The organism is Thioclava sp. JE_KL1, from assembly GCF_009296265.1.
Lineage (GTDB): Bacteria > Pseudomonadota > Alphaproteobacteria > Rhodobacterales > Rhodobacteraceae > Thioclava.
On the sequence record NZ_WBJS01000009.1, the window covers coordinates 1 to 56659 of the forward strand.

Genomic DNA, 56659 nt, shown 5'->3' on the forward strand with positions numbered 1-56659 from the left:
TTGACCTCCCCCGTCACGGCCTTGAGGCCGGGCGGCTGCACGCCTTCCGCCGGATCGGAGAAGATGAGACCATCGCCGGTCACGCTGATGACGGGTGCGTCATCAAAGGTGCCCGACCAGGCCGGATTCCCGAGGCACAGCAGCAAAGCGGCGGGCGCTACGGTGCGTTTCAAATTGGTGAGTAGTGTATTCGACATTCTTTGTCCCCATTCCCCAAGGCAAACGCTACGACAAGAAATCGTACGTCAATCAAGCCACTCTTTACGTAATTGAACTGACAACCTGTCCGTGCGTTTGCCTCGGCGCGTTTCAGAAGTTCCCTCGCACGGACTTCAGTCACCACGCTAAGCTTCCGCCCGGAAGCTTTCTTTGATTTGCATCAATGATTTGGTGGGGTGTTCGGGGTGTTGCGGAAAAGCGACGGGGTGGATGTTGCTTTTGTTTTGCCGCCTATGAATGGCCTTGAGAAGGGGCTGCGGTTTGCAGCCCGAAAACGGCCTTGAAAGCACAGGGCGGCGCGGAGAATTCCGCCCGCCCTGTGCGCGGTTTCGTGCTATTCAGCCGCCGTCTCGGTCGGCATCGCGGGCAGGTCGCTATCCGCCACGAGATGCCCGTCTCCGAGATTGCGCAGCATCAGGCGCTGCGGTCCGGTGCCCAGCTTGTAGACCGGGCTCGGCACCTCGCCGGACAGGCGCGGCGTGGGCTCGCGGACCTTGTCGGGGTCGGGGATCGGCACGGCCGCCATCAGGCGCTTGGTGTAGGGATGCTGCGGCGCGCCGAAAATCTGCGCGCGCGTGCCCATCTCCACGATCTGGCCCATATACATCACCGCGATCCGGTCCGAGATATTCTCGACCACCGCCATGTCGTGGCTGATGAACAGATACGCGATGCCGAATTCGCGTTTCAGTGCTTCGAGCAGGTCCAGCACCCGCGCCTGCACCGACACATCCAGCGCCGAGACGCTCTCATCCGCGATGATCAGTTTCGGCTGCAGCGCTAGCGCGCGGGCGATGCAGATCCGCTGACGCTGACCGCCCGAGAACTCATGCGGATAACGGTCGAGCTGATCGCGGGTTAGGCCGACGCGCTCGAAGAGGCCCGCGACTTTTTCGCGCTGCTCCTCGGGCGTGCCGATCCCGTGGATGACCAGCGGCTCGGCCACCAGATCGCCCACGCGCATCCGCGCATCGAGTGCCGCCATCGGGTCCTGAAACACGATCTGCACGTCGCGGCGCATCTCTTTCATTTTCGCGGCGCTCAGCCCGCCCATCGTGTGTCCCGCGACCTCGATGCGGCCCTGATGCGGCACGAGGCCGGTCAGCGCTTTCGCGATGGTGGATTTCCCGCAGCCGCTTTCACCCACCAACGAGAAGGTTTCGCCCTCCATGATGTCGAAGCTGACGCCCTCGACCGCGTGGACGCGATGCGTGACCTGCGACAGGATCCCGCCGCGAATGTCGAAATGCACCTTCACGTCGCGCAGCCGCGCCACGGGTTTCGCATCCGGGGACGCGCCCGCAGCACCGCTGCCATCGCCCATGCGCGGCACCGCGGCCAGAAGGTCCTGCGTATAAGCCTCGCGGGGGGCGGTGAAAATCTGCGAGACGGCGCCCGTCTCGACCGCCTGACCCTGTTTCATGACGATGACCCGCTCGGCCATCTCGGCAACGACGCCCATGTCATGGGTGATCAGGATGATTGCGGTGCCCATCTCGCTTTGCAGATCGCGCAGCAGGTCGAGCACCTCGCGCTGCACCGTCACATCGAGCGCGGTGGTCGGCTCGTCGGCGATCAGCACGTCGGGGCGCAGCGCCAGCGCCATCGCGATCATCACGCGCTGCCGCATGCCGCCGGACAGCTCGTGCGGATATTGCGTCATCCGGCGTTCGGGTTCGGAGATACGCACGCGGCGCAGCGCCTCGAGCGCGCGGGCGCGGGCCTCGCGTTTCGAGACGGGCTCATGCGCGCGGATCGCCTCGGAAAGTTGCAGGCCGATGCTCAGCACCGGGTTGAGCGACGTCATCGGCTCCTGAAAGATCATCGCGATGCGATTGCCGCGCATCGCGCGCATCCGGCTTTCGGGCAGGCGCGTGAGGTCTTCGCCCTGGAAGCGGATAGCGCCGGAGCTGATCCGAAGGGCAGGGGGCGGCAACAGCCCCATGATGGCCAGAGAGGTCAGCGATTTTCCCGAGCCGCTCTCGCCCGCGATGGCGATGGTCTCGCCGCGCGCAAGCGTGAAGCTCAGATCGCTGACCAGCGCCCGCTCGTGCCCCTCCGAGCGCACCGAGATCGTGAGCCCCTCGACGGACAGCACCGGCTGGGCGGGCTCCGGGGCCGTGACAGCCCCGGCTTGCGCTTGTTTCATTTCGATCATTCGAACACGTTTCTCGGGAAATAGAAGCTGACGACCCAGTTGGGCATATCGACGATCTCCGAAATACGCAGATCGCCACAGGTCGAGACCAGCATATAGGCGTCGACCGCCGACATGCCGCGTTGCGCGCAGAGAAGGTCGATCATGCCCGAGACCGCATCGCGCGCGCCCGACATCAGGTCGGGGCCGATGCCAGTCGTGACCTCGTAGCCCGCCGTGTCGAGGTGGCGCGTGACCGGCCCCGGCGTGGTGAAGCGCGGGAATTTCAGCGTCTCGTTCTTGATCAGATCGAAGCTGAGCACGCAGTTCATCGGGCTCTCGATCGCGGTGCCGCAGACCTCGCCGTCGCCTTGGGCGGCGTGGGTGTCGCCCACCGAGAACAGCGCGCCGTCGACCTTGACCGGCAGATAGAGCGTGGTGCCCGCAGCCAGATCGCGAATGTCGAGATTGCCGCCCACGCGGCGCGGGGGCACGATGGAATGCAGCCCTTTTTCGGCCGGGGCGACGCCGATGGTGCCGCAGAACGGCTTGAGGCCGACCTTGCCTTCGCTGCCCCAAAGCGCCTTGTCGGGCGAGGCCGCGTCGTATTTCCAGATCGTCAGCGCCGGATCTTCGAACTGATCCGCCAGCAGGCCGAAGCCCGGGATATTCGCGGTCCAGCCCCAGGCCGAGCCTTCCTGCTCGCGCGGGGTGAAGCTGTCGATGGTGACTTTGAGCACGTCGCCGGGCTTCGCCCCTTCGACATAGATCGGGCCGGAGACCGGGTTGATCTTGCCGAAATCGAGCGTCTTGACGTCTTCCACCGTCGAGGACGGCCCGAGCTGTCCGGCCGAGCTGTCGTGGCAGTGGAATTCGATGGTCGATCCCGGGGCCACCGTCTCGGCCGGGACAAACGAGTTGTCCCAGCCGAAATGGTGCTGTGCGCCATGGATCGTATAGTCACAGGCTTTGCACATGCGCGCTTACTCCGTCACGTACACGTAGTCGTAGTTGACCGGGATCGAGACCGGGTCGACATAGAGCGCATCTGCGCCACCCATACGGCCCGACTTCATGGTGTAGCGGTTCTCGTTGAACACCGGGACCCACGGGGCGTCTTCCATGACCTTCATGTAGACGTCGGACCATTTCTGCAGGCGCTCTTCCTGCTTGGCCGGATCGGTGATCGAATCCGCCTCGGTGGCCATCGCATCGAGTTCCTCGTTGCAATACCACGACCAGTTCCAGCCGCCCTCGACCGCGCCCGCGCAGCCCAGGATGGGCCCGTAGAAGTTGGACGGATCGGGGAAGTCGGCGATCCACGCCATGCCGCCCGACCAGATCATCGGCGCGGTCTTCGGCGTGCCGCCCGCCTCGATGACGTTGGCCTGCGCCAGCGCCTTGATGTCGACCTTCACGCCGATCTGCGACAGGTCCTGCTGGATCGCCTGCGCGATACGCGGGTTCGGGTCGGTGTTCATCACGTAGAGCTCGGTCTCGAACCCGTCGGGATAGCCCGCATCCGCGAGCATCTGCTTGGCCTTTTCCTGATCGAAGGGATAGCCTTCGTAATCCTTGGTATAGCCCGGCATCGACGGCGGCAGCGGCTGGTTCGCGGGCGTGGCGCGGCCGTTGATCATCTGCACGATGCGGTCCTTGTTGATCGCCATGTTCATCGCCTGCCGCACCTCGACCTTGTCGAAGGGCTCCATCTGGACGTTGAGCGTGATGTAGCCGGTATGCAGCTGGCCACCCACGACGACCCGCTTGGCCTCGTCGGGATTGTCCATCACCTCGTTGAACTTCGCCGGCGGGATGCCGTCGCCGGGCACGTCCACCTCACCTTGCTGCAGGCGCAGCAGCGCTACGATCGGCTCCTGACCGACTTCGAAGGTGATGCTATCGAGATAGGGCACGCCCGAGCGCCAGTAGTCGGCGTTCTTCTCGAACACGAGCTGCTGACCGATGGTCCAGTCAGACAGCTTGAACGCGCCGGTGCCGACGGGATGCTTGCCGAAATCGGTGCCGTATTCGTCGACCGCTTCCTTCGGCACGACCGAGGCGAAGTTCAGCGCCATCACGTGCAGGAAGGTCGCATCGGGGCGCGAAAGCTCGATCTTGACGGTGTAGGGATCGACGACGGTCACGCCTTCGAGGCTGGTGGCGGACCCGTCCGCCATCGCGTCATAGCCCTTGATCGAGCCGAAGAAGCCGGCGCCGGGCGACTGGGTCGCGGGGGTGGTGACGCGGTCGAGCGAGTATTTCACGTCTTCGGCCGTCATCTCGCGACCGTTGTGGAATTTCACGCCCTTGCGCAGCTTGAAGGTGAAGGTCGTACCGTCGTCGGAAATCTCGTAGCTCTCGGCAAGACCCGGGCGCAGTTCGGTGGTGCCGGGGACGTAATCCATCAGACCGTCGAAGACGGATTTGATCATCGACCAGTTCTGCCAGTCATAGCCGATCGCCGGATCGAGCGTGGCCACATCGTCCTTGTAGGTCACGATGATATTGCCGCCGGGCTTGGCGTTCGGATCGGGCTGGTAGTCCTGCGCCGAGGCGAAGCTGGCAAGACCCAGCGAGAGCGACAGCGCGCTTGTGGCAAGGATGTTTTTCATCAGGCTCATTTGAGGTGTTCTCCGTCAGTTGGACTTTTCTTTTGGTTCGCTCCCCGGTTGGCCCGGGGTATCTGATTGCGATCAGCGCAGCTTGATGCGCGGATCGATGAAAGGGGTGATCAGGTCGGCGAGCAGGTTGCCCAGCACGATCGCGCAGGCGGAAACGAGCGTGACGCCCATGATGATCGGAATGTCGACGCGCTGGATCGCCTGCCAGGCGAGCTGCCCGATACCGGGCCAGCCGAAGACGCTTTCCACGACGACGATGCCGGACATGAAGATGCCGATATCGATCCCGATCATCGCGATGATCGGCAGGATGGCGTTGGGCATCGCGTGCAGTGCCAGCACCCGGAAACGCCGCAGACCCTTGGCGCGCGCGGTGCGGATATAATCCGAGCGCAGCACGTCGATCATGCTCGAGCGCATCATCCGGCTATACCAGCCCGAGCCCATGATCCCGAGCGTGAGCGCAGGCAGCACGAGGTTCGAGAAGCTGCCGTAGCCGCCGATCGGGAACCAGCTCAGCTTGACCGCGAAGACATAGAGCAGGAGCAGGCCGATCACGAATTGCGGGGCAGAAACCGCGACGAAAGAGGTGATCATCAGCGACTGATCGAGCGCGCCCCCGCGCCGGATCGCAGCGACGATCCCCAGCGTGAGCCCCATGATCAGCTCGGCCACGATCGCGCCCAGCATCAGAAGAAGCGTCGCAGGCAGACGCGCGGCAATCAGGGTCGCGACTTCGGTCTTCTGCAGATAGCTGCGCCCCATATCGCCTTGGACCAGCCCGGTCAGATAGTGCCAGTATTGCACGATGAAGGGCTGATCGAGGCCAAGCTGGTGGCGGATATTGGCCACCGTCTCCGGCGTGGCCGAGCGGCCCGCGATCTGGCGCACCGGGTCGGCCGGCAGCACGAAGAGCAGGAAGAAGGTAATGAAGGACACGCCCAGCAGGATCAGGGCGGCCTGGATCAGGCGGCGGATCAGATAGGCCAGCATCACTCACGCCCTCTCTGCGTCGGGTCGAGCACGTCGCGCAGCGCGTCCCCTACGAGGTTGAAGGACAGCGCCAGCAGCAAGATCGCGGCGCCCGGGATGAAGACGAGCCACGGGGCCGCCTGGAAATAGGTCTGGTTCTCGAAGATGATATTGCCCCAGCTTGGCGTCGGCGGCTGAACGCCCACGCCGAGATAGCTCAGCGTCGCCTCCAGCAGCACCGTGGTCGAAATCCCCAGCGTGCCCCAGACGATGATCATCGGCACCAGATGCGGCAGGATGTGACGGAACAGGATGCGCACCGTCCCTGCGCCCAGCGTGCGCTCGGCGGCGACGAATTCGCGCTCGGCCAGCGCCGAGGTCTCGGTAAAGACCACGCGGGCGGTCTGCACCCAGTTCACCAGCGCGATCACCATCGCGACGATCCACAGCGACGGCGTGAAGATCGCGGCCAGGCAGATCGCAAGCAGCAGAGCCGGGAAGGCCATCATCAGATCGGTGAAGCGCATCAGCACCGCGCCGATCCAGCCGCGGAAATAGCCCGCGGTGACGCCGATCAGCGTCCCGATGATCAGCGCGAGGCCGTTCGCGACCACACCGATGATCAGCGAGGTCCGCGCGCCATAGAGGATACGCGAGAACAGGTCGCGGCCCAGCAGGTCGGTGCCGAGCCAGAACTTCTCGCCCGGCGGCATGGGCGAGCCTTCCAGCGTTAGCCCGTCGAACATCTGCTCCTGCGGCTCGAATGGCGCGATCCACGGCGCGAAGATCGCCCCGAGCGTCACGATCGCGATGATCGCAAAGCCCAGCAGCGCGAGCTTGCGGCGCATCAGGCGGCGCAGGGCGCTTTGCGGTCGGGCCGGTCCCTCAGCCAAGGTCGCGTCGGTCATCACTCTTCCTTTGTTCGTCATGGTTGGCGACGATGCGGCGCGCGGCGTCTTCGAACGTCACGCGCCAGGCCATCGCCATCTGGCGCAGCTGGTCATAGGCCTCGGCCTCGCTCTTGCCGCGCGCGGCGAGCAGCGTGACCGCCCGCACCACCGTCTGGCGCTCATCGAGCCTGCGACGGAGATCCGCGATCTCGCCCGAGAGCTGCGCCCGCGCCTCGAAAGCGAGCTGCGCGATCAGCAGCGCCGAATAGACCCCGCCATCGCCCACGGGTTTGAGGATCTGCGCATGCGCGCCGGCCTCCAGCGACCATTCGATCCGGCCCGGCGCTTCGGTGCCGATCAAGGCGATCATCGGCATCGGGCTTTCGCCCGGTTTCCACGGGAATTGCTCGTCATAGCCCTGATCGGCGTCAAAGAAGACGAAATCCCCCGAAAGAGCCTCGGCGGGCAGTTCGGGCCAGCAATGCACGACCGTCAGGCCGATCGCGCGCAATTGCCGCTCGAGCGCCTGCACGGTCGCGTGGGGGCGATGCAGGATGTAGGCGCGCGCGCCGCCGAGATCGGGGATGCGGATCTTGCGCTTCATGAGACCACCTTCAGCCGGGGGGCTCCGGGCGCGATCGGATTGCGGCCGCGTGCGAGATAGGGATCGCCCGCGACGGCGTCGAACCGCTCGCGGACCGTGAAGGCGCCGTTCTCGACCTGCGCGATCAGGACGGGCAGGGCGGTGTGATGGGTCGACAGGTCGATCCCTTCCGAGCCCTGCGGCGCATCGTGCAACAGCTGCGCGAGGCTCTGCTCGGCGGCGTCTTCATGCCCCGAGAGCAAAATCGCGAGGCGATAGACCGACGACCAGGCGGCGGCTTCATGCGAGGAGCCGAAATTGCGCTGCGCCTGCGGCCAGCCGGTCGCGCCCCGGAAATAGGGCCCTGCGGCGACCAGCCCTTCGACCGCGTCCGGGTGAATGGCGGGCAGCTCGCATTCGGTCAGGTTGCACGACAGGATCGGGCAGGTCTCGGGGCGGAAATGCGCGTCTTCCTGCCCGAGCTTGTGATACGCTTCGAGGAAAGCGTATTGCGACGGGCCGATCAGATTGTTGAGGATGAAATTGGGCCGGGTCGCGCGGATCTCATTGATCATCCGCTCGACATCCAGCGAGCCGAGCGGCAGGTAACGCTCGCCCAGAACCTCGCCGCTGGCGCTGAGGATCACGTCCCGCGCAAGCCGGTTCATCTCCCAGCCCCAGATGTAATTCGAGCCGGTCAGGAAGCCCCGCCGCCCGAGCCGCGCAAAGGCCCAGCCAAGCAGCGGCAGCAGATGCTGGTTCGGGCAGGCATGGGTGTAGACGACATGATCGGACGCCTCGAACCCCTCATAGGGCACCGCATACCAAAGCGTCCCGCCCGCCTTCTCCAGCGTCGGGATCACCTCTTTGCGGCTCCACGAGGTGACGCAACCGACGACATGGCGGGCGTCGCTGTCGCGAAGGATTTCTTCGCAGAGCGGTCCGTAGGCGTCGATATTGCCCTGCGGATCGCGCTCGATCGGGGCGAAGGTGATCGGGAGATCGGGCATCGAATTGATCTCGGCAATCGCGCTGAGCGCCCCGGTCCGGCAGGCTTCGGAGATCAGCGAATAGCTTCCCGAGCGGGAATACAGCAGGCCAAGTTCAATCCGTTTCTTCATTTCCACTCTTGCAGACCCTCTGAGCCAAAACGCAAAACGCCCCGCTGACTGACCGCTAAAGTGCGGAGTCAAAGCGAGGCGCGAATGCCGTTCGGGTTATTCCGATGTGTGTTTAGGTTTGCAGCGCGCCCGTCAGCGGACAAGCGCAAATTGCGAAACCGCGCCGGGATCGGGAGTCAGAGCGGGATTTTCAGGGTGAGTTGCATAAAATTTGTGCACAAAAGCGTCATGTGAGCGCGGATTAGTCTCACGCCGCAGTGAGAATCGCGCGTGGCGATTTCTCAAAAATCGTCTGCAATGACGGTCCAGATCGAAGGGCGCCCGGGTCCTGATGGCGACCGGAGTTTCGGATTGCGACCTGCTCCGTCGCAGCAGTTCCGGGGGTGAGACAGGACGTTCGCCTTTCCCGGGATCACGGACGCACGCAAATTCGTGAATACTTGCGAAATGACATAACCCGTGCAAACCTCGCACACACAGGGGGAGGAAAGAGAGTTTCCGCTTTTGAGGAGACGTCGGAAGCTTGGCGTTCACGCCGACTCACGAAACCGCGATTCGCTTGGAGGAGTGCCGTCGCGTGTTTTCGCCCTCCCGCTCACTTCGGTCCCGCATCTGTCGGGGTCGCAACCAAACGGGGAGGAACCATGAAAAATCTGACCACTCGCAGACATGCGTTACGCACTCTTGCCGCGGCGGGCGCTGCCAGCCTTGCTGCTCCGCATATCGCCTCGGCCCAAGCCAATGGCACGACCTGGAAAATCCAGACCTCGTGGCCGGGCGGCGTCGGTCTCCAGACCTTCAAGGACTGGTGCGCCACGATTCAGGAAAAAACCGGTGGCGAACTCGCCTTCCAGCCGTTCGGCGCGAATGACGTCGTGGGCGACTTCCAGCTCTACGACGCGGTGAAGAACGGCGTGCTCGACGCGGTCAACCCGTTCACCATCTACGTGCAGGGTATCATCCCGGCGGGGGTGTTCCTGACGTCCTATCCGCTCGGTCTGCGCAACCCGCATGAATTCGACGTGTTCTATTACGGCCTCGGCGGGCTGGAGATGGCGCGCGAACTTTATGCGGCGCAGGGCATGTATTTCGTGGGCCCCGTCCATCACGGCCCGAACATCATCCACTCGAAGGTGCCGATCCGCTCGATCGACGACTTCCGCGGCCGCAAGATGCGCCTTCCGGGCGGCATGGTCGCCGATGTCTTCGGCGAGATCGGCGCGGAGACCACCGTGCTTCCGGGCTCGGAGATCTTCCCGGCGCTCGAGAAGGGCACGATCGACGTGGCCGACTATGTGGGCCCGGCGGTGAACTACGCGCTCGGCTTCAGCCAGGTGACCAGCTACATCTCGATGGGCCCGCCCGGCATGATGTCGCTCTATCAGCCGGTGGACATCATGGACATCACCGTCGGCATGGACGCGTGGAACAAGCTCAGCCCCGAGATGAAGCAATTCGTCGAGATGGAGACCCACGTCTATTCCGACATGCATCACGCGGCGATCCAGAAGGCCGACCAGGAGGCTTGGGCCAAGTTCGAGGCCGACGGCACCGAGGTCACGCGCCTCAGCCAGGACGATGTGGAGCTGATGACCGAAGTCGCCGTTCCGATCTGGTTCAAATACGCCAATCGCGACAAGGACAGCGCGCGGATCTTCAAGACACAGCTCGATTACATGATGTCCGGCTCGCTGGGCTATGTGACGCCCGATCTGGTCGACGGTCTGGAACTGAAGCTCTGATTTGATCCGACAGACAGTGTGACGGGCCCGCCCTTTGGCGCGGGCCCGGTTCAACTGATGGCTGGGCATGACCCGGCAACAGGGGGTGGGCAATGCCCAGTATCGACTTTACTCTACCGCATTGGGCCTATTGGGCGGGGCTGATCCTCTTCCCGATCATTGCGGCGACGCTGGCCAACCGGCCACGCAAGACGGAGCGGCGTTATTCGCTCTCCTTGGGCTATTTCATTCTCGTGACCGGGGGGATGCTGGGACTGCATCGCTTCTATGTGAAAAGCCTGCTGGGCTTTCTCTTCATCCCGGTCTTCATCGCCATTCTCTATGCGAATGCGCAAGGTCACGATGCGCGCGGCACGGTCTCCGACATGTCGAACGTGGTGCGCATGGCCGAGCGCTCGCTAGAGCGCGAACAGGAACGCGTCGACACGGCGCAGGCCGATCTGCCCAAGCTGCGCGAGGAACTGGCAGCCGCCGAGGAAGGCAGCTTCGCGCAGAAGCGCGCGCAGCGAAATGTCGATCGCGCCGAGAAGCGGGTCACGGATGGCGAGGCGGTGATCGAACAGGCGCAGGCCGATCTCGTCGAAGCGCGCCCGAAGCGGGACGCGGCTGCCGCCGTGCTCGCGAAATGGCGCAGCATCTCGAAATATGCCTTCTGGGTACTGCTCGCAGGGATCGTCATCGACGCGCTCCTGCTTCCGATGCTGGTGCGGCGCGCGAATGCCGCGCTGCCCGAGCACGAGGAGGAAAGCGAGGTCGAGCGGCGCCTCGAAGCGCTCGAAGACGAGGAGATGAAAGACGACTCCCGTCATATCTCGTCGGGCTGGACCGGCTGGATCGACCGGCTGTCGCTCAAGGCGGGCGAATTCGTCAGCTATTGGGCGATCATCGCGGTCTTCGTCTATTATTTCGAGGTGATCAGCCGCTACGTCTTCAACAGCCCGACCAACTGGGCGCATGAGGCGATGTATCTGATGTTCGGGATGCAATACCTGATCTCGGGCGCCTATGCGATGCTGACCGAGAGCCATGTTCGCGTCGATATCTTCTACGCGCCGCTGTCGAAACCGCGCAAAGCGTGGGTCGACCTGCTGACCTCGGTCTTCTTCTTCATCTTCGCGGGCACATTGCTGGTGACGTCGTGGATCTTCGCGATGGACGCGATCGCCGTGCCCACGGGCAACGGGCTCATCTCGCAATGGGCACGCGGCGAAATTCCGACCGGCGAGATGCTGGCGAACTGGAACTTCGCACAGTGGACCGATGCGAATGTCCGCTGGGGCGAGATCAGCTTCAATGAATGGGAGGTGCCTCTGTGGCCGATGAAATGGGTCATGGTGATCGGCGCTCTGCTGCTTGTTCTGCAGGGCATTTCGAAATTCGCACAAGATCTGCGGATCGTAATGGGCAGGGGCTGATACATGGGACTTGAAATTGGAATTGAGTGGCTGACACTCATCATGTTCGGCTCGCTGGTCGTCCTGCTGATGGCAGGGCTTCCACTGGCCTTCGTCACGGGCGGTCTGGCCTGTGTCTTCCTGTTCGTGCTGGGCGACGAACGCGCGCTCAACATCGTGCCGAGCCGCATCTTCCCGCTGATGACGAACTACCAGCTCTCGGCGATCCCCTTGTTCATCTTCATGGCGTCAATGCTGGAGAGGGCGGGGATCATCAACGAGATGTTCGACGTCATCTACAAGGTGCTGGGCGGGGTGCGCGGCGGTCTGGCCGCGGCCACGATCATCGCCTCGACCGTGCTGGCCGCGATGGTGGGCGTGATCGGGGCTGCGGTGGTGACGATGGGGATCATCGCGCTGCCGGCGATGCTCGATCGCGGATATAACGCGAAGATCGCGATGGGCTCGATCATGGCGGGCGGCACGCTCGGCATCCTGATTCCGCCGTCGATCCTTGCGATCATCTACGCGGTCGTGGCCGAGCAATCGGTGGGCGAGCTGTTCATCGGCGCAGTCATTCCCGGCCTTCTTCTGTCGGGCATGTATGTGGCCTATGTGCTGATCCGCTGCGCGATCAATCCCGAGATGGGCCCGCCGATCCCGCCGGAAGAGCGCATCACGGGGCGCGAGAAGATCCGCCTGATGAGTAACATGTCGGCGCCGATCTCGCTGATCGTGATCGTGCTGGGCGTGATTTTCACCGGTGTCGCGACGCCGGTGGAAGCGGCTGGCATCGGCACGTTCGGCGCGATCATCGTGGCGGCGATCCACCGCAAGCTCGACTGGCAGACGATCCGCGAAGCCGCGGTCACCACGCTCAAGGCCTCGGCGATGGTCATCTGGATCATGTTCGGCGCGACCATCTTCGTCGGGCTCTACGTGCTCGAGGGCGGCCAGCAGTTCGTGCAGAACGCGTTGCAGGCGACCGGGCTCGGGCCTTGGGGCATCCTGATCATCATGCAGCTCGTGCTGATCATTCTGGGCATGTTCCTCGACTGGGTCGGCATCCTGCTGCTCTGCGTGCCGATTTTCGTGCCGATCGTGAAGGCGCTCGGCGCCGAGGCCTTCGGGCTGAGCGATCCTGATGATCTCGTGCTGTGGTTCGGGGTGCTCTACCTCGTGAACATGCAGATGAGCTTCCTGTCGCCGCCCTTCGGCTATGCGCTGTTCTATCTGCGCGGGGTGGCACCGCCGGAAATCCCGATGGGCGACATCTTCCGCTCGGCGCTGCCGTTCCTAGCGCTTCAGGTGGTGGGCTTGTTGCTATGCATGTTCTTCCCGGAGATCATCATCTGGCTGCCGAAGCTGGTCTACGGTTGATCGCTCGCACCTGGACCGGAAGAAATGACGAGCCCCGCGCAGTGCGCGGGGCTTTTTTGTCTGTCGGTTCAGGTTCCTGCCGTAAGCCTCGGCAGGGTGCCACGGGGTATCCTCACGCAGAAAATCGCCGTCTGCGAAAGTCTGCCGGCAACTTTCGGACCTTGAGCGATACTTCTCCGGATCAATCTCCGTTGCGGCAACCGACCCGTCCAAGCCGTTGACTTTACCGCGGCTAATTGGCTTACCTGCTGTATTGAAAAGAACTGGAGTGCCTGCACATGCCGCAAACAGCGACGGCAAATATCCTGAACATCCTCGAATCCGATTTCTCCGGCGTCGTGGAGGAGTGGCTTGGCACTCAGGTGAAAGAGGGCGTGAAACGCTCTGACCTGTTTTCCGACTCCGAGAGCCGTGCGCAGAACCAGGAACTTCTGAAGGCCTTCACCAAAGGTGTCCGTGCGGGCGTCGTGAATGAAGAGTTCAGCCTGGACGACGACGAGTGGGAAGACCTGCGCGCCGTTCTTGCCGATGTCAGCAAGGAACGTGTCGGCCGTGGCGTGACGCCGACCGAGATGGCGACCTTCGTGCTGGCCCTCAAAGCCCCGCTGTTTACGCGGCTCGAGGCGATGACGGATATCGAAAGCGGCAAGCTTATCAGCGACGTGCTGATGGTGACCCGTCTCGTCGATGCTTTCGCGATCTACACCAACGAGATCTTCATCGGCGAGCGTGATCAGATCATAGAGCGCCAGCGTCAGGAAATGCTCGAACTCTCGACCCCGGTTGTCGAGCTCTGGGACCGGGTCCTCACGCTGCCGCTGATCGGCACGCTGGATTCCGCCCGCGCGCAGGAGGTCATGGAGAACCTGCTGGAGACGATCCTCGAGCGGCAGGCCGAGGTGGTGATCATGGACATCACCGGTGTCGGCACGGTCGACACGCAGGTTGCGCAGCACCTTTTGCGGGCTGCGGCCGCCGTGCGCCTGATGGGCGCGGAATGCATCATCAGCGGCATCAGCCCGATGATCGCGCAGACCATGGTGCAGCTCGGCATCGACGTGGGCACGGTGTCTACCCGGTCCAGCATCCGCACGGCCCTGGCCGATGCATTGCAGAAGGTCGGCTACGTCATCAAAACCAGCGAGGTTTCCTGACGTGTCGGGTGTGACGTCCATAAACCTGGTCGAGAACGCGCTTCTCGTCTCCATTCAGGACGACGTCACCGATACGGAAATCGTGGAGCTGCAGGACACGTTGTCGAACCGGATCGCGAAGGAAAACGTCAAAGGCGTAATTCTCGATATCAGTTCGCTGGAGATCGTCGATACCTTCGTCGGCCGTGTCATTGCGCAGCTCGCTGGCATTTCCAAGCTGCTGGCCGCTGAAACCTACGTTGTGGGGATGCGGCCCGCGGTTGCGGTGACCTTGGTGGAGCTGGGCATGTATCTGCCCGAGACCCGTACGGCGCTCAGCCTGACCCATGCACTCACTCAGTTGCGGCGTGCCTGATCCAAACGAAACATCCAGCAGACCCGCGGTTGCGGAGATAACGCTCGCGACCAGTCGCGATGTCGTCGCCGCGCGCCAGGCGGTTGCGCGAATTCTCAAGGAACGCGGGTTGTCGGCGGTGCGGATCACCCGGTTCGCGACGGCTGTGAGCGAAATCACCCGCAACGCCATCGTCCACGGTGGCGGCGGCAAGATTTCAATTTATCTCGACGGTCGTAACGAGTATCTGCGCGTCGAATGCCGGGACGAGGGACCGGGGATCGAAAATGTGACGCTGGCCATGTCCGAGGGCTATACGACCGCGGGCGGGCTCGGCAAAGGTCTTGGCGGCGCCAAACGCCTCTCACATGGGTTCGAGGTCCACTCAGCGCCCGGGAAAGGAACAACCGTTTCCATGAGCGTGAAGCTATGAACCAGTGGGTCGAAATTGATGATCGCAGCGCCGTGGCCGTCGTGAGGCGGCTTGCGCGGCGCCATGGCGTCGAGATCGGTCTTCCCGAGACTCGCGTCGGCGAACTCGCGATCGTGGCCACGGAGGCCGCGACGAACATCCTGCGCTACGCAGAGCGTGGTCGCGCCCTGATCGAACTCGTGCGGCAGCCCGGCGCCGATGTCATCAACATGATCTTCACCGATCGCGGGCCGGGGATCGCGGATATCGACCGGATGTTCCAGGACGGCGAAAGCTCCACCGATTCCGCCGGGCTCGGGCTCGGGGCGATCGTGCGCCTGTCGGATACGTTCGACATCTTTAGTTCGCCCGACACCGGGACGACGATCGTGTGCACTTTTGGCGGGCGACGCGACGGGGCTGATTGCGGCGTCGACGCTGTGGGGCTGCGCGTCTGCCACCCGAACGAAGTCACTTGCGGCGATGATTTTCAAATCCGTCAGACCCCGCGCGCGACCGATGTGTTGCTCTGCGATGGCCTCGGGCATGGCCCTGCCGCCGCCGAAGCCGCCAGCGAAGTCATCGAGGCCGCTGGCGCTGCGGGCGGGCTCTCGTCCGAGCCGGGCAAATTGATGCGCCAGATTACCGAGCGGCTGGTCGGGCGGCGCGGCGCGGTGGCTGCGCTGATGCATATCGCCCAACCGCAGATGGAGCTGCGCTACGCGGCGCTTGGCAATATCTCCTCCTTGCTGGTCGGCGCGAATGGCATTCGCCGGATGGCGGTGCGGGACGGTCGCATCGGTGGCGCGGCGACCCATGGCTACGAGGAAGTCGTGCAACTGGAGGCGGGGGACATGGTCATCCTGCATAGCGACGGTTTGAAAACCTTGCGGGAGGCGCATTTCCCGCCCGGACTGCTGAAGAAAAGCCCGCTTTTGATTGCCGGATTCCTTCTGGATCGGGCCTTCCGCGGACGCGACGACGCCAGCATCGTCGTCTTGCGTATCAACCGGGAGCGCGAGCAGTGAAAACGACGAAGCTCACCACCGTAACCCTCGAAAAAAGCACCGACGTCGCCCGGTTGCGCGACGTCGCGATGACATTGACCAGCGTTCTCCAATTCAGCTCCTTCGAACGCACAAGGACCGTCACAGCCGTCGTCGAACTCGGCCGCAACGCGATCGAGCATGGCCAGAAGGGCCGCGCGACCTTTTCGCTGACCGAGGCGGAGGGCAAGCCTGCACTAGGGCTCCTCGTGACCGATCAGGGGCGGGGCATCCCGAAGGAGAACCTTCAGCCTGATGGCGCGCCGTCCTCCGCGACAGGGATGGGGCTGGGGCTTCGCGGCGTGCAGCGGATCGCCACGCGTTTCGATGTCCAGACCGGCCATGAGGGCACGCGCATCGATGCGGTTTTCGTGTCTTCTGCCGTTCTGCCGGCGGGCGCCCAGCTCGTCGATCAGGCGACCGAGGCGCTCGATGCCCTCAGCGCCAAGGATCCGACGGCGGCGCTCAACGAACAAAACCGCGAGCTGAGCGAGGAGATCACGGAACGCGACCTGCTGATGCAGGAGCTTCACCACCGCACGGGCAACAATCTGGCCCTCATCGCCGCGCTCATTCGCATGAGCAAGTCGCGGGCCAGACAGGATGAAACCCAACAGGTTCTGACCGAGCTCGAAGTCCGCGTCGGGGCGCTCTCCAAGGCCCACGAGCTGATGCAGCGCGGAACCGACACCGGCAAGGTCGATCTGGCGGAGATGGCGGCGGAAGTCGCAAGGACGTCGGAACGCGCGTTCAGCGGCGGAAGCCTCGACGCCAATATCGAAGTGAGCTGCGCAGAGCTGCAACTCGACAGCAAGCTCGCCATCGACATCGGGCTCATCATCGGCGAACTCATTACCAATGCGTTCAAATATGCCTTCGTCGGCAGGGATAGCGGGACCATCCGCGTCGAGGTCTCCGGCGATGTGCAAAGCGGTATTGCCTTGGTGGTGTCCGACAACGGCATCGGCTTGCCCTCGGATGCCGAGCGGCCGGAGCGGTCGAATTCTCTGGGTTGGCGATTGATCCGGACGCTGACCTTCCAGCACGACGCGACCCTGACCGTGGATGGCACCGATGGGCTGCGCGTGTGCATCGAGTTCCCCGCGCAGGCCTGACAGTCGCGGCATGGCGCAGGGACGCGCGCGGTGCAGAAGGGTGCACGGCGAAGGACGCAGGAACATGAGCCGCGCAGGGGTGGCCCGAGGGTCCGATTACAGTCGCATTTTCAGGGATTGCGCACTTTCAGAGTGTTGATGTGTCGATCAACAAAGGAAAGTGGCGGAGAGACAGAATGTCTCGGTCGCCCCTCATTGCTCCTCAATAAACCTCAGAAGAATCCGGCAGGGCTTTGTTTTCAATATAGTTTTTCTGTCACCTCTCCTCATCGACACCCACCGGGATTTAGACGAGCTCAGTGCCGAAAGGTAACATTCCTTATCGCCGGGATTGACGAAGGAGTGGCGTAATGGGACTGACGACGAAACAGATCGAGGCGGCGAAATTCGGGGTCGGTCCGTCGCGGGTGCATGACGGCATGGGGCTTTATCTGCGGCTCTTCTCTGGCGGCGCCAAGGTTTTTGAGTTACGCCATCGGCAATCGGGCAAGCCGGGCTGGATCACGCTCGGACGCTTCCCCGAGATCGGTCTGCGCCGCGCGCGCGATCTGGCGGGCGCGACCCGTTTGATGCTAGAGCGCGGAATGCCGGCTGCGGATTTGCGCGTCCTTCTCAAGCTCGGCAAATTGGAGACGCTCGACGCCGCTCTCATCACGCAAAAGCCCGACATGCCGGGACCGGTTGTCACGCCGAGCTTTCGCGAGATGGCGAAAATCTGGTTCGAACAAAAGTCACCGGGCCTGCGCAACGGCAAGCATATTCAACAGAACTGGACGACGATCGAGACCTATATCTTCCCGCATTTCGGCGAGCGGAAAATCGATGAGATTTCGGTGGGCGAGGTCATCGCCGCGATCCAGCCGATCTGGCACAGCAAACATGAGACCGCCAAGCGCACGCTGGGCCGCACCAAGGAGATATTTGCCTTGGCAAAGATCCGCGAATTGCGCCCCGACAATCCGGCTGATTTCGACACCCGGATCGCGCTCGGGCCGGTGCGCAACAAGAAGGGGCATTTCGGATCGCTGCCCTATGAGCAGTTGCCGGATTTCTGGGCCTGGCTGATGGCGGCGCCTTGCGATCTGCAGACCCGGCATCTGGCGATGCTCATGGTGCTCTCGGCCAAACGCACCAAGGAATGCCGCCTCGCGCGATGGGAGTTTTTTGATCTCGAGGCCGGGATCTGGACCACGCCCGAGGATCTGATGAAGATGGCGCGCGTGCATCGGGTGCCGCTGAGCCGGCAGGTGTCGATTACACTCGACAATATCGCTCTGCTCTCGGGGGATGCGCCCCAGCTTTTCGCCAAGGCCAAGAATCGATCCGGTGTGGTGAGCGAGAACGCAGCATTGAACCTCGTGAAGCGCTTCGATCCGGCGATCACGGGTCATGGCTTCCGGGCAAGTTTCAAAACCTGGGCGCGGGCGCAAAAACGCTACGAGCGTGACGCGATCGAATTTGCGCTTGCCCATGAGCCAAATGCTCTTGAGGCAGCTTATCAACGTGAGGATCTGCTGGAGGAGCGCGCCCAGCTGATGCAGGACTGGGCCGATTTCGTCACCGACGGGCAGGATCCGGTCCGATTGCGCGATCTTGCCTCGCGCGATCAGCGCTGAGGCGGGACGGGTCTCAGGGCCAGGACGGGCCGTCCTGATCGGGATCCGGGGCGGGATCGGGAGGGGGCGGATCGGTCTCGACGGCAGGGGGCTGTGGACGCGTGTTCCGCAAGGCCTCGTAGGCGCTGCGGGTGATCGCGAGGATCTTTCCTGTCTGCAGTGGCGCATCTTTCGGAAGCGGCGCGCGAAGCATGCCGGATAGGGCCGCAAATCGAGGCAGGAAGGCGTGCAGCGCCTTGCCGAGCCCTGCACGAAGCAGCGTCACCCGGTCGCGCCGCACCCCGATCTCGGCGCCGTCCTCAAAGCGAAGGCGGATGCGGCTCGCGGCGGGTTCGACCCGCATCTGAACCGGTGTGGCGGCTGCCTGCGCGGCCTGCCGGATCCAGGAGATCATCTCTCCGAGCGATCCGGGAACTGGCCCCCGAGCAAATCGATGATCTGGCTCTGCCGGTCTACGATCTCGGCGTTGCGGGCCTTTTGATCGGCCTTCATCTGGTCGATCTGGTAGGCCAGCGTCGCTTGACCCTCTGCGACCTCCTTCGACGCCTTTTGCACCTCGCCAATGGTCACGGCGAGCATCGAGATCAACTCGCTCAGAAGGCGGGCGAGCTCCATCGGATCGCCCTCCGGATGCTGAAGCTGGTCGAGGAGAAGATCGTGGATCATCGCCGTGCGATCCTCCGTGGTCTCGCCCGTTCGGATGATCTTGTCGAGCTTGCGATGCGCCGCGGTGAGGCCCGCTTGCGAAAGGGTCTGCTCGCGCGGTGTCATGGTTTCTACCGGCATTGTTGAGCTCCTTGAGAATGTTTAGCTGGTTCGTCAGGGTCGTGTGGTTAAATGGGCGGGTCAGCGCGACCAGCTCCAGTCTCGCGCGCAGGTTCTGCAGGCCGCGCGCGCGGTCGAAACGCTGGCGCATTACGCGCGGCTCCAGCTCGGGTGAGAGCTCGCCGCCGCAGATCGGTTCCAGCCCCGGACCGGAGAACGCGTAGCTCGGAACGCCGTAATTATTGCGGATCTCAGCGACGCGGAAGCCGTTGCCCCGACGCGCCATCGCCTGTTGGAATGCGTGGAAATCGCGGGGCTGGTCCTGGATCAAGATCCGGTTCACGACATTCGCCAGGTTCCGTCGCGCATTTGAGTGAATTCGGCGTTTCGGAAAATGAACGTCGAGCCGCGGGCCGCGCCCCTCGTCGAAATAGTAGGGCGCTGGCAGCCCGAGCCAGTGGCACAGCTCTCGGTCGACGCGCGCCAACGCGGTTTTCGATGTCACGACATCGATCCAACGGCCAGCGAACGTCATGGTCAGCACAACGCAGTGGAAATGTTGAACCGCGCTGCCGGAATGCTCCCATGCCATCCACGGCACGGCAGTTGCAGGGAGTCCTAGCGCCTCGAACATCGTCTTCAGGAAGTCGATCTTCGCTGTGGGAAGAAGTTCCAGCGTGTCCGGGAGCGAGATCGTGATGAACAGATATGGCCGGGCCATCTGATGCCGCGGGCGCAGGCTCGAGATCTGGTCGCGGATCAGCCGGTCCCCCAGATGCAGAACCGTGCCGCCGATGAACCGGGCATCCGGCCCGCGGTCCGCGTAAAGCCCGGCGGTGTGCGCGTTCGTGTGCCAGCTCAGGTGCGGTCGCATTTAGGCACCTCTTGCGCGATCACCAGGAAGGCTTCCAGAGCGGTGATCGCATCGCTGAAGCGAACGATCTCAGGATGGATCTTCTCAAAAAACGGGATCGGACGATCTTGGGAGAGCAGGCCATTCACGGCGAGACACAGCTCACCAAGGAGCGCGCTCAGCTGATCGTTCTTGTAGACATGCCCCGAGAGCAGGGCCGCGCGGGCATAAGCGGCCTTGCTGGGAAACCCACCCGCATTGGCGAGTGCCCAGAACCGCTCGGCTTCTTCCGGCTTGAGCGTCACCTCGACCCGTTCGCTTGCCGTGCCGCGCGTTCCTCGCCTCATTCCTCGGCTCCAAAGTAGTCGGCGCGCGGCAGGGCGCGGATGAACGCTTCGACCTCGTCGAGGCGCCAGCGAATGCTCCCCGGTCCCAGCCTCAGCGGGATCGGGAAACCGGGATCTTCGCGAAGCCGCCGGTCGATCGAGGCCTCGCTCCAGCTCAGTTTCTCAATCAGGTCCATCTTCGTGATAAGGCGCAAGGGGGCCACGCCCTGAAGCGGAATATGCTCCATAGTCATCTCTTTCTTCATTTGCGTTTGAGACCGGGGAGGTGCTGTCGGGCGGGGCAGGTCCCTTGTGCCGCGCCGTGATCTCAGTTTATCGGAAAAGACGTCTCCCGAAGCGGGTAGGACCGGGCGCGCCGTCGGGTTTATGTGGAAAACTCGGGATTTTCTGCGCCGAAATCGCGCTATAGATCGTGAGGTAGCATCTTTCTGCACTTTATCCTTGGAACTTGGTCCGGCGCTCAGGCATGAAAGCGCGCCGCGCGAAAAAATCCGCAAGAGTCACTCTGTGAAGGGTATTTACGGGCCGGTCTAGGTGCTTGCCGAGGTTATCGCACCTTATTGCAGCCAAGGCAGTTTTCTGTGTCGGGCGCGGATTGAGGCCGTAAAGTCTAAGTTCGTCGTGGTTCCTCGAATAGACTGGCGTCTGATCCAAGGTGTGCCCGCTTTGGCTTTAATGGCGACGATTTCTCATGTGGACCGCGCGAATATGCCTTAGGTGATCGTCGCGCGAGCGAAGATTAAAGACGTGTGGTGATTAAGAACGCGAGGCACGTGCTTATCACCCGCGGGGCCAGTTCTGTCGCAGTCGCGTTATTTGCTCTCGCGAGAAGGCACTTGCTGCATTGCCGCTTGGGGCCTGAATAGCTAGTCTCGAGTTAGGGCCGTAGTGGAGCGATCAGGGGGAGACGCGCGATAATCGGAGAGATCGACTGGACGGACTGGCCTGGAAAAAGTGCGCGCGAGCCTGACGGCGTTGAGCATCCTGCAATCTGTCATCTGCTCGACGTAGCTGCCGTCGCGGAGCGGCTGATCGCTCCACTCGATTTCGCGCCTCCGTTGCGCGACGCGCTTGTGCTGCTAGTCGCGCTTCACGACCTTGGCAAGTTCAGCGAGAGCTTTCGGCGGATGTTGCGCGAGGGCATTCCCCAAGGTTTTCGGCACTGGGAACTTACCGAGGTTCTGCTCTATGAACATGATAACCTCCTCTCGGAGCGGCTTGGCGGTGAAAGTTGGCATCGGCAGTTGCTCTACGGCGCAACTGCTGGGCATCATGGCCGACCGCCGACCATGGAAATTGGTGGACTTGCGTTTCAGGGGCGGCGGTCTCGCGAATATTCACGTTCGCTGAAAGTTATCGCTGATGGGCGACGCGCCGCGAGTGAGGCGCTCGGGGCGCTTACACGACTTTGGCCCGAAGCATCGCTGGATGGGATGACCGATGCGCATGCCGTCGCACTTTCGTGGTGGCTGCCAGGTTTTTGTGCAGCCGCCGACTGGATCGGATCGAACGCTGAGTGGTTCGGTCCAAAACCCGCACCCGTCTCCCTCAAGGACTATTTGGCAAATGCAAGAGATGAAGCTGCAAGTGCCGTAAGCGTCGCAGGAATTTCCGGGCAATCGGTCTCGGACGCCGTGCTTTTCGATTTCGCGCTACGCCCGATGCAGGTTGTCTGCCAAGATATCGCCTTGCCCGAGGGACCGACGCTCGCGATCATCGAAGACGAGACGGGTGCGGGCAAGACAGAGGCTGCGTTGTTGCTAGCGCAGCGGATGCTTCGGGCCGGAAAGGGCAGGGGCGTGTTTTTTGCTCTTCCGACAATGGCCACGGCGGACGCCATGTTTCGCCGCGCCCGGTCGGTCGTGCCGCGCCTGTTCGATGCATCGCCCACGCTAACCCTGGCGCATGGACGCGCCGGGCTTTCTCGGGACTTTCGGGACGTGAGCGTAAATGGTGGCCGCAGCGAAGACGATGCGACCTGCACGGACTGGCTCGCCGAGAACCGCCGCCGTGCGTTGCTCGCCGACGTCGGGATCGGCACGATTGACCAGGCATTGCTATCGGTGTTGCCGGTCCGTTTCCAAGCTCTGCGTCATTTTGGGTTGTCGTCGAAAGTCTTGATCGTGGATGAAGTTCACGAAATGGGGGAGGCCTACATCGCGACTGAGCTCGAAGCCCTCTTGCAGATGCATCGCGCCGCGGGCGGTTCCGCGATCCTTCTGACGGCAACCCTGCCTTTGGCACAGCGCGCGCGGTTGCTTTCGGTGTATGGCGGGAGAGCTGAGCATGCTAATTACCCAGCCCTGACCATTGCTAGTGGGGCCGCGGTCACCAGTTTCCCGAAGGATGATCGGCCGACCCGTGGACCTGTGAGCGTTCAGAAGCTGGAGGATAACAATGAGGCGGTGGAGCTAATCGCGCATCACGCAGCGCAGGGAGCAGCCTGTGTCTGGGTGCGCAATGCGGTCGACGATGCTATCGCGGCAGTTCAGGAATTGCGGTCGCGCGGCGTCTCGGCACGGCTTTTGCACGCGCGGTTCACGCTCGCCGATCGCAAGCGCATCGAAACTGAAATCGCCGCGCGGGTCGGCAAGGATGGCACCGGACGCGCAGGATTCGTGCTGGTCGGCACGCAGGTGCTCGAATCGTCGCTGGATTTCGATTTCGATGTCATGGTTTCAGATCTTGCGCCGATGGCTGCGCTGATCCAGCGGGCGGGGCGGCTCTGGCGACACATGGCCCTGAGACCAGCGGATACGCGCCCTGTGTCCGTTCCGTGCCTGCATGTGCTCGCACCCGACCCCGATCGTGTCAGCAATGAGCGCTGGCTGCACGAAGTGCTCGATAGTGGCGCTTATGTCTATCCTGTGGCCGACCAATGGCGCACTGCAAGAGTCCTGTTTCGAGACGGTCGGATCGACGCGCCTGCTACGTTGCGTGCCCTGATCGAGGCGGTGCATGGCGCGACCGCCGATCCGGCGCCGGAGGTGCTGGAACGAGCCGAGATGAAGGCGGTCGGCGAAGCCGTCGCCCACCGGGGACATGCTGCGCAGAACATCGTCGACTACGCTTCAGGATACCGAATGGGAGCGCGCGCAAGCGATGACGCGGATTACCCGACTCGATTAGGCGTGGAGCAGCGCATACTCGTTCTGGCCCGCCGCACAGATAGGGGGCTGCGTTCTTGGGCAGAGCAGGAAAGTGACGAGGCCTGGGCGCTGTCAGAAGTATCGGCCTCGCGCAGGCGCCTCGACGCGCTGCCGCTCCCGGATCAATCGGAGCCCGAGATCATGGCCGTGACACAAGACTGGCCCGATTGGAAGCGGGCGCAATACCGGCTCTGCCCGGTGGGCGAGGGTGGCCTGATCTGCGAGGGCTTGCGCTATGATCCGGAGGTCGGACTGATCTTTACAAGCTGATTTATGGTCGCGTCTCTTTACATTCGGGGCGCCGCACGGTCTTCTATCCTAAATTGTGAGCGGAGGTATTTCGTGACGCTCAATTTGATTGAAGACCAATGGATTCCAGTCACCTGCGAGGATGGTTCACGCAGGGTGATTGCACCTTGGCAGATGGCTGAACTGGGCATCGAGCGCCCCGACTGGCCGCGCCCAGACCTGAACGTTGCCTGCTATGAGCTGCTGATCGGGCTGCTTTATATGGCCGACCCGCCCGCCAATAATGGCGAATGGCAGCGCAGATGCGCGCCCGATCCACAGCGATTGCGCGAGAAACTTGCGGCCTTTGCACCTGCGTTCGATCTGCTGGGCGACGGGCCGCGGTTCTTGCAGGATCTTGAGCCGCTGATGGGCGATCCGGGTTCGGTGGACATGCTGTTCATCGACTCCGCTGGGGCCAACACGGCGCGGAACAACGCCGATCTGATGGTGCATCGGGATCGTTATGTTCGGCTCGACCCCGCGCTGGCGGCGATGGCGCTCTATACGTTTCAGGCATTCGCGCCCTCGGGCGGGGCAGGAAACAGGACCTCGATGCGCGGTGGCGGGCCGATGGTGACGCTAGTCGATCCGCAAGCGGAGCTCTGGCAGCTGGTCTGGGCCAATGTTCCTTGCGGTGCACCGGCACAAACTGCCGATCTGCCGTGGATGCAACCCACGCGGGTTTCTGACAAGGGGGAGCAAGCTACGCCCCCCGAAGGGCGCGTGTTCGCCGCCGAGGCATTTTTCGGGATGCCCCGCCGGCTTCGGCTGGTCTCGGATGGTGATGGGATCACCGGTGTGGTCCAGAAACCTTGGGGGACGAACTATGCGCTCTGGAAGCACCCGCTCAGCCCCTACTACCGGCTCAAGATCGGTGAGGAATGGCTGCCCAGACATCCACGCGCGGGCAAATTCGGGTATCGGAATTGGCTGGGCGTGGTGGCGCGTCAGAAAGACAGCGATCTGGCAGAGCGCGCGCTTGCGCTGCGTGACTGGGGGCAGCGGGGCGGAGAGGCCAGCGTAATCGTCGCCGGATGGGCGATGGATAACATGAAGCCACGAGATTTCACGCTGTCTGTGCAGCCGCTTCTGGATCTTTCGGGAGAGGTTGAAGATCGACTGGTAGGGATGGTCGAGGCCGCCGAGACCGCTGCGATCGCGCTACGCGGGGCTCTTGAGCCCGTGTTGGCGGCAGGCGAGGCTCGCGAGGCGCAGCGCGAGGAGTTCTTCCTCGCGACCGAGAACCGCTTCCTTGCGCATCTGCGCGCACTCCGGGCGGGGGGCAACCCCGGCCCGGAGTGGCTCTCCGATCTGCGCCGACAGGTGCTAGGGCAGTTCGAAGCGTTAGCGCTGCCCGGACTCGATCAACGCGAGACTGACCGCATCGCGGCCATAGTTAAGGCGCATAAGGACTTGCGTGGAACGTTCTTGGGGCATGGCAAACTCGGGGGCGCGATGTTCGACGCGCTCGGCCTCGAGCGGCCGGCGCTGAAAAAGGGAAAAGTCGCATGAGTGAACAGGGAAAGGGGACGGGTGCGATCGCGCTTGGATGGTGGAGCACGAATATCGGCGCTCGCGAGAGCTCTTCCGCCCGGGCGCTCTCGGCACGGCTGCGCCGGGCGGCCCCGGTGACAGTGCTCTGCGAGCCCGCGGTGCAGCAGCTAGCAAAGAATCTGAGCTATGGCCCGGCGCAGGCCGACCGGCTGGTGCGCCTGGTGAGCCTGTTGGTGGAGGTGCGTGAACATGTCGGAACGCCGCTGGCGAGCCGGCTGGGTGGAATCGATCCAATCCTGTCCAACCTGCGGTTCCAGCGCCTGATGCGGGCTGACGGCGATGAGCTGACCGCGCAGTTGCGGAGGGCCATCGGCATGGCGGACAGGCGCTGCAACGTCGCAGCCCTCGCTAATGACGTTATTCACTGGGGTGACAAAACCCGCGCCCGCTGGTGCTTCCAATATTTCGGTGCCGACGCGCCCGCTGAAAACTCCAAGGAGATTATCGAATGACGACCTTCCTCCAATTCCATTTGCTCACCAGTTACGGTCCGTCGAACCCGAACCGCGACGATCAGGGCCGCCCCAAGCAGGCGATGATGGGCGGCGTGCCGCGGCTCCGGCTATCGTCTCAATCGATCAAGCGGGCGCTCCGCGAAAGCGCGTTCTTCGCGCTTGATCTGAAGGACAACATGGGCACGCGGACCAAGCGGCTTCACGAAATGATTGTGGAGAAACTGGTTCAGGACGGCGCGTCGCCCGAGGACGCGGGCAACGCTGCCAAGACTGTAGCCGAGATATTTGGCAAGCTCGAGACGCCGAAGAAGGGCGATGGACCGACCGTTGCGTCTACGCTCGCCTTCATCTCTCCGGCGGAGTGGACGCTGGCTCAGGATCTGGCCGGCAAGATCGTCGCGGGCGAAGAACTGCCTAAGGAGAAGGATCTCAAAAAGCTAGTGCTGCGCAGCGCCGATGGCGCGATCGACATCGCGATGTTCGGGCGGATGCTTGCAGCTGACGCCGATTTCAATCGTGATGCGGCGGTGCAGGTGGCCCATGCCATCACTACCCATGCCGCGCAGGCCGAGGAGGATTGGTATTCCGCGGTGGACGATCTGAACAAGGCTGCGGATACCGGCGCGGGGCATTTGGGCGAGACCGCCTTCGGATCGGGCATCTACTATCAGTATATCTGTGTCGATTGCGACCTGCTGATCGAGAACGTGGATGGCGATAAAGAGCTTGCGGCCAAGGGGGCGGAGGCGCTCGCCCGCGCGATGGCGCAGACCGCGCCGCGCGGCAAGCAGAACAGCTTTGCCCATCGGCCGCGGGCGCATTTCGTGCTGGCCGAGCGCGGCTCGCAGGCGCCGCGCGACCTTTCAGGTGCGTTCTTCGCGCCGGTTCGAGGGGCGGCATTGATGGAGGCATCGGTCAGCAAGCTTCAGCAGACCCGGGCCGACATAGACGCCGCCTACGGGCAGGTCTGGCAAGACGATCGCATCATGCAGGTCGGCGTCGGTGGCACGCTCGACGAGATCGTGCACTTCGCAGGCGAGACGGTTCGGGCGGCGTGATGCAACCCTTTTTGATTTTCGGATTGAGCGCAAGTTTGGCTGCGATGGGGGAACTGGCCGGACACGAGCGCCGCGGGTCGCTGCAATGGCCGGCACGATCTGCTCTGCTCGGGCTGATGGGGGCTGCGCTCGGGATCCGGCGTGACGGCGATTTCAAGGCGCTCGACGCGCTCAATCTCGCTGTGGCGGTCTTTGACGAAGGAGCGCCGCTACGGGACTATCATACGGTTGAGACCGTGCCGTCCGCCGCCGCAAAGCACCCGAACTCGCGCCCCGAAGCCTTGCGCGCGGCGCGGGGGCGGACCAACACGACGATCACGCTGCGAGACTATCGCGCGGGGCCGCTTTTTGGCGTTGCCGTCTGGGGGGAGACCTCTACGCTCGAAGCCGTCGCTCGCGCACTCGGCGCGCCTGCCTACACGCTATATCTCGGGCGAAAGTCCTGCCCGCTTTCGGCCCCGCCCGGAGCGAAGGTCGTGCAGGCCGAAACGCCTGAAGCCGCGCTCGCCGATCTGGCTTTGCCTCCATGGCGCATCGCAGGAGGGTCGTTGCGCGCGCACACGCTCGTTCTTGACTCGGATGAGGGTGAGGTCGTGCATGACATTCCCTTGAACCGCGCGCAGTGGCATTTCGCCCCGCGCAGCGTCGAATTGCGCCCGGTGGACATCGTCGTCGGAGGGGCTCAATGAGTATGTATCTGAGCCGCATCCGCCTGTCGCGGAGCCCGTCGGTGCAAGCATTGGGTCCGTTGCTCGTTCCAAACGACATGTCGAACCGCCGATCCGCAGACCACAATCTTCTCTGGTCAGTTTTCGCGGACGGGCCGGAGCGCAGGCGTGACTTCTTGTGGCGCGCCGAGCCCGATGGCAGTTACCTGACGCTCTCGGCGCGCACTCCAAAACAGCTCGACCTGTTCGAGCCGCACGATATCAAGGAATTTGCGCCATCTCTCGCTCCGGGTGACAAGTTGAGTTTCCTGTTGCGCGCCAATGCCACTCGGATGAAACGCGGTGGAAAACGCGCCGATGTCGTGATGGATGCGCTGCATGACCTGCCGCCAAGTGCGCGTGCGCAGGCGCGGATGGAAATTGCTCAGCGCGAAGGTGCGCGATGGTTGGAGCGTCAGGGTGACAAAGCCGGTTTTCGTCTGATCGGCGCCACTATTCAGGACTATTCCACCGAAACGCTTTCCGATCCGCGTGCGCGGCGTGCGGGGGCGCTCCGCCTCGGTATCCTTGATATAACCGGCCAACTTGAAGTGAGCGAGCCCGTCGCATTCATAGCGCAACTCGGTCAGGGGTTCGGCCGCGCCAAGGCCTTCGGCTGCGGCCTGATGCTGATCCGGCGCGCCCGATGAGCGAACCGCGACAGGCCGGCAGCGGGCTGCCCGGCCTGGCGCCACCAAAGCCGATCCCGCTGAAGGATCGCGCCTCGCTTGTCTTCGTTGAACATGCCCGGCTCGATGTGCTGGACGGTGCTTTCGTTGCGGTCCACGCAGATGGCACCCGCACTCAGATCCCGGTCGGCGGCCTCGCCGGGATAATGCTGGAACCCGGGGCACGCATATCGCATGCCGCGGTGGCGCTCGCTGCCCGCGTGGGGACCCTGATAACCTGGGTCGGCGAGGGCGGTGTGCGCCTCTATTCCGCGGGCCAGCCCGGTGGCGCGCGCGCGGATCGTCTGCTGTGGCAGGCCCGGATCGCGCTGGACGATGCCGCGCGACTGCGGGTCGTGCGCAAGATGTATGCGCTGCGCTTTCGCGAGGACGCGCCTCAGCGACGGTCCATCGACCAGCTGCGCGGTATCGAGGGGGTCCGGGTGCGGGAAAGCTATGCGCTGCTGGCCCGGCAGCATGGGGTGGACTGGAAGCGCCGCAGCTACGACCCGAAGGACTGGGAGGCGGGCGACATCCCCAACCGGTGTTTGTCAGCGGCGACCGCCTGTCTTCACGGCTTGGCCGAGGCGGCGGTTCTGGCGGCGGGCTATGCGCCTGCCATCGGCTTCCTGCATTCGGGCAAGCCGCTCTCCTTCGTCTACGATATCGCTGACCTGTTCAAGGTTGATACCGTGGTTCCCGAGGCGTTCCGAATTGCCGGTCAGGCCGCCGAGGGCAAGCTCGAGATGTCGCCCGATCGTGCGGTGCGCCTCGCTTGTCGCGATGCATTCCGCCGCACCGGTTTGCTCGGGCGGATCATCCCGACGATCGAAGAGGTGCTTTCGGCAGGGGAGTTGATGCGCCCCGAACCACCACCCGAAGCGATGCCGGTGGCTTTTGAACAGCCGAACTCGGGGGACAAGGGGCATCGCGGATGATGGTCGTCGTGGTATCGAATGCGCCGCCACGCTTGCGCGGCAGGCTATCGGCCTGGCTGGTGGAGCTACGCGCCGGCGTGTATGTCGGCGACTATTCGGCCAGAACTCGGGAAATGATATGGGAGCAAGTCTTGACCGGTCTGGACGCTGGAGACGCAGTCATGGTCTGGAAGGCCCCTGCCGATCAAGGCTACGACTTCCGAACCGCGGGACGAAACCGCCGGATGCCGGTTGATTTCGACGGGCTCAAGTTGGTCAGCTTCCTCCCAGGGCATCCATCTTGATACAGGCCGAGAATCCCGTCGGGCTCTGGTAAGTTCTTTGACATCGTGAAATCCGTGGTAAATCAATGCTCTGCAGCAAGAGCGTTCCCCGCCCACGCGGGGATGACCCGTCGAACACGATCCCCTCGCGCAGCACGATCTCGCGTTCCCCGCCCACGCGGGGATGACCCGATGGTCTACCGACCTCGATACTTTCGGAGAGAGCGTTCCCCGCCCACGCGGGGATGACCCGGGGCGACGGATCGCGGTTGATGGCGGATGCGTGCGTTCCCCGCCCACGCGGGGATGACCCGTCCACATTCTGGGTGTCCAGCTCATCATTGCTGCGTTCCCCGCCCACGCGGGGATGACCCGCACCGGCGAGCGTGTTGAACAGCGGCGAGGAAGCGTTCCCCGCCCACGCGGGGATGACCCGTTGACTTGCCGTTCCGGCCGGCGCCATGCGCGGCGTTCCCCGCCCACGCGGGGATGACCCGGTGTATTCCTGACAGTCCGCAGCCAATGGACATGCGTTCCCCGCCCACGCGGGGATGACCCGCCCTGGGAATCCGAATGACTTCTTTGCGAATGGCGTTCCCCGCCCACGCGGGGATGACCCGTATGGACATGGACGTGCTTCACATGCGGAATGGCGTTCCCCGCCCACGCGGGGATGACCCGATGTTCGGCGCGAAGACCGGCCTGCGCGGGACGCGTTCCCCGCCCACGCGGGGATGACCCGGTGTCGGCGGAAATGGACGCGGCCGGGTTTCAGCGTTCCCCGCCCACGCGGGGATGACCCGTGGACTGCCGAACATAAGCTGAGCGGCTGTGCGCGTTCCCCGCCCACGCGGGGATGACCCGATGCTGCAGCTCGCCGTGGCGTGCGGCCTCGAGCGTTCCCCGCCCACGCGGGGATGACCCGGAGGAGGAGCGCCTCACGAAGGAACGCGCCGCGCGTTCCCCGCCCACGCGGGGATGGCCCGCAGGACGTGGCCTCTGCGATCGTCTACCAAGAGCGTTCCCCGCCCACGCGGGGATGACCCGATGCTGCAGCTCGCCGTGGCGTGCGGCCTCGAGCGTTCCCCGCCCACGCGGGGATGACCCGATATGCTGGCCTCTTGTGTCGGAACCGCCTTAGCGTTCCCCGCCCGCGCGGGGATGACCCGACGCCGAACAAGTGCGCCCTGACGTTCAAGACGCGTTCCCCGCCCACGCGGGGATGACCCGGACTGGTATATTGATTGGAGTGACCGCACCGCGCGTTCGCGGATTGGGCTCGGATGAGCATCCCTAAGCTCTGGTTTTCGGGCCTGGCATTGATCGAGCCGAGCCGATCATCGATCACGTTCAACTTGAATTCCATATCAGACAGTAGCGGGAGCATTCGGTGAGAAATATCACCGCTGCAATATACAGTCGCGTTACCCCTGCTTCAGATGCCCATCCAAGATCCGCCGGATCATCTCGGGTCGTGTCGGCAGATCTTCCTCGAGCTTTCGCAGCTCATCGAGCGCTCTGATCGTATCGCGCGGAAGCCGCACGGTGACAGCCTCGGTGTCGGTGCGCGGACGCCCCATCTTTTTTTCGGTCATGACATCAAATCCACGGTTGACTTTATGGGCCCATAAAGCCACATTGTTCGAGCGAAGGCAAGAGCGGCAACTCTCGCCCTCGCTCTAACCACAGCCATCTCGTCCAAGGAGATAACCATGGCTAACACCCCCTCTACCACGCGCATTCGCGCGAATGAAGATGCGCGCGTCGAGACGCCGATCCTGATGCTCTTCCCGGAGTTTCTGAAGGCGCTCCACGCCCTCGTGGAGCGCGAGCGTGAGCTTCGTCACGTCGATTACTGGGATCCCGCCTATTCGGCCTGGCTGGCCGCGGCGGAAAAGGCGCAAGACTACGTGCTCGATCTGCAGATGGCCATTCTCGACGAAGAGCCTCGTGTGCCGGTCGAGAAGTCCCTCAGGCTTTCGGTATATCTCTTCAAGCTCGCGCAGGCTGCCGATAGCGGGCACAAGCTCGCCGCGTTCCGAAAGCTCGTGCGCGAGCGTAGCCACGACTTCCTGATCGTCGAGGAGACGGATTTCGACCGTCTCTGTAACGATCGAATTGAGCAAGTCCTGCGCACGCTCGATAGCTTCATGTCGCTCGAACTGATCGACGACGTCGAGGCTCCGACGGCCCTCTGATCCACACCCCACGCAACGCAGCAAGAAGCCCGGTCGCCTGACCGGCCTCGTTGCTCCTGCGCGTGTCTCAGGAATTTCCTGGCGTTGCTTTCTTGCGCCGGGCCCATGCTTTTCTTTCAAAGGAGGGTCTCATCATGACCCAGAATACCTCCGGCTCGCTCATCATTCGCGGCGAAGAGCTTCCTATTCAGCCTGGCAAGATCCATCCCAAATGGCATGACGCGGCAAAGGCCAAGGGCTACCGCGTTGTCGCACGGGTGAAGGACAAGAACACCCTTGCGCTCGAATGCGAGACCTGCGGCAACATTCATGCGAGCCGATATTACGTGCTGATGAATTTCCAGCCCGAATGCCCGCATTGCGTTGAGGCGAGGTGGCAAGAGACGGCGCGCGAAGCTGGCTTCGAGTTGCTGCGTCGCGATCCCCAGGACCGGCACTATGCCTTTTACAGGGCGCCGTGCGGCCATGAGGTGCGGCGGCAGTTTGGCTCTGTGCTGCGTGTCGCGCGTGGCGAGTTCGGGCCCGAATGTGAGGCCTGCCAAGAGGCCCGCGATCGTGAAGACGCCCGAGCCAGAGGCTGGGATCTGGTCGGCGCTGACCCGAAAGGCAAGGCCAATTACCGGATCTACCGCCACGCTGATGGCTGCGGCGCGCTGTCTCGGATCACGCGCGGAAATATGGTCACTGGGCGTTTCACCTGTCCTGGCTGCGGAGAGGGATGGTCGACCGAGCCGAGCTATCTCTACGCGATGCGCTTCGAGCTGCAGCCTGGCAAGCACGCCGTCAAGCTGGGCTACTCGCGCATTCCGGAGTCGCGGTTGAACTATCAACTGCACCGCGACCCGGAGTTGCCGCGCGAGCTGCTTTGCAAGGTTCCGATGCGCACGGGGCGCCACGCGCAGCGAATTGAGAAACGCGCCCACAAATGGCTCGCCACGCAGCACCACGGCATGGAGCTGCCGCATTCGGAGTTTGCCGCTTATCTCCGGGTCAAATCCGAGCTTTATCGCGCCGAGCTCGAACCGGTTATCCTGCGCCTGCTCGATCGGATCGCGCGGAAGGAAGCGCGTGCTGCCACCAAAAGCTTCGCGCGGCAACGGTCGCGCTCGAAGCGCATGCGCGACTCCTGACCTGTCTCTGCGCCCCCTCCTGCCGCCGGGCGGGAGAGGGCTGTGTATTCTTCCTTTCCAACCTCGACCGAGGATCCGTTCATGCCCCACTCCCTTCCCACCACTTCTTCCCCCTTAAAAGAACTCTTCAACTCCGACCGAAAGGTCGCTTTCGCGGAGAAATTTCTCCGCCACCTAATGAAGCCCTGCGAGCCTCCATCGGCCTCCGATCCGGAGGAGCTCGACGACGATCAGGCGGAGATGTCTGCCTTCTCGATCGAGACCCTCGCCTTCGCGCTTCGCTTTGCGCATCTCCTTGGAGATGCGGTCGCCGCGCGGCGGATGCACGAAGACGGCAGCTGCACGCTGGTTCAAGTGCGCCCTGGACGCGATCTCGTGCTGGCGATGGCCGATCTGCCGCGCCTCCTCCCCCGGTTGAGAAAATTCCTTGGCTTGCGCCGCAAGGAAGACATCAGACTTGTTGCGCGCGTCGACGCCTCTCCGCGCGGCGCGTCGGCCTCCGAACGGGCGCGTCAACATCAACGCTTCCGGCAGACGCAAGACGAAGCCATCAGCTTCGGCGATCCGCTTCTCGCCGTCGCAGCCGACCCTTCTGCTTTTACGAGCGTAGCGCGAACGATCTGTCCGGCCCCCCTCGTAATGCCGCCGGTTTCGCGCGCTCTGATCCTCGAGCTTCTGCGCATCACGCATCCCGAGACCGAAGAGAGGTCTTGGGATGCGCTTCACGACGCTCTGCCCACCGATGACGCACTTCGCCGTCTCGACGGCCCGTTGCTGACGCCGGCTTTCAAGGCAGCAACGGCATTCGACGTCGCCCAAAGGCTGATGGAATACTCTGCAGCGTGTGCACCGAAACAAGTCCGCGCGCTCGATCGCGTGCAGGGTCTTGGGCCGATCCGTCCGCAGCTCGATCGCCTACTTGCAGGCTTTAGCAACTGGCAATCTGGCGAGGCCGACTGGTCGGCGCTGAACACGAGTGCATTGATCTCGGGGCCAACCGGCTGCGGCAAGACGATGCTTGCCCGGGCTGTCGCGGAGGAGCTTGGCGTTCCGCTGGTGGCCACAAGCTATGCGGAGTGCCAAAAGGCCGGACACCTCGGGCAGATGCTCGCGGCTCTTGACGAAGTCGTCCTGGAAGCGATCTTGAAAACCCCCTGCGTCCTCTTCATCGACGAAATGGACAGTTTCACGAGCCGCGGCACCAACCACCAAAACAGCGAATATCAACGACAGGTGGTCAATGCCATGTTGCTTCAACTCACGCGGCTTGCCGAGACACCGGGCGTGATGGTGCTTGCAGCAACGAACCATCCAGACGTTATCGATCCGGCGCTGCGGCGCGCAGGGCGGCTCGATCTGCATCTGATGATGCGCTACCCGGATCGAGCCGGGCTCCAAGCGATCTTGCGCGATACGCTCGGCGCACCGGATCTCAATGTGAAGCGAGGTGCGGACCTCTTGCTGGGTGCCAGCGGAGCGACGGCTGCCAGCGTTGCCCGTTCCGCTTTGGGGATCGCAAGGCAACAGGGACGTCCGATTTCCTCTGAAGATATCGCGCATGCCGCGCGCGAGGTCGTTCCGAACGCCGCGAGTGCGCCGCTCGAAAGGATCGCGATCCATGAAGCGGGGCATCTGCTGGCAGTGTTCCACTTGCTGCCGACAATGCCGACGCGAGCCGCGATCGGCCCTGCGGGTGGTTCGATCGAGGGCGCTGATGCGCCGCTATTGACCGAAAGCGATATCCGCGCCGCAATCATCGTCCGTCTCGCCGGCCGCGCCGCCGAACAGGCTTTGCTTGGCAGCGCCTCCAGCGGGGCAGGTGGCTCGGAGTATTCCGACCTCGCCATCGCCACGCGCCTTGCCCTCGAAGGCATGACGCAGATGGGCCTGTTCGGAAGTGATTTGCTCTGGAGGCCCGTGCGGCCCGATCAGCACATTGCGCTACCCGCGTCTGTGGACGCTCGCGTAACCGAGGTCCTGAACGAGGCTCAGGATGCTGCAATGCAGCTAATTATGACTTATATTGAGCAGGTGAAGCAGGTCGCCAAGCTTTTGCTCAAGAGGCGAGAGCTGGATGCGGACGAGCTAAGGGAGCTACGACAGAAAATCAGACCATCGCCTCAATCACAACCGGTGTAGAATAGGACGCTGGCAAACCAACCGGTGCGACTCGATATCCTCGGAAAGCAAGGGGCGACCGGCCCAAGGCGCCGAAATGTAACCTGAAATGTAACTCGCCTTAACTGGCTCCCGCAAAAGGGAATAACATCATGCGCTTGGCGAAAAGTAGTGGCGGAGAGACAGGGATTCGAACCCTGGGTCGGCTCTCACCGACAACGGTTTTCGAGACCGCCGCATTCGACCACTCTGCCACCTCTCCGCATCAGGGGTCGTCTTGTAGGGCGGGATTTAGCCGCCCTCGCGCGCCCTTGCAACCCGTTTTTCGCGGATTTTTTCAGATCCTTCGCAAAGCCTTCATAAACGTGAGGTCAACGCATCCGCAGCGCCCCGTCGAGGCGGATGACTTCGCCGTTCAGATAGCCGCTCTGGACGATGAAACCGGCGAGTTTCGCGTATTCCGACGGATCGCCGAGCCGTTTCGGGAAGGTGACTTCCGCGGCGAGGCTGTCTTGCACCTCTTGCGGCAGGCCCTTCATCATCGGGGTGGCGAAAATGCCCGGCGCGATGGCGCAGCAACGGATGCCCTGACTCGCGAGATCACGGGCTAGCGGTAGGGTCATCGCGACGATACCGCCCTTTGAGGCCGCATAGGCTGCCTGGCCCTTTTGCCCGTCGAAGGCGGCGATGGAGGCGGTGTTGACGATCACGCCGCGCTCGGGGCCCGGGTTACGCGCCATTTCGGCGGCGGCGAGGCGGGCGACATTGAAGCTACCCACGAGGTTGATGTCGATCGTGCGCGCGAAGCTCTCGAGCCGGTGCGGCCCCTCGCGGCCCACGACGCGCTCTCCGGTGGCGATGCCCGCGCAATTGACGGCGACGTCGATGCCGCCCATTGCGCTCACCGCGGCAGCGATCCCGGCGGCGACACTCTCTTCGGAGGTCACGTCGACCTCGGCGAAGGTCGCGCCGATCTCGGCGGCATAGGCCTCGCCGCCGGCGCGGTCGCGGTCGAAGAGCGTCACCTGCGCGCCCGACTCAACGAAGTGTCGGGCGGTCGCAGCCCCGAGACCCGAGGCGCCGCCGGTGATGACGGCACGAATTTCACTCAACTCCATGTGATCCTCCCTGGAAATGAACGTGTGTTCATTAACCAAAGGAACCCCCGCTTTGTCCAGTCTTGCCAATGCATTTTGCGCCTGCAGCATTCGTCACTTCGATCACGTCTTGTGACACGTTCGGCAAAGCGCCGCTTATGCTTGGAACCAACCGGATTGATTTCGCATTCAGGGGGCATAGGTCCGGGCAACGGATCTGATCCAAAACGTCTCAACGGGGGATGAACCCCCAAGACAGGAGAGAGAGAAACATGAAACGTATCATCGTTACGTCGAGCATTCTGGCACTCGCTGGCTCCGCCGCAATGGCGGGCGGTTACACCACCCCGGCACCGGCCCCCGAGGTCACCCCGGCTCCGGTCGCAGTGGCGCCCGCACAGTTCAGCTGGGACGGCTTCTACGCCGGTGTTCAACTTGGCTACGGCAAAGCCAACGAGTCGATCGACGGCGACGGCGTCGTCGGCGGTGCCCACGCTGGCTACCTCTATGACTTCGGCAACTATGTCCTCGGTGGCGAACTGGCCTATAACGCTGCGAACATCGACGACAGCAACTCCGGCGCGAAGGTCAAATCGATGACCGACCTCAAGATGATCGCCGGTGCGCCCTACAACAACATGCTGTTCTACGGCACGCTCGGTGCGTCCTATGTCGACGCCGAAGACGGTGCGGGCAACGGCTATTCCGACACCGTTCCGCTGGTTGGTATCGGCATGAAATATGCCATCAACCCGAAGTGGACCGTCGGGACCGAGCTCGACTATCGTGACGGCAACAACTTCGACGGCACCACCAACGATCTGAACACCACGACGCTGAACCTCACCGCGTCCTACAAGTTCTGATCTCAGGCGGATCGTCTGATCTACGCGGGCGGGGGGAAACCTCCGCCCGTTTTCTATGCGCGGGCGATGCCGCGGCGCGGCAAGATCGGGGCAGGGCGGCTCAATCCGGGGCGATCAGGCCGAGGCCGCGCAGATAGACGCCGATGCCGCTTTCCAAGAGATCCTCGGGGGCGTAGGGCGAGCGATTTCCCTCGCGCGCGTAGAGCTCCACCACGCCGTGGCTCATCGCCCAGACATGCGCTGCGACCATCGCGACGGGAGGGCGTTTTGTCGGCGGCACATGTTCCATCAGGGCCCGCGTCGCGCGTTCCATCGCGGTGCTCGATTTACTCGCCACCGCTGCAAGGTCGGGCGAGCGGTTGGGCGAGATGCCGCTTTCGAACATCGCCATGTAGTGACCCGGATATTTCCGGGCGAAAGCCAGATAGGCCCGGCCCACCGCAGAGAACGCCGCGAGTGCCGAAGGCTTCCCACCGTTCCATGCATGATCCAGAAGATCGCCGAAAATCAGATAGCCCTGACGCGCGCATTCCGCGATCAGGTCCTCGCGCCCCTCGAAATGGCGATAGACCGCAGCCGGGGTCACGCCTGCGCGTTTCGCCGCCTCCGAGAGCGTGAACCCGGTTGGGCCCTTCTCCTCGATCAGCTCCAGCGCGGAGGCTACGAGCGCCTGACGCAGATTGCCGTGATGATAGCCTTGCTTAGACATTCAGAACGTCGATGCCGCCGCAGATTTTTTCGTCGATCTCGCCAATCGCCTCGGGGTCCTTATGCGCGTAATCGACGGCGTTCAGCACCGTCTGGATTGCGGCGATCCGGGCGCGTTTCTTGTCGTCCGAGCGGATCACCGTCCAGGGCGCATGATCGGTGTCGGAACGCTCTAGCGTCTCTTGGATCGCCTCGGAATAGGCGTCCCAGCGCTTGAGCCCCTCGACGTCGATCCAGCTCAGCTTCCACTGCTTGAGCGGGTCCTTCTCGCGCTTGAGGAAGCGGCGCAGCTGTTCGGCGCGGTCCACGTTCAGCCAGAGCTTCACGAGGATGACCCCGTCATCCACCAGCATCTTCTCGAAATCGGGGAGTTGGTAAAAGAAATGCTCGCGCTGCTCTGGCGTGCAGAAATCGAAGACATGCTCGACCACGCCCCGGTTATACCAGCTCCGGTCGAACATCGCGATCTGGCCCGCCGCGGGCAGCCAGTCGATATAGCGCTGGAAATACCATTGCGTGGCTTCGGTCTCGGTGGGTTTGGGCAGCGCCACGACATAGGCCGAGCGCGGGTTCAGGTTCTGCCGCATCCGCCCGATCGTGCCGCCTTTGCCCGCCGCGTCGCGCCCCTCGAAGATCACCGCGATCCGCTTGCCGGTTTCCTTAGCGTCCCAGAACATCTTGACCAGTTCGACCTGAAGCGCCTCCATCTGGCGGTCGTATTTCTTGCGCTTCATCTCCTCGTCATAGGGATAGGAGGGCGAGAGCATGTCATCCTTGCCCGCCTCCTCGATCGCCTCGCGCACGGCGTCGGGCGCTTCGTCTTCAAGGTAGCGGGTGATGTCGCCCACGAAGGGGATGTCGAACGGCGGGTCGCTCTTGTCCTTGGCCATGATCTGCCTTTTGTCGTTTCACGGCAGTATGCTGCGCGGGCAGGGGCGGTGCAAGCGGCGCCGCATCCGCAAGGGGCGGCGACCGCGCGTCTGTGATCTGCGTGCAAAGCCGGAGGGCCGGGCTCTCAGACGGCCCTCATTCCGCCGCCGGGCGCATCGGGATCGAATAGCCCGCGCGCTTGGCCACACGATCTACCGCAGCGACGGTCTGCTGCAACGCGACATGCGGAACCATATGGCCGATCCCGTCGAGCGAGATCAGCTCCGCTCCCGGCACCTCATTCGTGAACGGCACCGCGTGGATCTGCTCGCCCACGATGGTGTCGGCCGTGCCATGGACCGAGACCACAGGCAGGTCGAGATCGGGGTAATGCGGGATCATCGCCTGAATTTCCGACTTCAGGCTGGCGCGTTGACGGGCATTCACCCGCATCGTCTGTACCCGCAGCGTCATGCCGGGGCCGAACCAGTGCAGATAGCCGATGGGCATCTCCTGCGGCGTGAAAACGCTCTCGACCTCGGAGCGGATGATCGCAGGCGGGGTCCAAGCCGAGATCAGCGGCACGACAACCGCCTGACCAATCGGCGGCGAGGTGATCTCGTAGAGAAGCGGCAGCCCGGTATCCCAGCTATGCGAGGGTGCAGAGACCGGCACCAGCCCCGAGAGCGTGTCCGGCTGATACACCGCCCAGGCAATCGCCACCGCGCCACCATAGGAATGGCCGAGCACGATAGGATCGTCCGCGCCCGCCATCTTGGTCGCTTTCTGCAGCAGCTTGGCCTGGTTCTCGATCGTGTCCTGATCCGCGGGCAACGGGTCGGAATAACCGAAGCCCGGACGGTCGGGCACGAAGACGCGATAGCGTTTCGCCAGTTCCGGGGCGAGATCGAAGGTCAGATCGCGCGCCGAACCCGACGCGCCGTGGATCAACACCACCGCCGGGCCGTGATCGCCCTTGATAACCATGTGCACGCGCTGGTCGCCGACATCGACGAATGTGCCGTTGGGCGGGTAGCGCTGCTCCGCCATTCGGGCCCGCCAACTCTCCAGCCCCCATGTCGCGCCGCTCAGGATGAGCAGCAGCACGACAAGGCTAGTTACCAATCTCGGCCAGATCATACGGCGTTTCCTGATAAATCTCGTTTATCCAGTTGCCGTAAAGCAGATGGGCGTGACTTTTCCACCTGTTGGTTGGCACCCGGCTCGGGTCGTTCTCAGGATAGTAATTCGCGGGGACGTTGATTGGTTTCCCCGACGCGACGTCACGATCGTATTCTTCCTTCAGCGTGCCGCTGTCATATTCGAGATGGTTGAAGATGTAGAGCGCACGATGGGCGCGATCTTCGACCAGACAGGGCCCGGTTTCGTCGGAATGGATCAGCGTCACCAGCCCCGCCGCCTCCAGCTCGTCGCGCCGCATCTCGGTCCAGCGGCTGACCGGGATCAGCAGATCGTCCGAGAAGCCCCGCAGATAGGGCGAGGCAGGCGCGCAATTGCGGTGCCGGAAACAGCCGAACGCCTTGTGATCGAGCATATGCTTGTTCACGCCGTGGAAGTAATAGGCCATCGCCATGCCGCCCCAGCACACGCCGAAGGTCGAGAAGACATGGGTTTGGGTCCAGTCGAAGATCCGCTTGAGCTCGTCCCAGTAAGTCACGTCCTCGAAAGGCAAATGTTCGATCGGGGCGCCGGTGATGATCAGCCCGTCGAACTTCTCGCCGGTGGCCTCGACCTCCTCGAACGGACGGTAGAATTCTTCCATATGCGCGGCGGCGGTGTTTTTGGTCTGGTGCTCGCTCATGCGGATCAGCTGGAAGTCGATCTGCAGCGGCGTCGCACCGATCAGCCGGGCGAACTGGTTCTCGGTCTGGATTTTCTTCGGCATGAGATTGAGAAGGCCGATCCGAATGGGGCGGATTTCCTGCCGGGATGCCCGTTCGGGCGACATCACCATCACGCCTTCCCGCGACAGGATGTCGAAGGCGGGGAGGTTTTCAGGCAACTTGATCGGCATTGTTTCTCAGTCTCTTACAGGGTGAAGTTAAAGTGATGCGTGAAGTGTCGTGGCTCACGCGGGCAAAGCATCAGCGATCAGCGATGTAAAATCTTTTGCATCGCGGACAAGGTAGAGATCTTCGGCACGGATCGTCACGCCCCAGTTTTTCGCCATCGCCGCATAGCGCGGCTGACGATGCGCCAGCGCCTGCGCATAGGTCCAGCGCACGAATTCGTCGGGATCGACCTCTGTCTCCGCCACGCCTTTCAGATCGCGATATTCGGCCCATTTCGCGGCCAGAAACTCGGGCTGATAATACATCGGCTTCGGCGCGCGCGAGAAGCGGTTGATCAGCTCCTCGGTATGTGCCTCCGACCCTTCGATCCAGACCATCAGCAGGTTCTGCGACAGCGAGGTCAGGATCGGATCCTCCGGATCGTCGGGGTCCACCACCTCGCAGATCGAGCCCCCGGAATCGCACAGGAAATTCTCGATCCCGTAGATCTGCTTCGCGCGATCGATGAAATGCGCCGTATCAAGAAGCGCCGCCATCTCCGCCGTGCGGTGCTGGCTCTGCCGTTCCAGATATTCCTCGAAGGGCAACCCACCCTTGGCCGGATCGCCGGGCTTGCCGAGATAGGTCGAAAGCGGCGCGAGGTTCTCGAACGTGATGTTCGACGCGATATAGACCGAATCCGACAGCAGAAGCTCCGCCAGGAACGGGTTCTTCATCGCCTCGCGCTTGAAGTTGTCAGCGATATATTCGCCCATGTAGCGCGTGCCGATCCGGTAATCGACGGAGTAGTGGAACCAGCCCTCGTCGCGCAGCAGGTTCGCAGCCCAGGTCTTGCCGAGGCCGGACATGCCGAACAGCGCAACCTTCCTCGATTTGGCGGCCAGCCACTCGGCGCGATTGGAATAGATCATGTCGTCCCCATTGGTCTTTCGCCCCGGTGTAGCCCGGCAAGGCGCGCGCGTCACGGGGTTTTGGGACGGCGATTCAGGATCATCAGGCCAAGCGCGAGGATCGCGAAGCCCAAGGCCTCCGCCCAGCCCAGACGTTCGCCATAGACCGCCCAACCCGCAAGGATCGCGACGGGCGGGATCAGGAGCGTGACGAGGGCGAGGTTGGCAGCGCCTGCGATCGCGAGAATGCGGTAATAGAGAAGGTAGGCCAGCGCCGAACAGCCAAAGCCGAGCCAGAGCATCGCGATCCAGACCGAGGGCGCGTAGTCGAAGTTCGGCACGCCTTCGGTGAACAGCAGGATCGGCAGGGTCCAGATCGCGCCGCCGGTGAGCATCCCGGCCGCTGCAACTTCGGGTCGTAACCCCTTGATCGCAAAGCGTGCATAGGCGCCGGCTAAGCCATAGCTCAGCGCCGCGCCTAGCACGGCAACCTGACCCGCAGAGGTCAGGTCGAACCCTTTCAGCGCATCCGGTCCGATGGCCACCACGACGCCCGCGAAGCCGACCGCGATGCCGGTAGCCTTGCGTGCGCTCAGTCGCTCGTCGGTGAAGACAACGGCCGCGACGAGCGCCCCGAAGATCGCGGTCGAGGCGTTCAGGATCGAGGCCAGCCCGCTATCGATATGCTTCTGCCCCCAGACGATGAGCGAGAAGGGAATGGCGTTGTTCAATAGCCCCATGATCAGGAAATGCCCGAGATAGATCGGTTGGCGCGGTACCGGCAGGCGGCGCAGCGCGACATAGGCCCAGATCAGCACCGCCCCCGAGGCCACGCGCAGGAAGACCACCGTAAACACACCTGCGCCTTCGAGTGCCGCACGGTTCGACAGGAAGGACGAGCCCCAGATCAGCGCCAGCGCCGCGAGCAGCGCCCAGGCAAGCGGGGTGAGGGATAAAGGGGCGGGTGCGTGTTTCATCGCTTCGATCTAGCGGGCGGCAGCGATGCGCGCCACCCGGAACTTGCGGCATAGCCGAGGCCCCAAGAAAAAGCCCCGCACGAGGCGGGGCTATTCCTAATTTTTCAGTGACTTGCGATCAGAAGTTGATCCCGACGCGCAGACCCGCGCCCCAACCGTCATTGCCGGTGAAGTCGCCGTTGATGCCATTGGTGGTCGCGTCGCCGATATCGACATAGCGAACGCCGCCGGTCACCTTGATGTTCTGGGTCGCCTGATAGCTTGCTGCCAGCGAGACCGACTTGAAGCCATCGGTCGGGCCGAGGTTCCCGGTCGGTTTGCCGGTGTGCTTCTCGTAGCCGAACATGATCGCACCCGACCACTGGTCGTTGAAGCGACGGCCGACGCCGAGATTGTAGGTGATCGTGTTGTCCGTGTATTCGACGAGCGCACCTTGACCATAGACGCCGCCATTCAGAGGGCTCTGCGTGTATGCGTTGGGCGAGATATCGAACTGGGTCCAGTGCACCCAGCGAACCGAGCCCATCAACAGCGTATCCTTCATGATCCCGGTCTGGAATTCGAGGTTGACCGATTCCGGTACGGTGGTTTCGAAGCTCGAATTGAAGGTACCGGCGACGGTTTCTTCGGTTGCGCTGAAATCATGCGTGATCTTGGAGTTGTAGGTCAGAGCCACGCGTGCCGCGATTTCCGGCTTCTCCCAAGCCACCCCGACGACATAACCGAAATCGGTCTCGTCCGAAGTCTTCATCTTGTAGTTCAGGAACGGAAGCGAAACCTTGCCCGACGCGCTCTCGCTACGAACACCGCCGTAGAACGATACGTTGTTCGGCATCTTGTAGCGCAGCAGTGCCGTAATAGCCGCGGACTTGATCGATGCCTGAGAACCACCGAGCGGATAGCCTGCCGGCGGAGCGGGCTGAGCGGGATAGTTCACTTTTGCACCGATCGGCTGATCGAAGATGACCGCGAGGTCCCATTGATCGCTCAGATGCTGCTTGTAACCAAGGCTCACCGTGCCATAGCCGGGCGCCATGTCGCCCGAAGAGGGGTTGCCGAGGGGTCCGTAGCTCACCGAACCCGACACGTCCGGATTGAACGCGCCGAAGCTCACTTCGCCGTAATTGCCCTGTTCGAACAGGATGCCGACCGATTGCGTCGAGCGCTCCACCCCGCCCGCATGGGCCGCGCCTGCGCCAATCGCGAGTGCGGCCATCGAAGTCATCACACGTTTCATAATGTTCCTCTTCCCTAACGTGTCCCGAAGGAGATCCTAACGTCTCGAAGGAATTCCTTTCGGTGACGCTACCAGCCGGAAGATCTAAATCAATCTGCGCTTCACGATGACGTCACGTTCTGTTGCCGGCATGCACGGAAAAATGTGGCTTTGCGGCCACTCGAGGGTGACGTTCGCGTCAAGTTCTGAACTGAAGCGTTTAGAAGCCGTTGGAAAACTTGAGAATCGCAAGAAGGCCGAGCCAGAGAGCCGCGCCGAAAAGCGCGACCAGAAGCGCACTCCACAGCGTGGCGCGCGGAGCTGGCAGATGTGGCGGCCCGTCGGTCTTGCGCGCCTGCAATGACGTTCCGGCAGGCGGGGGCTGTCTGCGCTTTGCGCGCGGGGGATTTTCAGGAGCGCGGGCCATTTCGCCTCAGGGTTGTCATGTTTCGCGTCTTCATTAACCCCGGCTTAGGTAAAGCAAGCCTTAATGGCGGCGATGAAACCTGTCCGTCTTACGCAAATTTCAGGCTCCGATGCGGGCTGGGATCGCGGGTTGCGCGCTCTTGCGCCGGGGCAGGCGCCTGCCTTTCAGCAGGCGGCGCTCTATGGGACGCTCGCTGCAGCGCGGGGGCGGCGCGTCCTGCGGCTCGAGATCACGGAGGCGGGCAGGCGGATCGCACTGGCCCAGATGATCGGGCGCGGCGGGCTGTGGCTTCTGTCGCGCGGACCGGTCTTCGCCCCCGGTCTGGATCACTCTCTCCGGGTCGCCGTGCTGCGCCGGATCGCGCGCCGATGGGGGATCGTCCTCGCGACGCCGGACGCGTCGCTGGCCGGTATCGGGTTGGTCCCGCTGATCACGCCCCGCCACCACGCGCTTTGGTCCTTGCAGCCCGAGACGAAGGCGCTGCGCGCCGGGCTGGCGGGGAAATGGCGCAATCGCCTGGCCGCGGCGGAGCGCGCGAGGCTGCAGGTGAGGATTGAGCCCGAAATCGACTGGCTTCTCGCTGCCGATGCGGCCCAGCAACGGGCGCGTGGCTACCGCGCGCTGCCGCCCGGCTTCACCCGCGCCTGGGCGGATCACAACCCGGCGGATTTCCTCGCGCTGCTCGTCGAGGATACCAACAGACAGCGCCTCGCGGGCGGCATTTTTCTGCTCCATGGCGAGGGGGCGAGCTATCACATCGGCTGGACCGGGCCGCAGGGGCGTATGTCGGGCGCGCATAACCTGATGCTCTGGCACGCGGCGCTGCGGCTGAAGGCGCGTGGGATCCGGCAACTCGATCTGGGCGCGGTGGATAGCGAGGATGGGGCAGGGCGGATGCGCTTCAAACTGGGCACCGGCGCGCAGCCGCATAGCCTCGGGGCGACTCTGTGGGTGCTGCCCCGTTAACCCTTCTCCTTGAGGAAAATATCCCCGCCGGAGGCTCCCTCAACCTGCCGCAGGCGCACCGCCGGACTGTCGCGCATGAAAGATGAAGCCGAGGAAATTTAGCAGCACTTGCGCGGCAAGGATCGGGGTGGAGCCGGTGGGGTCGTAATCGGGGGCGACCTCGACCAGATCGATGCCCACCACCTCGTGCCGCTTCGCCACGCCCTGCAGGATCTCCAGCACCTCGTAATAGAGAAACCCGCCATGGCTCGGCGTCCCGGTGCCGGGCGCGATCGAGGGGTCGAACCCGTCGATATCGATCGTGACATAGATCCGCGCGCCCTCCGGGATGCGGGCCAGCACGCCCTCGGCCCCCAGCTTGCGAACCTGCCGCACGCTCAGGAAATCGTCGCCCATCGCGCGGGCAGCGTCATAACCCTCCTTCGAGGTGGAGGAGACGTTGCGAATGCCGAGCGCGGTGATCCCCGAGACGTACCCCTTCTCGGCGGCGCGGCGCATCGGGTTGCCGTGGCCCTCGGTCACGCCGTGCCGCTCGTCCACGAAATCGAGATGGGCGTCGATCTGCAGGATATGGATCGGGCCCTTCTCGGCGCAATCGGCCTCGAAGGCGCGGATACAGGGAATATTGATCGAGTGGTCGCCGCCGATCACCACCGGCAGCGCGCCCGCCTTCAACATCGCGCGCACGCCGGTCTCGATATTGGCGTGGCTCTTCACCGTGTCGGTATGGACGATGTCAGCATCGCCAATATCGACGATGGTGACCTCCGGCCCGAGATAGGTCGCGTCATCCTCGTGATCGTAAGCCCCGGCATGACCGAATGAGAACAGGGTCGAGGCCTCGCGCACTGCCCTCGGCCCGAACCGCGCGCCGGGGCGGAACTGCGTGCCGAAATCGAAGGGCGCGCCCATCACGGCCACATCCGCCTCGATCGCGTCCCAGTCGGAGACGTATTGCCGCTTGCCGAAAGTGGAAATCCCCACGAAGGGCAGGTTCAGCCGCCCCGATTCATAGCCATGTCCCGCCATCTTGCCTCCAGACATCCTGTCGCACCTCGGACAGCTTTTCGCCGCGCGCGAAATATTGCAAGCTTCTGCGCGACCTATCTAGTCCACCGATTGCCCGAGGTAAGCGCATGTCCTTCGCCCCGCCCAAGATGACGCCCAAGGGCCTGTTTCGCCGCACGCCTCCCGCGATGTTCCCGCCCGTGCTGGGGCTGATGGGCCTCGGGATCGCGTGGCGGCGCGGCGTCGGGCAATTCGCGCTGCCGCCCGATCTGGCGGAGCTGTTTCTGGGCGCGGTGACGCTGCTCGCGCTGTTCACGTTGATCGCGTATGGCGCGAAGGTCGTGCGGCGTCCGGGCGTGGTGTTCGAGGATCTGCGCGTGCTGCCGGGGCGTGCGGGGCTCGCCGCGGGAACGCTGACGGTCTATCTGATCGCGGCTTCGCTTGCGCCCTATGGCGGGCTCGCCACCGTCATCTTCTGGCTGGGCGTCATCGTGCATCTGGGGCTGATCGCGGCGGTGATCTACACGCTCACAACGGGCCCGGCCGAACAGCGGCGCGTCAATCCGACATGGCAGCTGACCTTCTCGGGCTGGATCGTCGGCGCGGTGGCGGCGGTGATCCTCGGGCTCGATACGGTGGCGCTGGTGATGTTCTGGGTCGCGATGCTGTCGGCGGTCGTGATCTGGATGATCTCGCTGCAGCAATTCTCCCGCGAGCGCGTGCCTGCGCCGCTGCGGCCGCTGCTCGCCATTCATCTCGCGCCGGCCGCGCTGATCGGCACGGTGGCGAGCGCGTTCGGCGCGATGGGGATCGCGCAGGCGATGGCGATCCTCGCGGCGGCCTTTCTTCTGGCGCTGGTCGTGTCGATACGCTGGCTGCTCGCAGGGGGCTTCTCGCCGCTCTGGGGGGCGTTCACCTTCCCGGCAGCGGCGACGGCGGGGTGCTGGCTCGCGCTTGGCGGAATCTGGGCGGTGCCCGGCGCGCTGATGCTGACGGCGGCGACGCTGATCGTGGTGCCGATTGCGCTGAAAGTGCTGCAGCTTTGGGCGAAGGGTCAGCTCGCGATGAAGACCAACGCCGCGATTGCCTGAGCGCGGAGGGCGGCGCCTGAGCCTCGGGTGGACGCTTTGCTCCGCATTGTGGCCGGGCGGTTTATTTCGCAAGCCCGTAAGTCGGTCGTTCCCGCGATGACAGCGCCAATGCGCCCTCCCGTGGGGAGGGTCGGGCGCGGCCCGGGGCTGGTCGCCCCGCGCCACCGTAGGAGGCTGACACGATGGCGCTATACCCCTCGTTCGCGCACACCCGCTGCGCACCGCGTCCGCGAGGGGTTGCCTTCGCGTCCATTGCGTGAAACAGCAAACTGCCAAACGCATCTGGACACTGGAGACCCCCCATGCAGATTCGCGAGGCGCTCACCTTCGACGACGTTCTTCTTCTTCCCGCAGCCTCTTCGGTGCTTCCTGCAACCGCAGATGTCTCGACCCAGGTGACGAAGAAAATCCGGCTCAACATCCCGCTTCTGTCCTCCGCAATGGACACCGTCACTGAGGCGCGCATGGCGATCGCCATGGCTCAGGCGGGCGGCGTGGGCGTGATCCACAAGAACCTCACCGTCGAGCAGCAGGCCGACGAGGTCCGCCGCGTGAAGCGCTTCGAAAGCGGCATCGTCTACAACCCGATCACGCTGCGCCCCGACCAGACCCTCGCCGATGCGAAGGCGCTGACCGAGCGCTACGGCTTCTCTGGTTTCCCGGTCGTCGATGAAAACCGCCGCGTCGTGGGGATCGTGACCAACCGCGACATGCGGTTCGCCCAGAAGGACGAAACCCCGGTCTCGGTGATGATGACCACCGACCGTCTCGCGATCCTGCAAGAGCCCGCCGACCGCGCCCAAGCCATCGCGATGATGCGCGAGCGCCGGATCGAGAAGCTGCTGGTGACCGATGACGAAGGCAAGCTGACGGGCCTGCTGACGCTGCGCGATACCGAGCAGGCCGTTCTCAACCCCACCGCCTGCAAGGACGATCTGGGCCGCCTGCGCGTGGCCGCTGCGACCTCCGTGGGCGATGCTGGCTTCGAGCGCTCCGAGGCGCTGATCGACGCGGGTTGCGATATCGTCGTGGTCGACACGGCACATGGTCACAGCCAGGGCGTGATCGACGCGGTGAAACGCATCAAGCAACTGTCGAGCGACGTGCAGGTGATCGCGGGCAACGTGGCCACCGCCGACGCCACCAAGGCGCTGATCGACGTGGGCGCCGACGCGGTGAAATGCGGCATCGGCCCGGGCTCGATCTGCACGACGCGGATGGTCGCGGGCGTGGGCGTGCCGCAGCTGACCGCGATCATGGATTGCGTAAGTGCGGCGGGCGACGTGCCGATCATCGCCGATGGCGGCATCAAGTTCTCGGGCGATTTCGCGAAAGCCATCGCGGCGGGCGCAAGCTGCGCCATGGTCGGCTCGATGATCGCGGGCACCGATGAAAGCCCCGGCGAGGTGATCCTCTATCAGGGTCGCTCGTTCAAATCCTATCGTGGCATGGGCTCGCTCGGCGCGATGGCGCGCGGCTCGGCGGATCGCTACTTCCAGAAGGATGCGGCGAACGACAAGCTCGTGCCGGAAGGCATCGAGGGGCAGGTGCCCTACAAAGGCCCCGCAGGCGCGGTGGTCCACCAGCTCGTGGGCGGTCTGCGCGCGGCGATGGGCTATACCGGCTCCGCCACGGTCGCTGAGATGCGCACGAACTGCAATTTCGTCCGCATCACCGGCGCGGGCCTCAAGGAAAGCCATGTCCACGACGTCGCGATCACCCGCGAGAGCCCGAACTACCGGATCGGCTAAGGCGCGCAGCGCCGCATTGCGATAGACACGAAAGGCCCGGCCAGCGATGGTCCGGGCCTTTTTTACGGCATATTACGCAGCGTAAACTTTTCATAGTTTCGCCGTAATCGCCCGTTAACCAGAGGGGATCACCCTCAAACCGTTCCTTGGTTTCGAGATGGAGGTCCGACATGATGCACCGAATTGCCGTGCGCAACTCTCAGGCGCAAATCCCTACGATCGCGAAACTTTTCGCGGCGCTGGCGCTTGGGGCGACCGGGTTCTTCGCCGCGCAGCAGATCATGCCCGCGATTCCCGCCGGAACCGACGGGGCGAAGGAATTGTGGCTGATCATGGGCTCGTTCGGACTGCTGTTCGGCTGGCGTGTGGTCGGGGTCTCCGCCGGGCGCCGCTGGGTCGATGCGATCAATGACGGGCTGCGCGGCGGTCTTTACGTCCTGCTGTGGACCTTCGCCTTCCTCGGCGTGATGCAGATGCTGAAACTTGCGCTGCGCATGCGCTATGACGATGTGCTCTCCGCCGTGACCGACGTCATCGGGCAGGGGACCGCGATCGGGTTGGCCTCGCTTGGGGTAATGCCTGTCATCACGCTGGGCTTCGGCGCGATGGGCGCCGGGCTTCTGTCGGAACTCGCGCATCGCCGCTACGGGCGCTGAGCACGAAACCCACCACACCCTCCGCTTGACATCGCGCGCCTGCCTTGCAGGTTGTGGCGCATGATGTGCCAAGCTGCGGGGACGGTCATGCAACCACATTTCTTCTACGGCACGCTGTGTCATCCGCCTTTGCTGGAGGCGGTCATCGGACGTGTGCCGCAGCTCGTTCCGGCGCGGCTGGAGGGCTTTGCCCCGCATGAGGCCTGTCGCGACGGGCAGGGCTTGGGCTTTCCGATCCTGATCGCGACACCGGACGCGGTGACGCGCGGCGTCGTGGCCGACCTGACCGAGGCCGAGGCCGAGCGTATCGCATGGTACGAGGATGGCTACGATGCCGAGATCCGCGATCTCGAGACCGGATCGGGGCCGCGCGAGGCGAAGCTGTGGCTACCGAAAGCGGGACGCTGGGACGTGGGCGACGCGTGGACCCTCGGAGATTGGGCGCCGAAATGGGCCGCTCTGAAGACCGAGGCCGCGCGGCTCTTCATCGCCGAGGCGCAGGCCGTGGGACCGGACGCCGCCAATGCGCGCTATCACGCGATCCTCGTGCGCGCGGCGTCTACCTTGCGCGCCCGCGCAACCCCGATGGCGCAGCATTTGCGCCGGGATCTGCATGAGGGCGACATCAAGATCGACGCGCAACAGACTGCTTACGCAAAATTTTTTGCGGTCGAGGATTACAAGCTGGAACATCGGCTGTTCGCGGGCGGGATGAGTGCCAAGCTCGACCGGGCGGCCTTCGTCTCGGGCGATGCGAGCGTCGTTCTACCATACGATCCGGTGCGCGACCGGGTGATGCTGATCGAACAGATCCGCACCGGGCCACTGGCGCGGGGCGAGCCGAACCCGTGGATGATCGAGGCGATTGCGGGCCGGGTCGATCCCGGCGAGACGCCCGAAGAGGCCGCGCTGCGCGAGGCGGGCGAGGAGGCCGGGATCACGATTGCGCGCCTGATCGAGGCCCCGCGCTACTACCCGTCGCCCGGCGCGAAAAGCGAATTCGTCTATTCCTATATCGGGATCACCGATCTGCCCGACGAGGCCGCACAGCTTGGCGGCAAGGCCGATGAGCATGAAGATATCCGCGCGCATCTGGTGCCCTTCGAGCGCTTGATGACGCTGGTTGCGACTGGCGAGGCGGGCAATGCGCCCCTAGTCGTGCTCGCGCTCTGGCTTGCCGGGCAGCGCGCCGCACTGCAGCGGATGGCTGGCGTCGCGTAATCGCGGGGTTGAGGTGGCGCGCGCCGCGTCCTAAGTCTGACTTCAACGGCCCCGTTGGGGGTAACTCGATACGGGAGGAATGCGCGATGCGTATCTGCAGCGATCTGGCGTCGGCGGTGGGAAATACCCCGCTCATCAAGCTCAGGAAGGCATCGGAAGAGACCGGCTGCACGATCCTCGGCAAGTCTGAGTTCCTCAATCCCGGCCAATCGGTGAAAGACCGCGCAGCGCTGTTTATTATCCGTGACGCGATCCAGCGCGGCGAGCTTGCGCCCGGCGGCACGATCGTCGAAGGCACGGCGGGCAATACCGGCATCGGTCTCGCGCTCGTGGGCGCTTCGATGGGTTTCCGCGCGGTGATCGTGATCCCCGAGACGCAGAGCCAGGAAAAGAAGGACATGCTGCGGCTGGCGGGGGCCGAACTGGTGCAGGTTCCGGCCGCGCCTTATCGCAACCCGAACAACTACGTGCGCTATTCCGAGCGGCTCGCCAAGGAACTGGCCAAGACCGATCCGCATGGCGCGATCTGGGCCAACCAGTTCGACAATACCGCGAACCGGCAGGCCCATATCGAGACGACCGGCCCCGAAATCTGGGATCAGACCGGCGGCAAGGTCGACGGCTTCATCTGCGCGGTGGGCTCGGGCGGCACGCTCGCGGGCACCGGCATGGCGTTGCAGCCCAAGGGCGTGAAGATCGGCCTCGCCGATCCCGACGGCGCGGCGCTGCACAGCTATTACACCACGGGCGAGTTCAAATCCGAGGGTTCCTCGATCACCGAAGGCATCGGGCAGGGGCGGATCACCGCCAATCTCGAGGGCTTCACTCCGGATATGAGCTTCAACATCCCCGATAGCGAGGCGCTGCCGGTGGTCTTCGACCTGCTGCAGGAAGAAGGCCTCTGCTTGGGTGGCTCCTCGGGGATCAATATCGCGGGCGCGATGCATATGGCGCGCGAGCTGGGCCCGGGCCACACGATCGTGACGGTGCTGTGCGATTACGGCAACCGCTATCAGTCGAAACTCTTCAACCCCGACTTCCTCAAGGGCAAGGGGCTGCCTGTGCCGGAATGGCTCGACCGGGCTCCGCGAGAGATGCCGGAGGTCTTCGAGGGATGATCCTGCGTCTGGCGCGTCTGCTCTTGCTGGCCGTCGCGCTGGCGCTCCCCGGGATTGGTTTCGCGCAAAGCCCCGACACGCCCGATTACAAGGCGTGGGAACAGACCGCGACCGAAGCCGAAAAGATGGTGCAGGCCGATCAGGCCCAACGCCCGGCCTTCGACAAGATCCGGCAAGAGGTCGTCAACTGGCGAGAGAAGTTCAAGGCGGCCGAGGATATCAACGCCAGCCAGATCTCGACCGTGAAGGCGCAGATTGAGGCGCTCGGGCCCCCACCGAAGGAGGGCGAGAGCGAGGATCAGGCGATTGCCGACCGGCGCAAGAAGCTCAATGACGAGCTGGCAAAGCTACAGGCGCCAGCGCTGCGCGCGACCGAGGCCGCCAGCCGCGCGGATTCCATCGTCGCCAATATTGATCAGGTTCTGCGCGCGCGTCAGACAGACAAGCTGTTGCGGCTGACACCTTCGCCGCTCAATCCGATCAACTGGCCCGAGGGGGTGAAAGTCCTCACCGGGCTGACCTCCGAGCTTGCCTCCGAGATGGGGCAGCAACTCGATCAGCCGGACCCCTACGCCAATGCGCGCAACAACGCCCCTGCGATCGTGGGCCTTTTGTTGGTGGCGCTTATGCTGGTGTTGCGCGGGCGGACATGGATCGACAAGCTGGCCGATGTGCTGGAGGCGCGTCTGGCGCGCAACGCGCAGCGGGTGATCGATTTCATCGTCTCGCTGGGTCAGCTCTTGCTGCCGATCGCCGGAATCGCACTGCTTGAAGCGGCGCTGGTGCAGACGGAGCTGTTCGGCGCGCGCTGGTTGGAATTGTTGCTCGCGATCGGCGTGGTTCTGAGCGCGGCCTTCGTCGCCTTCTGGCTTTCGGGCCGTATCTTCCCGCGCAATGACCGGCAGGCCGCGCCCTTCACGCTGCAAAGCGAACGGCGCCGCGAAGGCCGGGTGCTGACGATCTCGCTGGCCGTGTTCGCCGCGATCCAGGGCCCGTTCGGTGACTGGCTTGTGGCCCGCGGGCAGGACGTATTCGAGGGCAGCGCGAAAACCGCCAAGGAGATCGACGCGGCGGGGCACACGCTCGATGCAGGCTTCGGCGTTCTGGTCTTCCCGCTGCAGGTCCTTGCAGCGATCGCGCTGTTCCGCTTCGGCCAGCTGCTGCGCCGTCACCTGCGCAACGAGACCAACGGGAGCGAGGAAGGTGCGTTTCGCGACCGTCTTGTCGGCGCGCTCGGCAATGCGCTGATTGGCGTCGCGGTGGTCGCGCCGGTTCTGGGCGGGATCGGCTATATCAACGCCGCCAATGCGCTGATCTTCCCAACCATCCTGACGCTGGGGCTGATCGCGCTGGTCCTGGTGCTCAACCAGTTCTTCACCGATGTTTACGTGTTGGTCACCCGGCGCGAGGATGACGGCCGCGACTCCCTGATCCCGGCGCTGATCGGCTTCCTGCTGGGCCTGCTCGCCATGCCGCCCGCGGCGTTGATCTGGGGCGCGCGCCCGGCCGATCTGGCCGAGATGTGGACGCGGTTCCAGAACGGCATCTCGGTCAGCGGCGTCACGATCTCGCCCGGCATCTTCCTGACCTTCGCGATCGTCTTCGTGATCGGCCTGATGGTCACGCGGCTCCTGCAAGGGGCGCTGAAGACCTCGCTGCTGCCGAAGACGAAGATCGACAAGGGCGGCCAGAACGCCATCGTCTCGGGGCTTGGCTATTTGGGGATCTTCCTCGCCGCGATCATCGCGATCTCCTCGGCCGGGATCGACCTCAGCTCGCTCGCCATCGTCGCCGGTGCGCTCTCGGTCGGTGTCGGTTTCGGTCTGCAGACCATCGTGCAGAACTTCGTCTCGGGCATCATTCTGCTGATCGAGCGCCCGATTTCTGAGGGCGACTGGATCGAGGTCAACGGCCAGATGGGAATCGTGAAGGCGATCTCCGTGCGCTCTACCCGGATCGAGACCTTCGACCGCACCGAAGTCATCGTGCCCAATGCCGACCTGATCTCCGGGCAGGTGACGAACTGGACCCGCGGCAATGTCACGGGCCGCCTGATCGTGCCGGTTGGCGTGGCCTATGGCACCGACACGCGCAAGGTCGAGAAGATCCTGCACGAGGTGGCTGCGAACCAGTCGCTGGTGATGATGAACCCCGAACCGGTCGTGATGTTCAAAGGGTTCGGCGCGGACAGCCTCGATTTCGAGGTCCGCGTGATCCTCTCGGACGTGAACTTCATCCTCCGCGTCCAGAGCGAGATGAATCACGAGATCAATCAACGCTTCGCCGAGGCCGGGATCGAAATTCCCTTCGCACAGCGCGACGTCTGGCTCCGCAACCCAGAGGTTCTGCGGCCCAAGGAGGACGAGGCCGAAAAGGACGCGGATGACTCGGAGACCTCCGCGGACGAAAGCGAAGACGACAGCGACACCAAGCACCCCGTGACCCGCGCCGATTACGGCAAGCCTCAGCCCGGCGAAGGGCCCGAGGGGATGGAGGAGCAGCGCCACGACACTTCAGACGGAGAGGCCGATGCCGGAGACCGCTAAACAGCCGCAGCAGCAAAGCTACCGCATACACCCCTATGCCCGCGATCTCGAGGTCCGGGTGACGGGCCTGACCGATGAGGGTGGTATCTATTGCGCGGATTCGATCTTTTACCCGACCGGCGGCGGCCAGCCCGGCGACAGTGGTAAACTGGTCTGGGATGGCGGCGAGATCGAGATCGCGACGGCGGTGAAGGCCGAACCCGGCGCGCCCGGTGCGGTGATCCTGGTTCCGGCGGAGCCGCAGCCGCTGCCGCCTGTTGGAGCGCAGGTGCAGCAGCATCTCGACTGGGAGCGGCGTCACCGTCACATGCGCGTCCACACCGCGCTGCATCTCCTGTCGGTCGCGATTCCGCTGCCGGTCACGGGCGGGCAGATCGGCTCTGAAAAGGGACGGCTCGATTTCGATATGCCGGAGCGGCCCGAAGATCTGGAAGCGATCGAACGGCAGCTCAACGACTGGATCGCGCAGGACCTCAAGGTGGTCGAGCATTGGATCACCGATGCCGAGCTCGAGGCGCAGCCCGATCTGGTCAAGACGCTCTCGGTCGCGCCGCCCAAAGGTCAGGGCTGGGTGCGGCTGGTAGCGGTCGGCGAAGAGGCCGACCGGATCGACCTGCAGCCCTGCGGTGGCACGCATGTCGCCTCGACCGGCGAGATCGGCGGCCTCAGGATCGGCAAGATCGAGAAGAAGGGCAAGATGAACCGCCGCGTGCATCTTCATCTGGCCTGAGTGCTGCGGGCCGGGCAGGGGCGCTGCCCCTCTGCCTGCGGCATTCACCCCGGGATATTTGAACAAGACGAAGGGGCGTGCCCCGCAATGCAAAAGGGCGGCCACCGGGGCCGCCCTTCGTCATTCATGGAAGCTGAATCAGGCTTTCGGGCCGATCATCTGCTCGGGACGCACGACTTTGTCGAAGGTTTCCTCGTCGACGAAGCCAAGCTTGATCGCCTCTTCCTTCAGCGTGGTGCCGTTCTTATGCGCGGTCTTCGCGACCTTGGTCGCGTTGTCGTAACCGATGGTCGGCGCGAGCGCGGTGACCAGCATCAGCGACTCGTGCAGCAGCTTCTCGATGCGCGGCTCGTTGGCCTCGATGCCCGCGACCATGTTGTCGGTGAAGGCCGAGGCGCTGTCGCCCAGGAGCTGCATCGATTGCAGCACGTTGTAGCTCATCATCGGGTTGTAGACGTTGAGCTCGAAATGGCCTTGCGAGCCGGCGATGCCGACGGCGGCGTCGTTGCCCATGACATGGGCGCAAACCATGGTCAGCGCTTCGGCCTGCGTCGGGTTCACCTTGCCCGGCATGATCGAGGAGCCCGGCTCGTTTTCCGGCAGGATCAGCTCGCCCAGACCGCAGCGCGGGCCCGAGCCCAGAAGGCGGATGTCGTTGGCGATCTTGAAGAGCGAAGCGGCCACGGTCTTCAGCGCGCCCGAGAACATCACCATCGCATCATGCGCGGCCAGCGCTTCGAACTTGTTCGGTGCGGTGACGAAGGGCAGGTCGGTGATCTCGGCCATGTTCGCCGCGACCGTCTCGGCCCAGCCCACTTGCGTGTTCAGACCGGTACCGACGGCGGTGCCGCCTTGGGCCAGTTCGTAGATGTCGCCGAGCGAGGCCTCGACGCGCTCGATCCCCTTCTTCACCTGATGGGCGTAGCCGGAGAATTCCTGACCGAGCGTCAGCGGCGTCGCGTCCTGCGTGTGGGTGCGGCCGATCTTGATGATGTCCTTGAAATCCTCGGACTTGGCTTCCAGCGCCGCGTGCAGCTTGCGCAGACCCGGCAGCAGAACGTCACGTGCCTGCATCGCGATCCCGACATGCATCGCGGTCGGGAAGGTGTCGTTCGAGGACTGCCCCATATTGCAGTGATCGTTCGGGTGGACCGGGTCTTTCGAGCCCATCTCGCCGCCCAAAATTTCGATCGCGCGGTTCGAGATCACCTCGTTCGCGTTCATGTTCGACTGCGTGCCCGAGCCGGTCTGCCAA

52 protein-coding genes, 1 tRNA gene and 1 CRISPR repeat array (1 of these 54 cut by a window edge) are annotated in these 56659 nt (G+C 63.7%); of the genes, 29 read left to right on the top strand and 24 right to left on the bottom strand.

Translation table 11 applies throughout. The features are described 5' to 3' along the window. The 8 genes from F8R15_RS16580 to F8R15_RS16615 all read right to left on the bottom strand — a co-directional run. Positions 1-197: hypothetical protein (locus F8R15_RS16580; RefSeq protein WP_152845332.1), on the bottom strand; the 197-nt coding region annotated here is incomplete at its 3' end. Between the two features lie 356 nt (positions 198-553). After that, positions 554-2368, bottom strand: a complete 1815-nt coding sequence (locus F8R15_RS16585) for an ABC transporter ATP-binding protein (protein ID WP_152845333.1) — start codon at positions 2366-2368, stop codon at positions 554-556. 5 nt (positions 2369-2373) lie between these two features. Then, positions 2374-3333, bottom strand: coding sequence for an acetamidase/formamidase family protein (locus tag F8R15_RS16590; protein ID WP_152845334.1), 960 nt, complete (start codon positions 3331-3333; stop codon positions 2374-2376). Positions 3334-3339: 6 nt separating this feature from the next. Next, positions 3340-4971 carry an ABC transporter substrate-binding protein gene (locus tag F8R15_RS16595; RefSeq protein ID WP_152845387.1) on the bottom strand — a complete coding sequence of 544 codons (1632 nt, stop codon included), beginning with the start codon at positions 4969-4971 and terminating at the stop codon, positions 3340-3342. Between the two features lie 81 nt (positions 4972-5052). Continuing rightward, positions 5053-5973, bottom strand: coding sequence for an ABC transporter permease (locus F8R15_RS16600; protein WP_152845335.1), 921 nt, complete (start codon positions 5971-5973; stop codon positions 5053-5055). Beyond that, positions 5973-6860: an ABC transporter permease gene (locus F8R15_RS16605; protein WP_078550588.1), complete on the bottom strand. Its 888-nt coding sequence runs from the start codon at positions 6858-6860 to the stop codon at positions 5973-5975. The genes F8R15_RS16600 and F8R15_RS16605 overlap by 1 nt, the downstream gene beginning before the upstream one ends. Continuing rightward, positions 6838-7446, bottom strand: coding sequence for an ANTAR domain-containing response regulator (locus F8R15_RS16610; RefSeq protein ID WP_078541264.1), 609 nt, complete (start codon positions 7444-7446; stop codon positions 6838-6840). The genes F8R15_RS16605 and F8R15_RS16610 overlap by 23 nt, the downstream gene beginning before the upstream one ends. After that, positions 7443-8546 (bottom strand): transporter substrate-binding protein, encoded by a 1104-nt coding sequence (locus tag F8R15_RS16615; RefSeq protein WP_152845336.1) that lies wholly within the window; start codon positions 8544-8546, stop codon positions 7443-7445. The genes F8R15_RS16610 and F8R15_RS16615 overlap by 4 nt, the downstream gene beginning before the upstream one ends. A gap of 644 nt (positions 8547-9190) precedes the next feature. Here F8R15_RS16615 and dctP point away from each other — a divergent pair. The 9 genes from dctP (at position 9191) to F8R15_RS16660 (ending at position 18739) form a co-directional block, all read left to right on the top strand. Continuing rightward, positions 9191-10288, top strand: coding sequence for a TRAP transporter substrate-binding protein DctP (dctP, locus tag F8R15_RS16620; protein ID WP_078541260.1), 1098 nt, complete (start codon positions 9191-9193; stop codon positions 10286-10288). Positions 10289-10380: 92 nt separating this feature from the next. Then, positions 10381-11703, top strand: a complete 1323-nt coding sequence (locus F8R15_RS16625) for a TRAP transporter small permease subunit (RefSeq protein WP_152845337.1) — start codon at positions 10381-10383, stop codon at positions 11701-11703. 3 nt (positions 11704-11706) lie between these two features. Continuing rightward, a complete protein-coding gene (locus F8R15_RS16630) occupies positions 11707-13062 on the top strand; it encodes a TRAP transporter large permease subunit (protein ID WP_078572209.1) in 1356 nt (451 codons plus the stop codon). A gap of 278 nt (positions 13063-13340) precedes the next feature. Then, positions 13341-14216, top strand: a complete 876-nt coding sequence (locus F8R15_RS16635) for an STAS domain-containing protein (protein WP_078523189.1) — start codon at positions 13341-13343, stop codon at positions 14214-14216. Positions 14217-14226: 10 nt separating this feature from the next. After that, on the top strand, positions 14227-14571 hold the full coding sequence (locus F8R15_RS16640; protein WP_232621759.1) for an STAS domain-containing protein: 345 nt from the start codon (positions 14227-14229) through the stop codon (positions 14569-14571). Then, entirely contained in the window at positions 14564-14983 is a 420-nt protein-coding gene (locus F8R15_RS16645; RefSeq protein WP_246832064.1) for an ATP-binding protein, read from the top strand. Before F8R15_RS16640 ends, F8R15_RS16645 begins: the two co-directional genes overlap by 8 nt. Continuing rightward, complete coding sequence (locus tag F8R15_RS16650; RefSeq protein WP_152845338.1) at positions 14980-15990, top strand: ATP-binding SpoIIE family protein phosphatase; 1011 nt, start codon at positions 14980-14982, stop codon at positions 15988-15990. The genes F8R15_RS16645 and F8R15_RS16650 overlap by 4 nt, the downstream gene beginning before the upstream one ends. Then, positions 15987-17123: an ATP-binding protein gene (locus F8R15_RS22115; RefSeq protein WP_152845339.1), complete on the top strand. Its 1137-nt coding sequence runs from the start codon at positions 15987-15989 to the stop codon at positions 17121-17123. The genes F8R15_RS16650 and F8R15_RS22115 overlap by 4 nt, the downstream gene beginning before the upstream one ends. Positions 17124-17473: 350 nt before the next feature. Then, a complete protein-coding gene (locus F8R15_RS16660; protein ID WP_134332387.1) occupies positions 17474-18739 on the top strand; it encodes a site-specific integrase in 1266 nt (421 codons plus the stop codon). 13 nt (positions 18740-18752) lie between these two features. On the opposite strand, the gene F8R15_RS16665 is transcribed toward F8R15_RS16660, so the two are convergent. From F8R15_RS16665 to F8R15_RS16680, 4 genes are all read right to left on the bottom strand, one after another. After that, positions 18753-19133, bottom strand: a complete 381-nt coding sequence (locus tag F8R15_RS16665; RefSeq protein WP_152845340.1) for a hypothetical protein — start codon at positions 19131-19133, stop codon at positions 18753-18755. Further along, on the bottom strand, positions 19130-19525 hold the full coding sequence (locus F8R15_RS16670) for a hypothetical protein (protein ID WP_152845341.1): 396 nt from the start codon (positions 19523-19525) through the stop codon (positions 19130-19132). The genes F8R15_RS16665 and F8R15_RS16670 overlap by 4 nt, the downstream gene beginning before the upstream one ends. A gap of 837 nt (positions 19526-20362) precedes the next feature. Then, entirely contained in the window at positions 20363-20704 is a 342-nt protein-coding gene (locus tag F8R15_RS16675; protein ID WP_152845342.1) for a hypothetical protein, read from the bottom strand. Then, on the bottom strand, positions 20701-20931 hold the full coding sequence (locus tag F8R15_RS16680; protein ID WP_166741381.1) for an AlpA family transcriptional regulator: 231 nt from the start codon (positions 20929-20931) through the stop codon (positions 20701-20703). The genes F8R15_RS16675 and F8R15_RS16680 overlap by 4 nt, the downstream gene beginning before the upstream one ends. Before the next feature lie 699 nt (positions 20932-21630). On the opposite strand from F8R15_RS16680, the gene cas3 reads away from it, so the two are divergent. Genes cas3 through cas2e form a run of 8 tightly spaced genes read left to right on the top strand, consistent with a single transcriptional unit; the run spans position 21631 to position 29808 of the window. Beyond that, a complete protein-coding gene (gene cas3 / locus F8R15_RS16685) occupies positions 21631-24123 on the top strand; it encodes a CRISPR-associated helicase Cas3' (protein WP_134332392.1) in 2493 nt (830 codons plus the stop codon). Positions 24124-24126: 3 nt separating this feature from the next. Beyond that, a complete protein-coding gene (casA, locus tag F8R15_RS16690) occupies positions 24127-25656 on the top strand; it encodes a type I-E CRISPR-associated protein Cse1/CasA (protein WP_152845344.1) in 1530 nt (509 codons plus the stop codon). Beyond that, entirely contained in the window at positions 25653-26150 is a 498-nt protein-coding gene (gene casB, locus F8R15_RS16695) for a type I-E CRISPR-associated protein Cse2/CasB (protein WP_152845345.1), read from the top strand. Before casA ends, casB begins: the two co-directional genes overlap by 4 nt. Beyond that, complete coding sequence (cas7e, locus tag F8R15_RS16700; RefSeq protein ID WP_134332395.1) at positions 26147-27211, top strand: type I-E CRISPR-associated protein Cas7/Cse4/CasC; 1065 nt, start codon at positions 26147-26149, stop codon at positions 27209-27211. The genes casB and cas7e overlap by 4 nt, the downstream gene beginning before the upstream one ends. Further along, positions 27211-27900 (top strand): type I-E CRISPR-associated protein Cas5/CasD, encoded by a 690-nt coding sequence (gene cas5e / locus F8R15_RS16705; RefSeq protein ID WP_134332396.1) that lies wholly within the window; start codon positions 27211-27213, stop codon positions 27898-27900. The genes cas7e and cas5e overlap by 1 nt, the downstream gene beginning before the upstream one ends. Next, the gene (gene cas6e, locus F8R15_RS16710) at positions 27897-28568 is read left to right on the top strand and encodes a type I-E CRISPR-associated protein Cas6/Cse3/CasE (protein WP_134332397.1); all 672 of its coding nucleotides are present in this window, start codon (positions 27897-27899) and stop codon (positions 28566-28568) included. Before cas5e ends, cas6e begins: the two co-directional genes overlap by 4 nt. Next, complete coding sequence (gene cas1e / locus F8R15_RS16715; RefSeq protein ID WP_152845346.1) at positions 28565-29524, top strand: type I-E CRISPR-associated endonuclease Cas1e; 960 nt, start codon at positions 28565-28567, stop codon at positions 29522-29524. The genes cas6e and cas1e overlap by 4 nt, the downstream gene beginning before the upstream one ends. Next, positions 29521-29808, top strand: coding sequence for a type I-E CRISPR-associated endoribonuclease Cas2e (gene cas2e, locus F8R15_RS16720; protein ID WP_134332399.1), 288 nt, complete (start codon positions 29521-29523; stop codon positions 29806-29808). The genes cas1e and cas2e overlap by 4 nt, the downstream gene beginning before the upstream one ends. Before the next feature lie 81 nt (positions 29809-29889). Continuing rightward, positions 29890-31017: direct repeats of the CRISPR family, unit length 29 nt; unit sequence GCGTTCCCCGCCCACGCGGGGATGACCCG. 194 nt (positions 31018-31211) lie between these two features. Here the strand turns inward: cas2e and F8R15_RS16725 are convergent. Further along, positions 31212-31382, bottom strand: a complete 171-nt coding sequence (locus F8R15_RS16725) for a ribbon-helix-helix protein, CopG family (RefSeq protein ID WP_253732705.1) — start codon at positions 31380-31382, stop codon at positions 31212-31214. A 117-nt stretch (positions 31383-31499) separates the two neighbouring features. Here F8R15_RS16725 and F8R15_RS16730 point away from each other — a divergent pair, with 117 nt between their 5' ends. The 3 genes from F8R15_RS16730 (at position 31500) to F8R15_RS16740 (ending at position 35254) form a co-directional block, all read left to right on the top strand. Next, positions 31500-31985 carry a hypothetical protein gene (locus F8R15_RS16730; protein WP_152845347.1) on the top strand — a complete coding sequence of 162 codons (486 nt, stop codon included), beginning with the start codon at positions 31500-31502 and terminating at the stop codon, positions 31983-31985. Positions 31986-32035: 50 nt separating this feature from the next. Then, positions 32036-33115: a GIY-YIG nuclease family protein gene (locus F8R15_RS16735; protein WP_216644143.1), complete on the top strand. Its 1080-nt coding sequence runs from the start codon at positions 32036-32038 to the stop codon at positions 33113-33115. 81 nt (positions 33116-33196) lie between these two features. Next, on the top strand, positions 33197-35254 hold the full coding sequence (locus F8R15_RS16740; RefSeq protein ID WP_152845348.1) for an AAA family ATPase: 2058 nt from the start codon (positions 33197-33199) through the stop codon (positions 35252-35254). Positions 35255-35405: 151 nt separating this feature from the next. On the opposite strand, the gene F8R15_RS16745 is transcribed toward F8R15_RS16740, so the two are convergent. Further along, a tRNA-Ser gene (locus F8R15_RS16745) sits at positions 35406-35495 on the bottom strand. A gap of 109 nt (positions 35496-35604) precedes the next feature. Beyond that, positions 35605-36351 carry an SDR family oxidoreductase gene (locus F8R15_RS16750; protein ID WP_152845349.1) on the bottom strand — a complete coding sequence of 249 codons (747 nt, stop codon included), beginning with the start codon at positions 36349-36351 and terminating at the stop codon, positions 35605-35607. 251 nt (positions 36352-36602) lie between these two features. Between F8R15_RS16750 and F8R15_RS16755 the strand changes: the two genes are divergently transcribed. Next, positions 36603-37196 carry an outer membrane protein gene (locus tag F8R15_RS16755; RefSeq protein WP_158522152.1) on the top strand — a complete coding sequence of 198 codons (594 nt, stop codon included), beginning with the start codon at positions 36603-36605 and terminating at the stop codon, positions 37194-37196. 100 nt (positions 37197-37296) lie between these two features. On the opposite strand, the gene F8R15_RS16760 is transcribed toward F8R15_RS16755, so the two are convergent. From F8R15_RS16760 to F8R15_RS16790, 7 genes are all read right to left on the bottom strand, one after another. After that, positions 37297-37905 (bottom strand): TetR/AcrR family transcriptional regulator, encoded by a 609-nt coding sequence (locus F8R15_RS16760; RefSeq protein WP_083077899.1) that lies wholly within the window; start codon positions 37903-37905, stop codon positions 37297-37299. Continuing rightward, positions 37898-38794, bottom strand: coding sequence for a polyphosphate kinase 2 (ppk2, locus tag F8R15_RS16765; protein WP_152845350.1), 897 nt, complete (start codon positions 38792-38794; stop codon positions 37898-37900). Before ppk2 ends, F8R15_RS16760 begins: the two co-directional genes overlap by 8 nt. A 136-nt stretch (positions 38795-38930) precedes the next feature. Next, on the bottom strand, positions 38931-39914 hold the full coding sequence (locus F8R15_RS16770) for an alpha/beta fold hydrolase (RefSeq protein ID WP_152845351.1): 984 nt from the start codon (positions 39912-39914) through the stop codon (positions 38931-38933). After that, positions 39889-40809: a homoserine O-succinyltransferase gene (gene metA, locus F8R15_RS16775; RefSeq protein ID WP_152845352.1), complete on the bottom strand. Its 921-nt coding sequence runs from the start codon at positions 40807-40809 to the stop codon at positions 39889-39891. The genes F8R15_RS16770 and metA overlap by 26 nt, the downstream gene beginning before the upstream one ends. Before the next feature lie 54 nt (positions 40810-40863). After that, positions 40864-41718: an ATPase gene (locus tag F8R15_RS16780; RefSeq protein ID WP_152845353.1), complete on the bottom strand. Its 855-nt coding sequence runs from the start codon at positions 41716-41718 to the stop codon at positions 40864-40866. Positions 41719-41768: 50 nt separating this feature from the next. Continuing rightward, the gene (locus F8R15_RS16785) at positions 41769-42674 is read right to left on the bottom strand and encodes a DMT family transporter (RefSeq protein ID WP_152845354.1); all 906 of its coding nucleotides are present in this window, start codon (positions 42672-42674) and stop codon (positions 41769-41771) included. A gap of 118 nt (positions 42675-42792) precedes the next feature. Further along, a complete protein-coding gene (locus F8R15_RS16790) occupies positions 42793-43911 on the bottom strand; it encodes an outer membrane protein transport protein (RefSeq protein WP_152845355.1) in 1119 nt (372 codons plus the stop codon). Between the two features lie 469 nt (positions 43912-44380). Between F8R15_RS16790 and F8R15_RS16795 the strand changes: the two genes are divergently transcribed. Next, positions 44381-45283, top strand: coding sequence for a GNAT family N-acetyltransferase (locus F8R15_RS16795; protein WP_152845356.1), 903 nt, complete (start codon positions 44381-44383; stop codon positions 45281-45283). Between the two features lie 39 nt (positions 45284-45322). Here the strand turns inward: F8R15_RS16795 and speB are convergent, their stop codons facing one another. Continuing rightward, the gene (gene speB / locus F8R15_RS16800) at positions 45323-46312 is read right to left on the bottom strand and encodes an agmatinase (RefSeq protein WP_152845388.1); all 990 of its coding nucleotides are present in this window, start codon (positions 46310-46312) and stop codon (positions 45323-45325) included. 107 nt (positions 46313-46419) lie between these two features. On the opposite strand from speB, the gene F8R15_RS16805 reads away from it, so the two are divergent. The 7 genes from F8R15_RS16805 to F8R15_RS16835 all read left to right on the top strand — a co-directional run bounded on the left by F8R15_RS16805 (position 46420) and on the right by F8R15_RS16835 (position 55404). Beyond that, positions 46420-47382 (top strand): tellurium resistance protein, encoded by a 963-nt coding sequence (locus F8R15_RS16805; protein ID WP_152845357.1) that lies wholly within the window; start codon positions 46420-46422, stop codon positions 47380-47382. A gap of 302 nt (positions 47383-47684) precedes the next feature. Further along, positions 47685-49133 carry an IMP dehydrogenase gene (gene guaB, locus F8R15_RS16810; protein WP_078541131.1) on the top strand — a complete coding sequence of 483 codons (1449 nt, stop codon included), beginning with the start codon at positions 47685-47687 and terminating at the stop codon, positions 49131-49133. 170 nt (positions 49134-49303) lie between these two features. Beyond that, on the top strand, positions 49304-49789 hold the full coding sequence (locus F8R15_RS16815) for a TrgA family protein (protein WP_152845358.1): 486 nt from the start codon (positions 49304-49306) through the stop codon (positions 49787-49789). A gap of 87 nt (positions 49790-49876) precedes the next feature. Next, positions 49877-51010 (top strand): NUDIX domain-containing protein, encoded by a 1134-nt coding sequence (locus F8R15_RS16820; RefSeq protein WP_172976247.1) that lies wholly within the window; start codon positions 49877-49879, stop codon positions 51008-51010. Positions 51011-51096: 86 nt separating this feature from the next. Beyond that, positions 51097-52128 carry a cysteine synthase A gene (locus F8R15_RS16825; protein WP_152845360.1) on the top strand — a complete coding sequence of 344 codons (1032 nt, stop codon included), beginning with the start codon at positions 51097-51099 and terminating at the stop codon, positions 52126-52128. Next, on the top strand, positions 52125-54674 hold the full coding sequence (locus F8R15_RS16830; RefSeq protein ID WP_253732707.1) for a DUF3772 domain-containing protein: 2550 nt from the start codon (positions 52125-52127) through the stop codon (positions 54672-54674). Before F8R15_RS16825 ends, F8R15_RS16830 begins: the two co-directional genes overlap by 4 nt. Then, a complete protein-coding gene (locus tag F8R15_RS16835; protein WP_152845361.1) occupies positions 54658-55404 on the top strand; it encodes an alanyl-tRNA editing protein in 747 nt (248 codons plus the stop codon). Before F8R15_RS16830 ends, F8R15_RS16835 begins: the two co-directional genes overlap by 17 nt. A gap of 138 nt (positions 55405-55542) precedes the next feature. On the opposite strand, the gene fumC is transcribed toward F8R15_RS16835, so the two are convergent. Continuing rightward, positions 55543-56659, bottom strand: partial view of a class II fumarate hydratase gene (gene fumC / locus F8R15_RS16840; protein WP_078550727.1) — the 3' portion only. Its footprint extends 278 nt past the window's final position; the window shows 1117 of its 1395 coding nt (coding positions 279-1395); its start codon lies off the right edge, out of view; its stop codon occupies positions 55543-55545.

Excerpts from the sequence above, each read along its gene's own strand:
- cas6e (WP_134332397.1), top strand. The coding sequence starts at position 27,897 with ATGAGTATGTATCTGAGCCGCATCCGCCTGTCGCGGAGCCCGTCGGTG.
- speB (WP_152845388.1), bottom strand. The coding sequence starts at position 46,312 with ATGGCGGGACATGGCTATGAATCGGGGCGGCTGAACCTGCCCTTCGTG.
- F8R15_RS16740 (WP_152845348.1), top strand. The coding sequence starts at position 33,197 with ATGCCCCACTCCCTTCCCACCACTTCTTCCCCCTTAAAAGAACTCTTC.
- F8R15_RS16660 (WP_134332387.1), top strand. The coding sequence starts at position 17,474 with ATGGGACTGACGACGAAACAGATCGAGGCGGCGAAATTCGGGGTCGGT.
- F8R15_RS16605 (WP_078550588.1), bottom strand. The coding sequence starts at position 6,860 with ATGACCGACGCGACCTTGGCTGAGGGACCGGCCCGACCGCAAAGCGCC.
- cas7e (WP_134332395.1), top strand. The coding sequence starts at position 26,147 with ATGACGACCTTCCTCCAATTCCATTTGCTCACCAGTTACGGTCCGTCG.
- F8R15_RS16815 (WP_152845358.1), top strand. The coding sequence starts at position 49,304 with ATGATGCACCGAATTGCCGTGCGCAACTCTCAGGCGCAAATCCCTACG.
- F8R15_RS16770 (WP_152845351.1), bottom strand. The coding sequence starts at position 39,914 with ATGATCTGGCCGAGATTGGTAACTAGCCTTGTCGTGCTGCTGCTCATC.
- F8R15_RS16635 (WP_078523189.1), top strand. The coding sequence starts at position 13,341 with ATGCCGCAAACAGCGACGGCAAATATCCTGAACATCCTCGAATCCGAT.
- F8R15_RS16650 (WP_152845338.1), top strand. The coding sequence starts at position 14,980 with ATGAACCAGTGGGTCGAAATTGATGATCGCAGCGCCGTGGCCGTCGTG.
- cas5e (WP_134332396.1), top strand. The coding sequence starts at position 27,211 with ATGCAACCCTTTTTGATTTTCGGATTGAGCGCAAGTTTGGCTGCGATG.
- F8R15_RS16805 (WP_152845357.1), top strand. The coding sequence starts at position 46,420 with ATGTCCTTCGCCCCGCCCAAGATGACGCCCAAGGGCCTGTTTCGCCGC.
- F8R15_RS16785 (WP_152845354.1), bottom strand. The coding sequence starts at position 42,674 with ATGAAACACGCACCCGCCCCTTTATCCCTCACCCCGCTTGCCTGGGCG.
- F8R15_RS16665 (WP_152845340.1), bottom strand. The coding sequence starts at position 19,133 with ATGATCTCCTGGATCCGGCAGGCCGCGCAGGCAGCCGCCACACCGGTT.
- casA (WP_152845344.1), top strand. The coding sequence starts at position 24,127 with ATGGTCGCGTCTCTTTACATTCGGGGCGCCGCACGGTCTTCTATCCTA.
- F8R15_RS16830 (WP_253732707.1), top strand. The coding sequence starts at position 52,125 with ATGATCCTGCGTCTGGCGCGTCTGCTCTTGCTGGCCGTCGCGCTGGCG.
- F8R15_RS16595 (WP_152845387.1), bottom strand. The coding sequence starts at position 4,971 with ATGAAAAACATCCTTGCCACAAGCGCGCTGTCGCTCTCGCTGGGTCTT.
- F8R15_RS16585 (WP_152845333.1), bottom strand. The coding sequence starts at position 2,368 with ATGAAACAAGCGCAAGCCGGGGCTGTCACGGCCCCGGAGCCCGCCCAG.
- F8R15_RS16760 (WP_083077899.1), bottom strand. The coding sequence starts at position 37,905 with ATGTCTAAGCAAGGCTATCATCACGGCAATCTGCGTCAGGCGCTCGTA.
- F8R15_RS16610 (WP_078541264.1), bottom strand. The coding sequence starts at position 7,446 with ATGAAGCGCAAGATCCGCATCCCCGATCTCGGCGGCGCGCGCGCCTAC.
- F8R15_RS16590 (WP_152845334.1), bottom strand. The coding sequence starts at position 3,333 with ATGTGCAAAGCCTGTGACTATACGATCCATGGCGCACAGCACCATTTC.
- F8R15_RS16670 (WP_152845341.1), bottom strand. The coding sequence starts at position 19,525 with ATGCCGGTAGAAACCATGACACCGCGCGAGCAGACCCTTTCGCAAGCG.
- F8R15_RS16630 (WP_078572209.1), top strand. The coding sequence starts at position 11,707 with ATGGGACTTGAAATTGGAATTGAGTGGCTGACACTCATCATGTTCGGC.
- metA (WP_152845352.1), bottom strand. The coding sequence starts at position 40,809 with ATGCCGATCAAGTTGCCTGAAAACCTCCCCGCCTTCGACATCCTGTCG.
- F8R15_RS16750 (WP_152845349.1), bottom strand. The coding sequence starts at position 36,351 with ATGGAGTTGAGTGAAATTCGTGCCGTCATCACCGGCGGCGCCTCGGGT.
- cas1e (WP_152845346.1), top strand. The coding sequence starts at position 28,565 with ATGAGCGAACCGCGACAGGCCGGCAGCGGGCTGCCCGGCCTGGCGCCA.
- F8R15_RS16680 (WP_166741381.1), bottom strand. The coding sequence starts at position 20,931 with ATGGAGCATATTCCGCTTCAGGGCGTGGCCCCCTTGCGCCTTATCACG.
- cas2e (WP_134332399.1), top strand. The coding sequence starts at position 29,521 with ATGATGGTCGTCGTGGTATCGAATGCGCCGCCACGCTTGCGCGGCAGG.
- F8R15_RS16725 (WP_253732705.1), bottom strand. The coding sequence starts at position 31,382 with ATGACCGAAAAAAAGATGGGGCGTCCGCGCACCGACACCGAGGCTGTC.
- F8R15_RS16615 (WP_152845336.1), bottom strand. The coding sequence starts at position 8,546 with ATGAAGAAACGGATTGAACTTGGCCTGCTGTATTCCCGCTCGGGAAGC.
- F8R15_RS16730 (WP_152845347.1), top strand. The coding sequence starts at position 31,500 with ATGGCTAACACCCCCTCTACCACGCGCATTCGCGCGAATGAAGATGCG.
- casB (WP_152845345.1), top strand. The coding sequence starts at position 25,653 with ATGAGTGAACAGGGAAAGGGGACGGGTGCGATCGCGCTTGGATGGTGG.
- F8R15_RS16780 (WP_152845353.1), bottom strand. The coding sequence starts at position 41,718 with ATGATCTATTCCAATCGCGCCGAGTGGCTGGCCGCCAAATCGAGGAAG.
- F8R15_RS16675 (WP_152845342.1), bottom strand. The coding sequence starts at position 20,704 with ATGAGGCGAGGAACGCGCGGCACGGCAAGCGAACGGGTCGAGGTGACG.
- F8R15_RS16600 (WP_152845335.1), bottom strand. The coding sequence starts at position 5,973 with ATGCTGGCCTATCTGATCCGCCGCCTGATCCAGGCCGCCCTGATCCTG.
- guaB (WP_078541131.1), top strand. The coding sequence starts at position 47,685 with ATGCAGATTCGCGAGGCGCTCACCTTCGACGACGTTCTTCTTCTTCCC.
- F8R15_RS16820 (WP_172976247.1), top strand. The coding sequence starts at position 49,877 with ATGCAACCACATTTCTTCTACGGCACGCTGTGTCATCCGCCTTTGCTG.
- F8R15_RS16795 (WP_152845356.1), top strand. The coding sequence starts at position 44,381 with ATGGCGGCGATGAAACCTGTCCGTCTTACGCAAATTTCAGGCTCCGAT.
- F8R15_RS16625 (WP_152845337.1), top strand. The coding sequence starts at position 10,381 with ATGCCCAGTATCGACTTTACTCTACCGCATTGGGCCTATTGGGCGGGG.
- ppk2 (WP_152845350.1), bottom strand. The coding sequence starts at position 38,794 with ATGGCCAAGGACAAGAGCGACCCGCCGTTCGACATCCCCTTCGTGGGC.
- F8R15_RS16755 (WP_158522152.1), top strand. The coding sequence starts at position 36,603 with ATGAAACGTATCATCGTTACGTCGAGCATTCTGGCACTCGCTGGCTCC.
- F8R15_RS16835 (WP_152845361.1), top strand. The coding sequence starts at position 54,658 with ATGCCGGAGACCGCTAAACAGCCGCAGCAGCAAAGCTACCGCATACAC.
- F8R15_RS16790 (WP_152845355.1), bottom strand. The coding sequence starts at position 43,911 with ATGAAACGTGTGATGACTTCGATGGCCGCACTCGCGATTGGCGCAGGC.
- dctP (WP_078541260.1), top strand. The coding sequence starts at position 9,191 with ATGAAAAATCTGACCACTCGCAGACATGCGTTACGCACTCTTGCCGCG.
- F8R15_RS16825 (WP_152845360.1), top strand. The coding sequence starts at position 51,097 with ATGCGTATCTGCAGCGATCTGGCGTCGGCGGTGGGAAATACCCCGCTC.